Here is a 54,801-nt window from a genome sequence, read left to right as displayed (position 1 = left end):
ACCAGCGCCAACTATCCGGTGATCGACCGGGCCGGGAACATCTGGTGCGCCAACTCCACCCACGCCGAGACCTGGCCGCAGGCGCTGGACGGACGCACCGACGGCTTCATCTTCGTGCTGCGGCCCGACGGCTCCAGCGACGTGGTGGCCGAGGGCCTGAAGTTTCCCAATGGCATCGCCCTGTCGGCGGACGAGCGCTACCTGTTCTGCGCCCAGACCAGCGGCGGCGACGTGATGCGCTTTCCGGTGCACGAGGGCGGCAAGCTGGGCGCGGGGGGACGCTATGGCCCGGTCCTCGGCAAGCTGCAGCCGCCAGGCCCTGGGGTCGATCACAACGATCTTGGCTATACCGACGGGGTCGGGCTGGACGCCGAGGGCAACCTCTGGGTCTGCCTGCCTGCCGCCAACAAGGTCGTGGCGATCACGCCCGAACTTGAGGTGGTGACGGTGATCCACGACCCCTCCGGCGAGGTGGTCAACCATCCGACCAACATCACCTGGGGCGGCGCCGACCTGAAGGACCTTTACATCGGCTCGATCCGGGCCGGATATGTGCTGAAGGGCCGTAGCCCGGTTGCGGGACAGCCGCATGTGCACCAATTGGAAGGACAGCTTTCGACCTGACCTGGGTGGGTTCTGAAGGTTGCCTCTTCCACAGTGATCAATGATCACTAAAATGCTTGTTTGAAGCCGTCGGGGGATCTCGTCGGCGCGCCAAAAATTCCAACGAACGCCTCCGGGAGGACGTCATGCGCGAGTACCTGCAGTTCTACATCGACGGTAAGTGGGTCGATCCGGTCGAACCCAAGACGCTCGACGTCATCAATCCGGCGACCGAGAAGGTCGCGGGCAAGATCTCGCTCGGCGGCGCCGCCGACGTGGACAAGGCCGTCCAGGCCGCCAAGAAGGCCTTTGTCACCTGGTCGCAGACCAGCCGCGAAGAGCGCATGGATGTGCTGAACCGCATCCTGGCCGAGTACCAGAAGCGCTTTGGCGACCTGGCCACCGCCGTCACCGAGGAAATGGGCGCCCCGGCCTCGCTGGCTCAGCGCGCGCAGGTTCCGATCGGCATGGGCCACCTGGGCACCGCCGCCGCCGTTCTGAAGGACTTCAAGTTCAGCGAAGACCGCGGCCCGACGATGATCGTCAAGGAACCGATCGGCGTCTGCGGCTTCATCACCCCCTGGAACTGGCCGCTGAACCAGATCGTCTGCAAGGTGGCTCCGGCCATCGCGACCGGCTGCACCATGGTGCTGAAGCCGTCGGAAGTGGCGCCGTTCACCGGTCACATCTTCGCTGAGATCATGCATGCGGCCGGCGTGCCGGCCGGCGTGTTCAACATGGTGCAGGGCGACGGCCTCGGCGTCGGCGTGCCGCTGTCGAGCCACCCGGACGTGGACCTGATCTCGTTCACCGGTTCGACCCGCGCCGGCATCGAGGTGGCCAAGAACGCCGCCCCGACCGTCAAGCGCGTGGCGCAGGAACTGGGCGGCAAGAGCCCGAACATCGTCCTCGACGACGATGCCTTCGCCAAGGGCGTGGGCCGTGGTGTGGCGACTGTGATGACCAACTCGGGTCAGTCCTGCAACGCCCCAACCCGCATGCTGGTCCCGACCAAGCGCATGGATGAAGCCATCGCCGTCGCCAAGGAAGCGGCCGCCCAGGTCACCGTCGGCGACCCGAACGGCAACAGCCTGCTCGGCCCGGTGGTCTCCGAGGTCCAGTTCAACAAGATCCAGAAGCTGATCCAGGCCGGCATCGATGAGGGCGCGACCCTGGTCGCCGGCGGCGTCGGCCGTCCGGACGGCCTGGACGTCGGCTACTATGTGAAGCCGACCGTCTTCGCCAACGTCACCCCGGACATGACCATCGCCAAGGAAGAGATCTTTGGCCCGGTGCTGTCGATCCTCGGCTACGAGAACGTCGATCAGGCCATCCAGATCGGCAACGACACCGAGTACGGCCTGGCCGCCTACGTCCAGGCCGCCGATCTCGCCAAGGCTCGCGAAGTGGCTTCCAAGCTGCGCGCCGGCCAGGTGTCGATCAACGGCGGCGGCGGCGACCTGATGGCGCCGTTCGGCGGCTACAAGATGAGCGGCAACGGGCGCGAGTGGGGCGATTTCGCCTTCAACGAGTTCCTCGAAGTGAAGGCCGTTCTGGGCTACGCGCCGAAGGAAGCCGCCGAGTAAGGCTTTCAAAACGCGAAGGCTTTTGCGGGCCGGCAGGACGAAGGTCTTGCCGGCCCGCTTGCTGAGGGATCATCCTCTCCGAAAGAAGAGAGGTGGGAGGAAACGATGTCCACGGACATCCGATGCGTCGCCGACATCGCGCGCCATCATGCCGACGTGCGCCCTGATGAGACTGCGATCTGGTTCGAGGGCGCGGCCACCACCTACGGCGAGCTGGACCGGCTGTCCTCGCAGTGCGCCCAGGCGCTGATCGCCGCGGGCGTGACGCCGGGCGAGCGGGTCGGGGTGCTGGCCAAGGGCTGCGACGCCTTCTTTATCCTGTGGCTTGGCTGCCTGAAGGCCCGGGCCTGTCTGACGCCGGTGAACTGGCGGCTGGCGCCGCCCGAGATCGCCTTCGTGCTGAAGGACGCCGGTTGCCGGCTGGTGGTCACCGCCTCCGATTTCGCGCCGCTGCTGGAGAAGGTGCGGGGCGACATCCCGGACCTGCAGACGCTCGTGCAGATCGAGCCGGGACATGCGCAGTGGCCCGGATTCGCCGACTGGACCGGCAGGTTTCCGGCGCAGGACCCGCAGCTACCTGCCGCTGACGACGATGACGTCATCCAGCTCTACACCTCGGGCACGACGGGCCTGCCCAAGGGCGTGCAACTGACCGAGCGGAACTACGCCACGGTGTTCGAGTCGGCCCTTCAGCAATGGGCGCAGTTCTCGCCGGGCATGGCGGTGCTGGTGGCGATGCCGCTGTTCCATGTGGCTGGGGCCAATCTCGGCATCCTGGCGCTGCTGCAGGGCGCCAAGGCGATCGTGCTGCGCGAGCCCGACCCTGGGGTGATCCTCAAGGTGATCGAGCAGCATCGCATCGAGCACGCCTTCCTGGTGCCGGCGCTGATCAACATGATCCTTCAACGGCCCGAGGTCGGCGACACGGACCTGTCGAGCGTGCGCAACATCTACTACGGGGCCTCGCCGATCTCGGAGGAGGTGCTGAAGCGGGCGCAGGCGACATTCCCGGCCCAGTTCACCCAGCTCTACGGCCTGACCGAGACGATCGGCGGCGGCACCAACCTGCCGCCTGAGGCGCACGATCCGGCGCGCGGCAAGCTGCGCTCCTGCGGGATCCCATCGGCCGGCTTCGAGGTGCGGGTCCGCATCGAGGACCGCAACGCCGCGCCGTTCGAGGTGGGCGAGATCGAGATCCGCTCATCCGGCGTGATGAAGGGCTACTGGAACCGCGCCGAGGCGACCGCCCAGGCGATCTGCCCGGAAGGCTGGTTCCGCAGCGGCGACGCCGGCTATTTCGACGACGACGGCTATCTGTTCATCCACGACCGGGTGAAGGACATGATCGTCTCGGGCGGCGAGAACATCTATCCGGCCGAGGTGGAGAACGCGCTGTTCTCGCATCCGGCCGTGGCCGACGCTGCGGTGGTCGGCGTGCCGGACGACAAGTGGGGCGAGGCGGTGAAGGCCTTCGTCGTGCTGCGGCCGGGCGCCGAGGCTGACGCGGGCGCGGTCATGGACCACTGCCGCGGCCTGATCGCCGGCTACAAGGTCCCGAAGTCCGTGGATTTCATCGCGGTCCTGCCGCGCAACCCGTCCGGCAAGGTGCTGCGGCGGGAACTGCGCGCCCCGTTCTGGGAAGGCCGCGGCCGCAATGTCGGCTGAGTTTCAAGAAGAGGAAGAACCGATGCTGGACCCGCACTTCAAGGCGATGATCGACGCCAGCGCCGAGCAGGCGGCGAACGCTCCGCCGCTGGACGCCGTGCCGCCCGCGATGATCCGCATGGGCTACCAGATGCAGCGCAAGGCGAGCGACCAGAACCCACCGCAGGACGTGGCGGCCAAGGACCTGAGCGTCGATGGCGCGGCGGGCCCGATCGCAGCGCGGCTCTACACCCCGGCCGGCGCCAAGAGCCCAAGCGGCGGCCTGGTCTATTTCCACGGCGGCGGCTTCACGATCGGCGACCTTGAGACCCATGACGGGCACTGCCGGCGCCTGGCCTCGCTGGCCGGCGTGCGGGTGCTGGCCATCGACTACCGCTTGGCGCCGGAGCATCCGTTCCCGGCCGGCCACGACGACGCCCTGGCCGCGACCAAGTGGGCCTTCGACCATGCGGCCGAGCTGGGGATCGACCCCAAGCGCATCGCAGTCGGCGGCGACTCCGCCGGCGGCAATCTGGCCGCGTCGATCTCGATCGATCTCAAGGATGACCCGGCGCGGAAGATCGCCTTCCAGCTGCTGCTCTATCCGGGCATCTGGCCGGAGGAGGAGACCGCGTCTCGCAAGGAGCTGGACGGTCCGATCCTGACCAAGGCGGCGCTGGCCTGGTTCGACAAGTCGCTGGCCGCGATCGGTCATGCGCAGTCCGGCCGGGCGTTCCTGGGCAAGGCCAAGCTGACCGGCGACCTGCCGCCGGCGCTGGTGGTCACGGCCGGCTTCGATCCGCTGAAGGACGAGGGGTGCGACTACGCCAAGCGCCTGAACGAGGCTGGGGTGTCGGCGGCGCACGTGGAGTATCCGGGCCTGGTGCACGACTTCTACCTGATGGCGGACATCTCGCCCGCCGTGCACGAGGCGGCCAAGGAAACCGCCGCGGCCCTGAAGGCGGCGGTGGGGTAGCTGGGCCTTTATTCCCTTCCCGCTTGAGGGGAGGCGGCGTGAAGCGGCGCTTTGCTGCGGATGGGCCGTGTCCCCCCTCACCCCAACCCTCTCCCCCCAAGGGGGCGAGGGAGCGGCTTCATGATGGGCCGGCCTCAGCGACAGCCGGCCCTTTTCCTCTCCCCACTTGAGGGGAGAGGGGAGGGTGAGGGGAGGCGGCGTGAAGCGGCGCAAAAGGGGGCGAGGAGCGGGAGGGTGTTGGCGGTCTTAGCCCAGCAACACCGCCTGGATCGCGCCGGTCAGCTGGGCGAGTTCGGCGTCGGTGGTGACGTAGGGCGGGGTCAGGTAGACGACCTTGCCCATCGGCCGGATCCAGCAGCCGTGCTCGGCGAAGGCCATGCAGAGCGGGCCGGTCTCGACCGGATGGTCGAACTCCACGACGCCGATGGCGCCGTAGGTGCGCACGTCGACGACGCCTGGCGCGGCGCGGCAGGGCTCCAGCCCCTCGGCGAGGGCGGCGTTGATGCGCGCCACGTCGGCCTTCCACTGGCCAGTCTCGAAGAGGTCGAGGCTGGCGTTGGCGGCGGCGCAGGCCAGCGGGTTGGCCATGTAGGTCGGGCCATGCATCAGCGCCGCGCCGCCGTCGTCGGACCAGAAGGCTTCGAAGACCTTGGTGCGGGCGATGGCGGCCGAAAGCGGCAGGGTGCCGCCGGTCAGCGCCTTGGACAGGGTGACGATGTCGGGCGTGACGCCCGAGCCCGAGCAGGCGAAGAGGTCGCCGGTGCGGCCGAAGCCGACGAATATCTCGTCGAAGATCAGCAGCAGGTCGTGCTTGTCGGCTAGCCGCCGCAAGGTGCGCAGCACCTCGTCGGAGTGGAACAGCATGCCGCCGGCGCCCTGGATGCGCGGCTCGACGATGATGGCGGCGATCTCACCGGCCTTCTCGCCCATCAGGGCGTCGAGGGCGGCCTCGGAGGCGGCGTCGACGGGCAGCGCGGTGACGACCTGGGACGGCATGACCCCGGCGAAGAGGCTGTGCATGCCCTCTTCCGGGTCGCAGATGGTCATGGTGGCCAGGGTGTCGCCGTGATAGCCGCCCTGGAAGCTGAGGAAGCGGGTACGGCCCGCCACTCCGCGGTTGATCCAGTATTGCAGCGCCATCTTCATGGCGATCTCGACCGAGACCGAGCCGCTTTCGGCGAAGAACACGTGGTCGAGGTCGCCGGGCAGCAGATCGGCCAACCGCCGGGCCAGGCGATAGGCCGGCTCGTGCGCCAGGCCGCCGAACATGACGTGCGGCGCTCGCTCCAGCTGCGCGGTGACCGCGGCGCGAATGTGCGGATGATTGTAGCCGTGGCAGGCGGTCCACCAAGACGCGATGCCGTCGACCAGCTCGCGACCGTCCTCGAGGATGATCCGCGCGCCCTCGGTGCGGGCGACCGGCAGCGGCGCAGGGGCGGTCTTCATCTGACAATAGGGGCGCCAGACGTTGCGGGCGCCTTGGGAAAGCCAGTCCGGTGTCGGGAAAGTCATGGTCGCTGGCTTTAACCGAAGCTCCGCCTCGTGCATACCGCGGGCCGTGACCGACAGCCTGACCGCCTTCGCCCAGTCCAAGCTCGACGCGCTCGAAGCGCGCAGCCTGAAACGAACCTTGGTCCCGACCCAGCGCCTGGATGGGCTGTGGGTCGAGCGGAACGGGCGGCGGCTGCTGTCCTTCTCGTGCAACGACTATCTCAACCTCTCGCATCATCCCGCGGTGAAGGCGGCTGCGCGGGCGGCGGTCGATGCGCATGGCGTCGGTTCGGGGGCCTCGCGGCTGGTGACGGGCGACAACCCGATCTTCGGGGAGTTGGAGGCCCGGCTGGCGGCGCTGAAGGGCGCGGAGGCGGCCTGCGTGTTCGGCTCGGGCTATCTGGCCAACTCGGGGATCATCCCGACCTTCGTCGGCGAGGGCGACCTGGTCCTGATCGACGACCTGGCCCACGCCTGCATCTGGTCGGGCTCGCAGCTCTCCAACGCGCGGATCGTGCCGTTCCGCCACAACGACGTCGCCGACCTCGCCGCTAAGTTGCAGGCCCATCGCGGCGAGGCCGGGCGGGCGCTGATCGCCACCGATGGGGTGTTCTCGATGGATGGCGACGTCGCGCCGCTGGACGAGATTTCGGCCCTGGCCCAGGCGCATGACGCCTGGCTGCTGGTCGACGACGCCCACGGCCTGGGCGTGGTCGGCGAGGGGCGCGGCACGGCGGCGATGTTCCCAAGCGCCAAGGTCGACCTGGCGATGGGCACCTTCTCCAAGGCGCTGGGCGGCTATGGCGCCTATGTCTGCGCCAGCGCGCCGGTGATCGACTTCATCAAGACCCGCACGCGCACGGTGGTCTACACGACCGGCCTGCCGCCAGCGAACGCGGCGGCGGCGCTGGCGGCGCTGGACGTGATCGCGGCCGAGCCTGAGCGCGTCGCCGCGGTGCTGGCCAAGGCGCGGCGCTTCACGCGGGCGCTGAACCTGCCGGAGGCGACGAGCGCCGTCGTGCCGATCGTGCTGGGCGAGGCCGACCGTACGCTGGCGGCGGCCAAGGCGCTCGAGGCGGAGGGCTTCCTCGTGGTGGCGATCCGGCCGCCGACGGTGCCGGCCGGCACGGCGCGGCTGCGGGTGGCGTTTACCGCGGGCCATCCCGACGAAGAGATCGACCGGCTGGCGGCGACGGTTCGCCCGCTGATGGAGGCCTGATGCGCCATTTGTTCGTCGCCGGCGCCCATACGGACGTGGGCAAGACCTATGTCGCCTGCGCGATGCTGCGGGCGGCGCGGGCCAAGGGATTGAGCGTTGCGGCGCTGAAGCCGGCGGTCAGCGGCATCGATCCCGCCGACTGGGCCGACAGCGATCCTGGACAGTTGCTGGCGGCGATGGACCGGCCGCTGAACCTGGCCGAACTGGACGCCATCGCGCCGCTGCGCTTCGTCGCCCCGCTGTCGCCGCCGATGGCCGCGCGGCTGGAGGGCGTGGATCTGCGGCTCTCGCAACTGACGGACTTTTGCCGGGCGGGATTGGCGGCCAGCGCCGCGGACCTGACGCTGGTCGAGGGCGCGGGCGGGGTGATGTCGCCGATGGCCGAGGACGGCACGGGCCTGGACCTGATGATGGCGCTGGGCCTGCCCAGCGTGCTGGTCGGCGGCTCCTATCTGGGCGCGATCAGCCATACGCTGACGGCGATCGAGACCCTGCGCTCGCGCGGGCTGGCGATCGAGGCGGTGGTGGTGAGCCAGAGCGGCGAGCCGGACGCCCCCGACTTCGCGCAGACGGTGGAGAGCGTGGCGGCCTTCGCCGGCGGCGTGAAGATCATCGCCGCCGCGCGCGGGGCCGATGATTGGGCGAGCGGACTGGTTTGAGGGCGGCGAAGCGGCGCTAGACTTCCGCCTCGTCGCGCTGGCGCTGGGCGTAGGCGATGACGCCCATGCCGACCAGGGCCGAGAGGATCGAGCCGGCGATGACGCCCATGCGGACCTCGGTCTGGGCCAGGATGTCGTTGGGATCGAAGGCCAGGCCGCCGATGAACAGGCTCATTGTGAAGCCAACCCCGCAGAGCAGCGAGACGCCGTAGAGCTCGAGCCACTTCGCGCCGGTCGGGCGGCGCGCCAGCTTCAGCCCGATGACCACGGCCGAGAAGCCGAAGATGCCGATCTGCTTGCCGACGAAGAGGCCGAGCGCGATGCCCAGCGGCGCCGGATTGGCGAGGGTCGAGAGCGACAGCCCCTGGAACGAGAAGCCGGCGGCCGCAAAGGCGAACAGCGGCAGGATCAGGTAGGCGACGTAGGGGTGCAGGCTCTCCATGAAGTGCTTCAGCGGTCCTTCGTGGCCGGGTTTGCGCGGGTCAATCGGCACGGTCATGGCGGCGGCGACCCCGGCCAGCGAGGTGTTGACCCCGCTCTTCAGGCAGAATGCCCAGGCCAGGGCGAAGCAGGCCGCGTAGAACAGGTAGGGGGCCGATTTCCATTTCGACATCAGCGCCATCAGGCCGATCGAGGCGGCCGCTCCGCCCAGCGCGTAGACGTTCACCTCGGAGGTGAAGAGGATGGCGATCAGGGCCACGGCGCCGAGGTCGTCGGCTATGGCGAGCGTCAGCAGGAAGATACGCAGCGACGAGGGCAGTCGCGGCCCCGCCACGGCCAGGGCGGCCAGGGCGAAGGCGATGTCGGTGGCGGTCGGGGTCGGCCAACCCTGGGGGGACCCGCCGGCGCCGGCGTTCAGCGCCAGATAGACCCCCGCTGGCGCGACCATGCCGCCTAGCGCTGCGAGGACCGGGAGGGCGAGGCGCCGGGGATTGGACAGTTCCCCGCGCAGGATCTCGTGTTTGATCTCCAGCCCGACGACGAAGAAGAAGATCGCCATCAAGCCTTCCTTGATCCACCGGTAGACCGGCTTGACCTCGTGGAAGGCCCCGATCTGGATGGTGATCTCGTGCTTGATGAAGGCGAAGTAGTGATCGGCCCAGGGTGAGTTGGCGAGGGCGATGGCCAGCAGCGCGGCAGTCGTCAGGATCACCCCTGAAGCGGTCTCGGTCTTCAGGAAGTCGAGGGTCAGTCTGCGCGCCATGGCTCCGGTTACCATGGGCGGCGCCGCTCAAATACGTCAATCGGGCGTTGCTGGCGCCGATGTGATCGCGCATCTGATGGGCATGCCCGTTTCATCAGCCTACCGCCCCGAGCCGCATGTCCAGGACCTGGGTCCGGCGTTCTTCGATCCGTCCGCGGCGGCCGACTTTCCGATGACCTTCCTGCGGTTCCGCAACGAGCGGGCGGCGGCGACCATCGGCCTCGAAGGCCTGACCGATGACGAGTGGGTGGCGCATTTCGGGCGGTTCGAACCGCTGCCGGGCCAGCCGGCGCAGCCGCTGGCGATGCGCTATCACGGCCACCAGTTCCGGGTTTACAACCCCGACCTCGGCGACGGCCGCGGCTTCACCTTCGCGCAGATGCGAGAGGCGGGGAGCGGGCGGCTGCTGGAGCTGGGGACCAAGGGCTCAGGGACCACGCCGTGGTCGCGGGCGGGCGACGGGCGGCTGACCCTGAAGGGCGGCGTGCGCGAGGTGCTGGCGACGGCGATGCTGGAAGCGCTGGCCGTGCCGACGTCGCGCTCGTTGTCGCTGATTGAGACCGGCGAGCAACTGGTGCGCGGCGACGAACCCAGTCCGACACGCTCGTCGGTGCTGGTGCGGCTGTCGCACAGCCACATCCGGTTCGGGACTTTCCAGCGCCAGGCCTATCTGCAGGACGCGGCCGCCATCACGCGGCTGGTCGAACATGTGGTCGAGCTCTACTACCCAGAGCTTGGGAACGCGCCGGACAAGGGCGCGGCGCTGCTGGGCGCGGTGGCGAGCAGGGCTGCGCGGCTGACGGCGCGGTGGATGGCGGCCGGGTTCGTGCACGGGGTGCTGAACACCGACAACATGAACATCACCGGCGAGAGCTTCGACTACGGGCCCTACCGGTTCCTGCCGCACAACGATCCGAACTTCACGGCCGCCTATTTCGACACCGCCGGGCTCTACAGCTTCGGCCGCCAGCCCGAGGCGGTGTTCTGGAACCTGCAGCAGCTCGCCGGATGCCTGGCGCAGGTCGCCGAGCAGGAGGCGCTGATCACGGCGTTGAACAGCTTCGGTCCCGCCTATCGCCAGGAACTGGCCGGCGCGCTTCTGAACCGGCTGGGGCTCAAGCGCGGCGAGGAGGCGGCGGAGGTCGCCTTCGCCAACGCCACGTTCCGGGCCATCGCCGAGGGCGGCGAGCGTCTGCGCTGGGAGCCGTTCTTCTTCGACTGGTTCTGCGGCGACGAGGGGCGGGCGCTGGCGAGCCTGCGCGGCGACATCTATGCCGGCGAGGCGTTCGCCGACTTCCGGGCGCATATCAAGGGCTTCGAGCCCGAGCGGCCGGAACGGCTGGCCGACGGGTACTTCGCCGAGGCTGAGCCGCAGGAGCTGCTGATCGACGAGATCGAGGCCATCTGGGCCGGCATCGCCGAACGCGACGACTGGAGCGCGTTCCACGCCAAGCTGGCGGCGATCGAGGCGGCGCGGACCGCCTGGGCGCTCTAGGCGCCGGGCCTATCTGGCTCGCCGCGAGGCAACTTGCGAGAGCACGACGCCAAAGAGCGCGATGGCCCCGCCCAGCGACTGCAGCGGGCCGAGCGCCTCGGCGAACAGCAGCCAGCCAAGCAGGGCGGCGACGACGGGCTGGATCAGCACCACGACCGAGGCCGTGGCCGCCGGCAGCCGTCCAAGCGCCCAGGCGATGGAGCCCTGGCCGGCGACGTGCATGATCCCCAGGCCGATCACCGCCGCCCAGCCGGCCGTGGTGGCGGGGAGGATCTGTTCTCCGAGGGCGAGGGCGGCGATCAGCAGCAGCGGGGCGCTGGCGGCGCTGGACCAGAACATCACCCGGGTCGCGCCGACGCTGCGGCGGGCGGCGCTGATGGCCAGGAAATAGAGCGCGTACCAGACGGCGGTGGTGAGGGCCAAGGCGTCGCCCAGCGGCGGGTTGGCGCCCGGGGCGTCGGCTCCGCGTCCGGCGGCCATCATCCAGGCGCCCGCGACCGCCAGGGCGACGGCGGCCACGAACAGCTTGGCTGGACGCTGCTTCAAGAAGATCCAGGCCGCCGCGGTGACGACGACGGGGGTCAGGTTGGTCAGCACCGTGGCGTTGGCGACCGAGGTGAAGTGGATGCTGTAGTGCCAGAAGGCCAGGTCGCAGGCGAAGGCGAGGCCGGCCATCAGCGCGAACCGGTTGGGGGCGCCGACGCCGCCATCGGTGCGCAGCGCCATCATCCCCAACAGCGGCAGGGCGATGGCGACGCGCCAGAAGCCGACCGCCGCGGGTCCGGCGTCGGCCAGCCGCACCAGGATCGGGGCCAGGCCGATGACGGCCGCGCCGAGGACGAGCACCGCCAACGCCTGGCCTGCGCCGCGGGACGGTTCAGCCAAGGCCCATCTCCGCGCGCAGCTCATCGGGTGTCACGCCGCGGGCTCGCAGGTCGCGCAGGGTCTCGGCCTGGTCGCGCTTGGCGTAGCGCTTGCCGTCGGGGCCGGTCAGCAGGCGGTGATGGCGATAGACCGGCGCGGGCAGGTCGAGCAGGGTCTGCAGCAACCGCTGGACATGGGCGGCCTCGTAGAGGTCCTGGCCGCGGATGACATGGGTCACGCCCTGCAGCGCGTCGTCGACGACGACGGCCAGGTGATAGGCCACCCCGACGTCCTTACGGGCGAGGACGACGTCGCCGCCCGAGAGGGTCGGGTCGACGGCGATGAGGCCATGCTCGCCGGCCGGGCCCTCGCCCTCCTCGGTGAGCGTCAGGGGACGCCCGGCCAGCGCCTGTTCGGCGGCGTCCAGCGACAGGCGCCAGGCGAAGGCCTGGTCGGCGGCCAGGCGCGCGGCTTCTTCGTGCGCGGGCAACGGGCCGCCGCGGAAGCTGTCGGGCCGGCCGTGCGGCGCGCTGGCGGCGGCCTGGGCCAACTCCTTGCGGGTGCGGAAGCAGCGATAGGTCAGGTGGTCGGCGGTCAGGGCGGCGAGGGCGGCCTGGTAGTCGTCGAGGTGTTCGGACTGGCGGCGGACCGGGGTCTCCCACTCGATCCCAAGCCAGGCGAGGTCTTCGTAGATCGCGGCCTCGAACTGCGGCCGGCTGCGGGTGACGTCGATGTCCTCGATGCGCAGGATGAAGCGCCCGCCGGCCGCGCGCGCGGCCTCGTAGGCGGTGAGGGCCGAGAAGGCATGGCCGCGGTGCAGGTAGCCGGTCGGCGAGGGGGCGAAACGGGTGACGAACACCCGATCAGCTTTAGCCGTGGTGGGCGGCGCCGAAAATGCCCATGTGCTCGAAGACGCCGCGCAGGAAGGCTTCGTCCCCGCCAAGAGCGTCCTTCAGGTGGTCGAACTGCTTGAAGGAGAACATCTCGGCCAGGCCGTGGGCGGCGCACCAGGCCGCGGTGGTGGCCAGTTCCAGTTCCTGTTCGTCCATCGGGTCGGCGCCCGCCTCGACCAGGGTGTCGCGGACCTGGCAGTAGGCGCTGTCGTTCTGGGCGTGGACGTGGTCGGGCAGGCTGTCCTTGTCGCGGGAGCAGTCGTACATGACCCGGTAGAGCGCCGGGTTGTCGCGTGCGAACCGGACATAGGCGACGCCCAGCGCGGTCAGCTTGTCACGCACCGAGGCGTGGCTGGCGCGGGCGGCGGTCATCAGCTCATTGAGCAGATCCCAGCCTTCGTGCGCCACCGCGTCGAGCAGTTCGCCCTTGTCCTTGAAGTGGTGGTAGGGCGCGGCCGGGCTGACCCCCGCCTCACGGGCCACGGCGCGCAGCGACAGGGCCGTCGGGCCTTCGGTTTCCAGCAGTCGCCGGGCCGCGTCGATCAACGCGCGGCGCAGATCGCCATGGTGATAGGGGCGATTGTCGGTGGCTGCAGCTTCTCTCATGGCGATCACTCTAAAACTGAATCTGGACGCCGTAAAGATCATCTTGACGGCGTTCAGATCGGCGTTATCTTAGCGGTGTTCAAATTACAAAAGCCCTCGCTCCCCCGAGGGTTCCAACTGGGAAGGTGTGTGTCATGTCTCTCGCTCGTTTGACCCGTTTTGAACGTCTCTTCGACCGTGTCGTCCCGCTCGTGCTGATTGCGCTCAGCGTCAGTCTGGCGGCTGCCACGGTTTCGGTCGGCGCGTAGCAGCCGACAATTCAGTCAGTGTCGAAGGGGGCCGGTTTCGGCCCCCTTTTTTGTTGCGCGGTCGGTCGGCGCCCGCGCTCGGCAGGCCAAAGCCGCAGGGGCTGAGCGCCCACAGTGTTCCATGCATTTTTGAATACCTTACGATGTAAAATGTATCTGTACATTGTTTAGATCCGGACCTATCTAAACATCGTCCAGATGGACGCGAGGCGGCTCCCGCCGCTCCGGATCAACAAAGGAAAGACCCCATGTCTGCTCTGACCCAACTCGGCCGCTTCTTCGACGCCAGCGTCGCCGTTGCGTTTGTCTTCATCAGCCTGAGCCTGGCCGGCGCCACCGCCGCCGTCGGCGCCTAATGCTTGAGCTGAGCGCCCCGTCCGCCTGGGCCTGCGCCTCCGGACGGGGCCGCCGAGCTTCATTTCATGGAGCTGTCTCAAAAACCGGCCTATAATTCCCTGGCTACGGGAATTCCCCAAACGGGCGATTCGCCGAGCGCTCGGATCGCGAAAGGGGGCCTGTCTTCAGTCTCTACGCGTACGACATAGGGGGTTGCGCCCCCGCCCGGAGGGCCGACCATGCAGGTGCTTAATCACCCGCCGTCCGGCTGGCCCTGCCTTGTGCTGAACGCGGACTTCCGTCCCCTCAGCTACTATCCGCTGTCCCTCTGGCCGTGGCAGGAGGTGATCAAGGCGGTGTTCCTCGATCGCGTCGATGTCGTCTCGACCTACGACCAGGAAGTCCACTCGCCGTCCTTTGCGATGAAGCTGCCCAGCGTCGTTTCGCTGAAGCACTATGTGCCGCAGGACCGTCCGCCGGCCTTCACCCGCTTCAACCTGTTCCTGCGCGACGCCTTCACCTGCCAGTACTGCACGGCCGGCGAGGACCTGACCTTCGACCATGTGGTGCCTCGATCTCGCGGCGGGCGCACGACCTGGGAGAACATCGTCACCGCCTGCGCGCGCTGCAATCTGATGAAGGGCGGGCGCACGCCGCACGAGGCGCACATGCACCCGTTCCACTCGCCGCGCCGTCCGAGCGCCCACGAGCTGCAGGAGCGCGGCCGCAGGTTCCCGCCCCACCACCTGCACCGCAGCTGGCTCGACTATCTCTATTGGGACATCGAGCTGGAGGCTTAGCGACGGCGGCCTAGATCAGCATCGAGTTCGGCGGCAGGCCGACCAGGCTGCGGCCGTGCAGTTCGTTGGCGGTGTCGACGTCGAAGACGACGTGGCTCGACAGCACGTTGAGGTCGCGCACCGAGCGCTGGAACGGTTGGTCGAGCATCTGGGCGCTGGAGCCGGCGGACTCGGCCAGCAGCGCCACCGCCTCACGGCAGATCGAGACGGCGTAGGCGACCTGGGCGCGGGTGCGCAGCCGCTCGGCCACCTGGCCGGCGCCCTCCAGCGCGCCGGCGGCGACGTTGTCGCGCCCGACCTTGCGGATGATGTCCTCGGCCGTGTCGATCATGGTGCTGGCCCGGCCAAGCCGCATCTGGGCGGCGGGCTTGTCCGATTGGCTGGAAAGGCCGCCCATCCGCACGTGGCCGGCCAGCCGCTCGCGATAGGCGCCCAACGCGCAGCGCGCCGCCCCGACCGCGGAGATCGCCGCGGTCATCGCCAGGAACGGCAGCATCGGCATGCTGTAGATCGGGTTCGCATAGCCGCGAGAGCCGGGCCCGCGGCCAGCGGCGATCAAGTCGAAGCGTGCGGTCCGCGCCTGCGGCACGAACAGGTCCTGGACGACGATGTCGTTGCTGCCGGTGCCGACCATGCCGGCAACACGCCAGGTGTCGAGCACCTGGGCGTCCTGCGCCGGCAGCAGGCAACTCAGCAGCCGCGGCGGGCCCTCGTCGTCTACGAGCAGCGTGCTGCCGACGATCCAGTCGGCGTACATGACGCCGGTGCCCCACTTCCAGTGCGCCGAGATCTGGTAGCCGCCGGGGACGCGCACGGCCTTGCCCGGAGGCGCGCTGACCACCGGGGCGACGACATAGGGGTAGTCTCCGCCGAACAGCGCCTGCTGGGTCTCTTCCGGGAAGTGGGCCAGGAACCAGTTGTGCTCGGCGCAGAACGACGCCGCCCAGCCGGTGGAGGGACACGCCTCGGCGATCGGCAGGCTGATGTCGATGAACTGGTCGGTGGTGACCTCCAGACCGCCGAACGCCTTGGGGACGAACTGGTAGAAGTAGCCGGCGGCCCGCAGGGCGTTCCAGATCTCGTCCACCGGGCGGCGCAGGCGCTCGGCCTCCTGCGCGGCCGCCGCGATGCGCGGCGCCAGGTCCTTCATCCGCTGCACGAGCAGGTCCGGCGTCAGCTCGGCCAGGGCCTTGGCCGAGAGGAAGTCGCCGCCCGTGGGGATCCGGCGATCGGCCAGCGGCGGGTCGATGCTGTCGAAGCTCATCGGTCAGGCGACCGGCGGGGCGGTGTAGGAGGCCATCTTAGTCAGCACTTCGTCCGGCGTCGCCAGCAACTGCTCATAGACCGCCTTCGGATAGACCATGTGCGGCATGGCCGGGTCATAGGGCGGCTGCGCGACAGGGCTTGGGCCGTCATAGGCGACGGGCGCCTTGAAACGTGCGGCCTCATCCTCGGAGATGCCGGCCTTGGCCAGCACCGCCGGATCGATCCAGGCGGCCGGGTCGAGGGTCTCGCTGGACGTGGCCACCTCCAGGGTCATCTGGTCGGGGCCGGCGAAGTAGATCGACTTGCACATGCCGTGGTCGATCGGGCCGATGACATTGACGCCCTTGCTGCGCATGCGATCACGCATGGCGATGAGATCGGCTTCCGTCTCCACTCCGAAGGCCAAATGCTGAAGCGTGCCGGCCGCGCTTGGCAACGCGCCGGAGCCGGCGTGGGTGCGGCCCAGCTCTATCGGGATGTCGGCCACGGCCGGCAGTTGCACGATCGAGAAGTAGCAGTGGTCGTTCAGGCGCAGGAAGGCGTGCAGTCCGCCCGGTACGCCGTGCATGTCGAAGAGCGCCACGAGCGGGCACCCCATGACGTCGGAAAAGAAGGCGATGTGCTTCTTGATGTCCGCGGCCATGAAGGCGAGGTGGTGAATACCGTTGGGCTGCTGGCTCATTGCGTTTCCTCCCGGGCTCTTCGGCCCTTTTCAGTCAGGAAGCCGCCGAGGACGGCCTCCAGGATCATCTCGTCGTGGATGGCGCGGTCGGCGGCCACGTCGCAGTCGAAGGTCGTGCGCATCAGCGGCGCCAGGTTGATGACCCCGACCGCCGCGGTCTGCAGCGTCACCACGATCTGCTCGGGCGGGTAGGGCAGGAGGTCGCCGGCGGCGATGGCCTCGCCGGCGATGGCGGCCAGCCGGCGATTGCGCGCGCCGAGCAGGTGACGGTCCAGCCACTCCAGCCGCTCGCCCCCGGCCATGCCCTCCAGCGCCACGATCCGGCCGAGGGCCGGGTGCTTCCAGCTGATCTGCAGGAACAGCCGCATGGCGACCCGCAGCTGGGTGAGCGGCGGCGCGTCGGCGGCGGCCTCGATCAGCCGCTCCTCCTCCTGGATCACGGCGCGCAGGCCCAGCATGGCGCTGCGCCAGAGGTGGGCCTTGTCCTCGAAATGGTAGTGCAGCGCCGGCTGCGACACCCGTGCGGCCTTTGCGATGCCGGCCATTGTCACCCGCTCAAAGCCGAGCTGCGAGAACTGGTCCAGTGCGACCGCGCGGATGCGGGCGGCGGTGGCTTCGCCCTTGGTCGTCGCGGCCCATTCACCGTCGTGCGGCATGACGATTGACTCTGTGATCAGCTTTTCTGATTTTGTAATCAGAAATTGGAGGCGCCACAAGCCGCGCCCCAGGGGAGGGACTGATGGCGGTCGTTCGGGAGGCCTACGGCTTCGTCCACGCGGATAAGAGCCGGCTGAAGGAGGTCTATGGCGGGCCGACCGGCCAGGTGTTCGTCGAATGCATGCGCGTGCGGCCGGACGTGGGGGACTCCAAGACCGTCATCCTGTTCAGCCATCCCGTCGGGGGCGGATCCTTCCTGCCGCTGGTTTCGGCCCTGGCCCGGGCCGGACGGCATGTCGTCTATTGCAACCCGCGCTACCGCGGGAACGACACGGCGCTGATCATGGAGAAGTGCGTCCTCGACCTGGGGGCCTGCATCGCCGACCTGAAGACGCGCTTCGGCTACGAGAAGGTGGTGCTGGGCGGCTGGTCCGGCGGCGGTTCGCTGTCGCTGTTCTACCAGGACCAGGCGCAGACCCCGACCATCACCCACACGCCGGCGGGCGACGAGGTCGACATCGCCGGGGCCGGGCTGCAGGCGGCGGACGGCGTGATGCTGCTGGCCGCGCACATCAGCCGGTCGGTGACCATGACCGAGTGGCTCGATCCGTCGATCCTAGATGAATCACGTCCCTTCGAGCGCGATCCCGGGCTCAACATCTACGACCCGAAATGCCCCGAGACGCCGCCCTATTCGGAGGCCTTCGTGCAGCGGTTCCGCGAGGCGCAGATCGCCCGTAACCGCCGCATCACCGCGTGGGCCAAGGCGCAGCTCGCCGAACTGAAGGCCGCCGGCGATCCCGACGCCGAGCGCTGTTTCGTCGTCCAGGGTACGATGAGCGACGTGCGCTGGACCGACCCGACCCAGGACCCGTCCGACCGCCGGCCGCACACCTGCTATCTGGGCGATCCGAAGATCGTGAATGATGGTCCAGTCGGGCTTGGCCGCTTCACGACCCTGCGCTCGTGGCTGTCGCAATGGAGTTATGACGAAAGCCGTGCGAACGGCGTGGTCAACGCCGGGCGGATTTCTTGCCCGGTGCTGGTGATCAACAACACCGCCGACCTGGCCTGCACGCCCAGCCATGCCCAGCGCCTTTTCGACGCCGTCGCCTCGGCCGACAAGACCCTCGTGCACATCGAGGGAGCCGACCATTACTACGCCGAAAGGCCCGACCTGCTGCCGCGGGCGACGGCGGCGATCGGCGAGTGGCTGGACGCGCGCGGCTTCTAGGCGTTCGGCCGCCCCTGGGAACGCTGCGGCGTCACTTAGGGGTTTCACCCGATGCCGTCGGCGGCGTTTCGGCCTGTAGCCTGAGCATCCAGGGGCGCGCGCGGCCTGCCGCGGGCGCCCTCAGTTTGCGATGGGCGCCATCGCTGTGCCGACAGGGTGAACCCCGATGTCCGTCGCGGATGCACTTGCGCTCGTCAAACGCCTCCTCATCCTGAGCTGCATGCTCGGCGTGATGTGGCTCGGGGTCTGGATCGCTCCGGCCTTCGGCCAGGAGCGGCCGCCTCCCGCAACGCCCAAGATCGGCCTGGTGCTGTCGGGCGGCGGGGCGATGGGCATGGCCCATGTGGGCGCGATCCAGACGCTGGAGGAATTGGGCATTCGTCCGGACCTGGTGGTCGGGACCTCGATGGGGTCGATCGTCGGCGGCCTCTACGCGTCGGGCATGAGCGGCGCCGAGCTCGAGCACGCCATCGAGACCATGGACTGGGACCTGATCTTCGACACCTCGCCGCCGCGCGAGGGGCTGACCTATCGCGAGAAGCAGTTACAGGCCGCGTTTCCGGTGAAGGCCAGCGTCGGGGTCGCCGGCACGCGGCTGCGCAGGCCCGACGCGTTGATCTCGGACGCCAACCTGTTGCTGGAGCTTCGCCGTCTGGTGCGGGTGCGCGCGGCCGTCCCGACCTTCGACGACCTGCCGATCCCGTTCCGTGCTGTCGCGACCGATATCGAGACGGGGAAGAAGGTGGTGCTGGACCGTGGCGAACTGGCCGGGGCGATGCGGGCCTCGATGTCGGTGCCGGGCGTGTTCGCGCCCTACAGCCTGGACGGCCGGCTGCTGGTCGACGGCGGCATGTCCGCCAATGTACCGATCGACGTGGCGCGGGAGATGGGCGCCGACGTCGTCATCGTCGTGTCCACTCAGACGCCGTTGCTGGCGGCCGACCAGCTTCGCAGCCTCGGCGGCATTCTCGGCCAGACCGTAACCCTGCTGATCCTGGCCAACGAGCGCCAGCAGCTGGCGACGCTCAAGCCCAGCGACGTCCTGATCACCGTCGACACCGGCTCGCTGTCGTCAGCCGATTTCAAGCGTGGCGCGGAGTTCATCGCGATCGGCAAGGCGGCGTCGGAGAAGCAGCTTGGCGCCCTGCAGCGCATCGCCTCGCTGCGGCCGGCGCACCCGGCGACCAGCATCGACAAGCCCCCGCCGACCATCGACTACGTCAGGGTCGAGAACGACTCGCGCCTGTCCGACAAGATACTGCTGCGGCGGATCGAGCCGTTCGTCGGCAAGCCGATGGCGCCCGACGAGGTCGGGACGGCGATGCGCGACATCTACGCCATGGGCATGTTCTCGCGCGTCGACTACCAGATCGAGGAAGGCGCGGACGGGCGCACGGGCCTGGTGGTCAACGCCATCCAGCGGCCGGGCGACGCCAACCGCCTGCGTCCCGCCATGACCATCGCGGCCTCCAGCGAGGGCGGGACGGAGTTCGACTTCTCCGCCGAACTGCGGCTGGTGCAATTGGACAGCTATGGCTCAGAGGCGCGGTTTGTCGGCGCGGTGGGCGAACGCACCCTGTTCTCGGCCGAGTACTTCAAGGTGCTCGACAGCTACCAGCGCTGGTTCGTCGATGTGATGGGGTCGGTGCAGAAGCGGCCGATCAAGGTCTACGACGACACCGGCTTCCGCCTGGGCGAGTACGACGCCGCCTACGGTCTGGCCTCGTTGGCCTTGGGGCGGCAGTTCGGAAGCGTCGGCGAGGTGCGGGTCGGCGTCGAGGTCGGCAAGGGGTCGGCCTCGCTCCAGGAGGGCGATCTGACGCCACGCGATTTCGATCTCGACGTGGGACAGCTGTTCCTGACAGCCGGGGCCGACACGCTGGACAATCCGTACTTTCCGAGCCGCGGCATGAGCGGGCGGCTACAGTGGAATGTCGGCCTGGAGGCGCTGGGCAGCGAAACCGACTTCCAGACCCTGCGACTGGACGGCCTCTACGCCGTCAGCCGCGGTCGGCAGGCCTTCAACTTCAATGTCTCAGGCGGCGACACGATCCAGGGCGACCTGCCGCTGGCCTCTTTGTTCACTCTGGGCGGGCCGTTCAGCTTCCCCGGCTATTCGGTCGACGAACTGACGGGCGAGACCTACGCCGTCGCGCGCGGGATGTACCGCTACAAGCTCACCGACAGCTCCAGGAGCTTGCTGAGTGTGCCGCTCTATGTCGGCGCGACTCTCGTGGCCGGCAACGTCTGGGCGCGGCACGGCGATGCAGAGGCCAATGACGTGCGGGTCGGCGCCAACGTCTTCCTGGCGGCCGACACCGTGATCGGCCCGGTGTTCATCACCGCCGGGGCGACCGACGACGGCCGCACGGCGCTCTACTTCTTCGTCGGCAAGCCGTTCTGAGGCGGGAACTTCGCCGCGCGGCGGGCGGTTGCCTCTGCGGAGGACGCGAGGACCATGGCCCAGGCCAGGCATACGCGCGCAGAGAACGAAACCGAGACGCGGCCGCGCTCGCGGCTGGACGGTCATCGGGCGATCCTGTGGATCCTCGCCCTGGCGTTCGCGGTGTTCGTGGTGGTGTTCATGACCAGCCCCAAGGAGAGCGCCGATCCCAAGACGGGCGCGCCGCCGGGCGAGGTCCCGGCAGCGCAGCCCTGAAGTCTACTTCGCGGGCAGGACCCGCTGGGCGACCATCTCGCGGCCCTTGCGGCTGATGCCGTAAAGGACGCCACGTTCGCTTTCGTCCCAGTCGATGGCCTGGCCTTCTGTGGCCACGCCGATGGTGTCGAGGTGATCGAGCACCGCGCCGCCTTGCGTCGGCAGGGCCAGAACGTACAGTTCCGGATGGTCGTGGCCGGTGATGTAGAGCTTGCCGTCAGGCCCCCAGCCGCCGCCCGACGAGCTCATCGGCTTGAAGCGGTCGAGCACCGACTGCGGGAAGCTCCAGCTCTGGGTTTGGCGCCAGTCGTCGTCGAAGCGCACCAGGACCGAGTGGCGGTGGTCGCGCGGCGCCTCGCCGCCCTTGCCGTCATAATTGGCGAACGCCGCCCACCAGGCGCCGTCCTTGCGGTCGACCCAGGTGATCGAACCGCGGCCAGGGCCGAGGGCGACCGTACGCAGGTGCTTCATGGTCGCCGGGTCGAAGAACTCCACCGCGCTCCAGTGCGGCACGGCCGGGAAGTTCGAGCTGGCGCAGACCAACTCCCTGGCGATCACGGCGCAGGAGTTGATGTGCGGATAGCGGACGGGGTCGCCCTTCCACTCGGCGACCTTGGCGCCGGTCTTCTTGTCGTACTTGGCGATGGTGGAGTTGGCGACGGCGTAGACGTGGGCGGCGTCGACCGCCACGCCCTGCCGGGCCTCCGGCGCCGGGTAGCGGCGCAGCACGTCGGCGTTGCGCGAGGGCGCGGGTCCTTCCTGGGCGATGGCGGGGGCCGAGGCGGCGAGCGCCCCGGCCAGGATCAGGGAACGGATCATTCCGCCGGCTCCTAGAAGTTCACCGCCGCGCCGACCCAGTAGGTGCGGCCGTAGTTCGCCCACTCCTGCAGGTAGCGGCGGCCGGGGCCAGTGACTTCCTGGCGCCCGGTGTTCGAGAGGTTCTGCCCCTCGACGAAGACGGTCATGTGATCGTTGAAGCGCCACGACAGGCTGGCGTCGAACACGTGCCGGCCCTTCCAGTACTGGTCGGAGTTTGGGTTGGCGTCGTTGATCGTCTCCAGCTGGCCGCCGATGTAGTTGTGCGAGACCCGGGCCTCGAACGGACCGCGCTGGTAGAAGATCGACTCGTTGGTGGTGATCTCCGGTTGCTGGAACAGGCCCGTGACCCGCGGGCCGGTCGAGGTCAGGAACGTGAACTCGGTGTCCAGCCAGGTGATGTTGCCGTTGAAGCCGAAGCCGTCGAACGGCGCGGGCAGGAAGGTGAAGGCCTGCTGCACCGCGAACTCGACGCCGCGGATCTTGGCGCTTTCGGCGTTGCGCGGAGTCGAGACCAGCACGCTTTCCGGGCCGCGGCCGACGTCCAGGGTCTCGGTCGAGGACAGGGTGAAGATCTCGTTCTCGATGTCCTTGGTGAACAGCGCGAGCGAGATCATGCCGTCGGCCGGATAGTACTCGAACGACACGTCGAAGCCGCGGCTCTCGCGGGCCTTCAGGCCGGGATTGCCGCGCGACAGGGTCGGTTGGCTGCCGTCGAAGTTCAGGCCCTCGGTCGCGGCCAGCGAACCGTAGTCGGGACGGCCGATGGTGTTGGTCCAGGCGGCGCGGACGATGACGTCCTCGCGCGGCTTCCACTCCAGGTGCAGGCTGGGCATCCAGTTGCCGTAGGAGCCCGAGTTGCTGACCGGGGTGAGCACCCTGCCAGTGCTGCGCACGGCGTCGGACTCGACCTCGGTCTGCTCGTAGCGCAGGCCGCCGAGGACGGTGAGGTCGCCCCAGCTGTAGCTGGCCTGGGCGTAGGCGGCGTAGATGTCTTCCTGGACCTTGTAGTCGCCGGTCGGCGCGGTCGTGGTGGTGGTGAAGCGGCTGCGGTTGGCGTTGAAGAAGTCCATCGCCGCGCCGGCGTCGATGCGCGGCGAGAGCAGGTAGCGGCCGGCGATCAGCTCGCTGGGGCCGGGCTTGTCGACCTCGGCCAGGGTGTACACGAAGCCCGATCCGGCGCGGTAGTTGACCTGGGTCGAATTGAAGTCGCGCTCGGTGGTGCGCAGCAGGCCGCCGAACTTGGCCTTGAGATTGCCGTCGGCGTTCCCGTCGTCGAAGGCGAGGTCGAAGCGCACCTGGCCGGTAGTCTCGTCGGTCTTGGTCAGCGCGTCGCGGTGCTGCTGGAGGACGAAGTTGGCCGGGTTGCGGGCCGCCGCGTCATTGACCGAGGTGAAGACCGGGAACAGCGGATTGGTGGTGTCGTAGTTGAAGGCGTAGTTGGCGCCTTGGGCGTCGACGGTGCGGAACTCGACCGAGTGGTTCGGCACCTCGAGGCCGGCCTGCGAGTAGACGAGATCGCCGGTGGCGGTCCACTGCGGGGCGAAGTTCCACTCAAAGCCCGTGCGCAGCAGCCCGATCTCGCGCTTGGTGATCGGCTGGTTCAGCTGGATCACCTCGCGGCCGCGGGCGAAGTAGCCGCTGGTCGGGGTCTGGTTGGCGACGTTGCCGAGAGGCTCGATCCGGTACTCGATCCGCTCCTCGTCGTCCTCCATGCGCGAGAACAGGCCGGCGGCTTCCCAGCGGAAGGTGTCTGTCGGGCGGTACTCGATCTTGGCGTTCACGCCGCTGCGCTGCTTGGTGTTGTTATACCAGAACAGGCGCTGGAAGGTCGGGACCTGGATGCCGTTGCCGAGCGGCGAGCCAGAGGCGACCGGCGCGCCGGCGGCGGTGTACTCGCGCACCGACGGGTCCTGGGCCTCGACCTGCGGGATGTCGTAGTCGAGCTGCTCGTGCGAGGCGCCGATCACCACGCCCCATTGCTCGCTGTCGCCGAAGGTCGTGCCGGTGGCGAAGGCCAAGCGGTAGGAGGGCTTGTCGTTGCGCACGTCGCCGCTGCGCTCGTACATGCCGTAGGACGCCATCCCATTGAAGAACGGCCGGCCGACGTCGAAGGCGCTGCGGGTGGTGACGTTGATCACGCCGCCGATGGCGTTGCCGTCATGCTCGGGCGTGACCGTCTTGATGACTTCCAGCCGGCCGGCCATCACCGAGGGAACGATGTCCATCGGCACGGTGCGGCCGCTCTCGTCGACCGAGGCGACCAGGGCGCCGTCGATGGTGGTGCGGTTGTAGGTCGAGCGCAGACCGCGGATGACCGGGAAGCGCGGTTCGCCCTGGTCTTCCATCACCGAGATGCCGGGAATGCGGCGCAGGGCGGCGGCGGTGTTGTGGTCGGGCAGCTTGCCGATGTCGTCGGCCGAAACGACGTCGGCGACGACGAAGGACTCGCGCTTCACCTCGATGGCGGCGCGCTGGGCCTCGCGCTGGCCGGTGACGACGATTTCCTCGACAGCCGCCTCGTCATTGGCGAAGGCCGGCGTCGAGATCGCCGTGCCGGCGAGAAGTAGAGCAAGGCAACCGTAAGCACGCGGAACGAAAGGCATCTGCACCCCCCCAAGAACTGAAAACGGGCGGAGCAGTAGGGAGGCCGCACGACGGTGCGGTGACAGGCCGGTGAACGGATTACGAAACCGGGCCGCCCTGTCGCAGCAGCAGCACGGCCAGGGCGAGCTGGGCTATGAGGATCGCGTATAGGACGCTGGCGAAGGGCTGCTTGCGGGTCTTGTGGCGGAAAACCTGCTGGGCGATGATCGCGCCCGGCCCGCCGCCGGCGGCGGCGAAGGTCAGCAGGGTCCGCTCGGGGATTCGCCGCTCGCCACGCTCGGCGCGCGCCTTGTCCCAGCCCATGACGGCGAACGAAACAAGATTGGCGAGCGCCAGATAGCCGAGGACGAGGGTCACTCGGGGGTGCGGGCCTCGCGCCACATGGCCCACATCTCCGGCGCGTCGGGCTTGGCCTTCAGCACCTCGACCACCTCGAAGCCGTGACGGCGGTAGAGCGGCACGTTCGCGGGGCTGGAGGACTCCAGGTAGGCGGGCAGGCCCTTGGCGTCGACGCGGGCCAGGCCGTGGGCCAGCATGCGCGAGCCGACGCCCAGGCCCTGGGCGTCCGGGCGCACGCCCAGGAACCAGAGATAGGCGTGGGGCGGGGTCTTCGGATGATGGGCGTCCATCATTTTGCGCATGGCCGACATCCGCGCCAGGCGCGAGAGGCCGGTGGCGCCGATGATCCGGGGCAGGGCGCGCAGCTCCTGCAGGAACGGCGTCGGGCCAAGGCTCTCGGACGGCAGCCAGATGGAGGCCGCGCCGCCGCCGGCGGGGCGGAACACCTCGCCGTCGGCCAGGCCCATGGCCAGCAGCATCTGGAACAGCTTCAGCCGCGCGGAGTCGTGCTGGGCGTCGGCGCGCAGGAACCAGTTGAAGACCGGGTCGGTGGCGAACGCGGCCGAGAGATCCTGCGCCACTGCGCCGATGTCGGCCATGCTGGCGGCGACCGGGGTCTCGGCGCCCCTGCGAAGAGCCAGGATCTCCTCGTCGGTCATAGCTTTTCGCTGATCTTGATGGCGGTGCGGCAGCCGGCGCGGATGACCGCGGCCAGCAGCGGATAGCCGGGCGCCTCGCGGGCGCCTTCCTCCAGCGCATGGTCGCGGTGGGCGATCTCTTCGTCGCGGAACTTGGTCAGCTCGGCGGCGAGCTCGGGCTCGCGGTGCTCCAGCTCGGCGATCTGGGCGGCGTAGTGCTGCTCGATCACGTCCTCGACCGCCTCGGTGCAGGCGTGGGCCGCCTTCTCGCCCAACAGGGCGGTGCCGGCGCCCAGCGCGAAGCCGGCCACTCGCCAGAGCGGGGCCATGGCGGTCGGGCGAACCTTGTGTTCGTTCAGCAGCTTGTCGAAGCGCGAGAGGTGGTCGATCTCGTCCTGCTCCATATCCGCGAGCTGAGCGGATATGCGCTCGCGGCCCTTGCCGGCGCGCAGCACGGCGAGCTGGCCGCGATAGATGTGCACGGCGCCCAGTTCGCCGGCGTGGTCGACGCGCAGGATCTCGGCGAGACGGTCGCTCGTCGCGCCGATGCCGGGGCGCGGGGGGATCGGCTTGTCGCTCATGACGCCTTCCTTCTTTCGTGACGGACGGCCAGCAGGCTGAGCACGGCGAGGCCCAGCGACGCCAGGGCGTTCCAGCCGGCCATCGAAAGCCCCAGGAACACCCAGGCGGCCTTGTCGCAGGCCGGCGCCGCGATCTTGGCGCCCTGCAGCAGATCGGCGATCTGGCCGGCGCTGACCGCGCCCGCGCCGCCGGAGCAGGCGGTGGGGCCGGGCCACCACTTCCATTCGACGCCCGAGTGATAGACCGCGAGCCCAACTCCGAAGGTGAAGACCGCGGCCAGGCCCGCGTCGAACACCCAGCGCCAGCGGGCGCCAGCGCGCATGCGCACGACCAGCATGCCGGCCAGGGCGAGCGCGGCGGCGACCCAATAGACCTCGCGCGCGCGCAGGCAGAGCGCGCAGGGGGCCATGCCGCCGAAGGTCTCGAAGCCGTGCGCGATCGCCAGCATCAGCAGCGAGGCGATCAGCGCGCACAGGCGCCAGCGCTCGAGGAAGGGTCTAAGAAACGCGCTCATCGCCGGGATAAGACCTCAAAAGCTGCGCCATCCCAAGCGATCAGATGAGCACCTTCAGGACGACGATCAAGCCGACCAGCGCGATCAGGCCGAGCGTGCCGTAGAGGGCGATGCGCTTCTCGAACTCGGCCAGCATGGCCGGGCCGAAATACTTCAGGATCGCGGCGACCGCGAAAAAGCGCAGGCCGCGCGTCAGGACCGAGGCCCAGATGAAGGTGACCAGCGAGAACTGGGCCAGGCCGGCGGTGATGGTCACCAGCTTGTAGGGGATCGGGGTTGCGCCCTTGATCAGGATCACCCAGAGGCCCCAGTCGGCGAACCACTTCTCGAACGCCGCCTTGCCGTCCGGATGGCCCATGAGGCTCAGCAGCCACATGCCGACGGGTTCGAGATAAAATCCGATCGCATAGCCGAGCAGCCCGCCCAAGACCGAGGCGGCCGTGCAGATGCCGGCATAGACGAAGGCCCGATCGGGTCTGGCCAGCACCATGGGCGCCAGCATCACGTCCGGCGGGATCGGGAAGAAGGAGCTCTCGGCGAAGGAAACGACGGCAAGGCCAGTCGGGGCGTGGCGAGAACCGGCCAAACCCATGACCCAGTCGTACAATTTGCGAAACATGCTGATCCGGCCCGACGTTCCCAACCTTGCTAGCAGGCGAAAGGGCGCTTGTCTCCGTCCGCGCGCTCGGGCAATTCCTCTCCCCCCGACATGGCCCGCGCCGGGACATGTTTCCACAAAATGCGCCGGGCTCGCCCAAACCTGCCAAGGAGGGACGATGCGCGTCCTAACTCTTGCCGCCGCGATTGCAGTTCTGATGACCAGCCAAGTTCAAGCCGCCCCGCAACCTGCGCCCAAATGGGCGATCGTCGTGCATGGAGGCGCCGGCGTGATCGAGCGCAGCCAGCTGACGCCGGAGCAGGAAAAGGCCTATCGCGCCGCCATGACCCGCGTCACCGAGGCCGGCGCCAAGGTGCTGAAGGACGGCGGCAGCGCCATGGACGCCATCGAGGCGACCATCCACCTGCTGGAAGACGACCCGCTGTTCAATTCCGGCCGCGGGGCGGTGTTCACCGCCGAAGGCCGCAACGAGCTCGACGCCTCGATCATGGACGGCAAGACCATGGGCGCCGGCGCGGTGGCCGGCGTCACGCGCACGCGTCACCCGATCTCGCTGGCTCGCGCGGTGATGGAGAAGTCGCCGCATGTGATGCTGATCGGCGACGGCGCAGACGCGTTTTCCAAGGCCCAGGGGCTGGAGCAGGTCGATCCCAGCTACTTCTTCACCGAGCGCCGCTGGAAGAGTCTGGAGAACTTCCTGAAGGCCAACAACCTGCCGATCCCGGCCAAGCCGGCGAGCTCGGATCAGCCCGATCCTGCCAACGGTCTGGCGCACGACGAGGGCAAGCACGGCACGGTCGGCGTGGTGGCGCTGGACGCCCAGGGCAATGTCGCGGCCGGGACCTCGACCGGCGGCACGACCGGCAAGCGCTGGGGCCGGGTCGGGGATTCGCCCATCATCGGCGCCGGCACCTATGCCTCCAACACCTCCTGCGCGGTCTCGGCGACGGGCGCGGGCGAGTACTTCATCCGTCTGACCGTGGCGCGCGACATCTGCGCCCTGGTCGAGCTGAAGGGCCTGAGCCTGCAGGCCGCGGCCGACGAGGTCGTCCAGAAGAAGCTCACCGCCCTGGGCGGCGACGGCGGGATCATCGCGGTGGCACCCGACGGTCAGATCGCCTGGAGCTACAACACCTCGGGCATGTATCGCGCGGCGGCGGTCGATGGCCGTCCGCTGACGGTGGGCATCTACAAGGACGAGCCCTAAGTTAGGGCCATGGCCCATATCGACCCGCAACTCGACCTGACCGAAGCCGCCGACGAGGAAATGGAACGCGCCTGCTCGTTGGGCCGGCGCGACATGGCCGCCTGCACGCCTTGGGGCGACACCTATGAGGGCTACACCCCCGCTGGCCGGGAGGTCTGCTTCGAGCGCAATTATTTGTGGGTGGACCAGCCGGGCGGAGACATCTGCGTCGAGGTCGTGGTCTACTCCCCCGAAGCCTACGAAAACGGCGTGCGCGTGACACGTACGGTGGGCCGGGAGGAATGAATGAAGCTCGCCTCTCTGAAGGGGGGACGTGACGGCCGTCTGGTCGTCGTCTCGCAGGACCTTGCCTGGTGCGCCGATGCGAGCGCCATAGCCCCCACGCTGCAGGCCGCCCTCGACGACTGGGAAAGGACCGAGCCGCTGCTGCGCGGCCTGGCCGAGAGCCTGGAGCACGGCTCCGTCCCGCGTGAGCGGTTCCATGAACACGAGGCGGCCAGCCCATTGCCGCGGGCCTATCAGTGGGCTGACGGCTCGGCCTACGTGAACCACGTGGCCCTGGTGCGCAAAGCCCGCGCCGCCGACATGCCCGACAGCTTCTGGACCGACCCGCTGATGTACCAGGGCGGTTCCGACGGCTTCCTCGGGCCGCGCGATGTGATCCCGTTGGCCGACGAGGCCTGGGGCTGCGACATGGAGGGCGAGATCGCCGTCGTCACCGGCGACGTGCCGCTGGGCGCCAGCCGCGAGCAGGGCCTGGCCGCCATCCGACTGGTGATGCTGTGCAACGACGTCTCGCTGCGCAACCTGATCCCCGGTGAGATCGGCAAGAGCTTCGGCTTCTTCCAGTCCAAGCCGGCCTCGGCCTTCTCGCCGGTGGCGGTGACGCCCGACGCGCTCGGGGAGGCCTGGAAGGACGGCAAGCTCAGCGGGGCCTTGGAGGTGGAGTTGAACGGCGCGCCGCTGGGCGCCGCCGACGCCGGTGTCGACATGACCTTCGACTTCGGGACGCTGATCGCTCACGCCGCCAAGACACGCGCCCTGGGCGCCGGGACGATCATCGGTTCGGGCACGGTCTCGAATCGCGGCCCGGACGGCGGTCCAGGAAAAACCGTCGCCGAGGGCGGTGTCGGCTACTCCTGCCTAGCGGAGTTGCGTACGGTCGAAACGCTCGCCCAAGGTGCGCCCAAGACACCGTTCCTGAAGGTTGGCGACGAGGTCCGCATTGAGATGCGGGATGCGCGGCGCCATTCCATCTTTGGAGCGATCGAGCAGCGAGTGGCCGCCACATGACGGGTCCGTCCCAGCTGAGTTACGACGACCAGGCGCCCGCCGCCCTGCAGCTGGACGCCTATCTGCCCTATCGGTTGTCGGTCGCCTCCAACGCGGTCAGCGGCCTGATCGCCCGGGCCTACGAAGACCGCTTCGCCCTGACCGTCCCGCAGTGGCGGCTGATCTGCGTGCTCGCCGAGGACGGCGGCCAGACCCAGCGCGAGATCGTCGCGCGCACGGTCATGGACAAGGTCACCGTCAGCCGCGCGGCGCGCGGGCTGACCGCCCGGCGCCTGATCGTCCGCTCGGAGAACCAGGCCGACGGACGCTCGCACGTCCTGACGCTGACGGAGGAGGGGCGGCGGCTGCATGCCGAGATCGCGCCCCTGGCCCTGGCCTATGAGGCGGCGTTGATCTGCGGACTGGCGCCGGCCGAGGTCGCACAACTCAAGCGCCTGCTGACGCGGCTGCAGCACGCTGCGGGCGCGCTGGCCGGCGGCGCGCCGCCGCTGGCTGATCCCGGGCTGATCGGCCGATAAGGACCTAGTGCGCGGTGGCGGCCTTCAGGCCCCAGCGGTGCGACCCCTCGCCGAAGCGCAGGTGGAAGCCGTAGAGCGCCCGTCGGGCCTCGTCGCGCCAAGTCTCCTCAAAGGAAACGATGACGGCGCTCTCGAAGTCTTCCGGGATGTTCTTCACGTCGACCCCCACTTCGCGCGCGACGTTGGCGATCACGTCACGACGATGGGCTTCGCCACCGAAGTAGAGAAGGGTCTCGCGGATGCGCTCGACGAGGTGCTCGCTCGTCGGACGCTGGGACGCCTTGCGGCGCGTTTGCTTGTGAGCTCGGTCCATTCTAGTCCCCACCCAATGATGGAACGCTAGAACCCCTGGTTTATCGGAGGGTTAATTTCCGTGATTAACGCCACCTTCAGGTTGAGAGGGCGTCAGCCCCCTCCCAGCGCCACGGCCGTGCGGTAGACGATGAACGAGGCGATGTAGGCCAGCGCCACCATGTAGACGAACATCACCGTCGGCCAGACCCAGCTGTTGGTCTCGCGCTTCACGACGCCCAGGGTCGGGGCGCACTGCGGTGCGAAGATGTACCAGGTCAGGAACGACAGCCCGGTCGCCACCGACCAGTGCTGCGAGAGCGTCGTGGCCAGGGCCCCGATGTTGTTCTCGGCGTCGCCCACCGCATAGACGGTGCCCAGGGTGGCCACGGCCACCTCGCGCGCGGCCATGCCGGGGATCAGGGCGATCGACATCTGCCAGTTGAACCCGATGGGGGCGAGCAGCGGCTGGATGAAGTTCCCGATGATGCCGGCGAAGCTGTAGTCGATGGCCGGTCCGGCCGCGCCTTCCGGCGGATAGGGGAAGGTGGAGAGCACCCAGATCAGGATCATCATCGGCAGGATGATGCGGCCGGCGCGGTTGATGAAGATCTGGGCCCGGACCAGCAGGTTGCGCAGCACGCTCTTCGGCTCGGGCAGCTTGTAGGTCGGCAGCTCCATCAGGAACGGCTCTACGGTGCTGCGCCAGAAGATCCGCCGGGTGATGAAGGAGACGACCAGGGCGCTGACGATCCCGGTCGCGTAGAGGCCGAACATCACCAGCCCCTGCAGGCTGAACAGGCCCCAGACCTGGGTGTTGGGAATGAAGGCGCCGATGATCAGCGTGTAGACCGGGATCCGCGCCGAGCAGGTCATCAGCGGGGCGACCAGGATGGTGGTGATCCGGTCGGGCTTGGAGTCGATCACCCGCGTGGACATGATCCCCGGGATCGCACAGGCGAACGACGACAGCAGCGGGATGAAGGCGCGCCCGTGCAGGCCCGCCCCGCCCATGATCTTGTCCATCAGGAACGCCGCCCGCGCCATGTAGCCCAGGTCCTCCAGGAGGATGATGAAGAAGAACAGGATCAGGATCTGCGGCAGGAAGACCAGCACGCTGCCGACCCCGGCGATCAGGCCGTCCGCCACCAGGCTCTGCAGCAGTTCGTTGGGGATGTACTGGGCCACGGCCGCGCCCAGCCAGCCGAACAGCGCCTCGATGGCGTCCATGGCCGGACCGGCCCAGGTGAACACCGCCTGGAACATCAGGAACAGCAGGCCGAACAGGATCGCCAGGCCGGCCACCGGATGCAGCAGCACGGAGTCGATGCGGCCGGTCCAGGTGTCGGGATGCTCCGGCGGGCGGACATAGGTCCGCACGATGCGCTGGGCTTCGGCGTGGGCCTGGCGGATCTCGGCGGCGTTGGGCTCGCGCCAGACGTTCTCGCCGGCCAGGTGGCCGGCCTCGACCAGGGCGTCGACCTGGGCCAGCAGATCCTCGATGCCGCGCTTGCGCGTGGCGACGGTGGTGACGATCGGCGCGCCGATCTCGCGCGACAGACCCTCGAGGTCGATGCGCAGGCCCTGGCGTTGGGCGATGTCGTACATGTTGAGCGCCAGCACCATCGGGCGCCCGACCTGCTTCAGCTCCATCGCCAGGCGCAGGACCAGGCGCAGATTGGTGGCGTCGGCCACGCAGATCACGATCTCGGGCGGGACTTCGCCGGCCAGGCGGCCCAGCACGGCGTCACGGGTGACGGCCTCGTCCGGGCTGCGGGCGCGCAGCGAGTAGGTGCCCGGCAGGTCGAGCACCATCAGCTGGCGGCCGGCGGGCGAGGTGACCACGCCCTCCTTACGCTCGACGGTGACGCCGGCGTAGTTGGCGACCTTCTGGCGGGCGCCGGTCAGGGCGTTGAAGAGGGCGGTCTTGCCGGAGTTCGGATTGCCGACCAGGGCGACGCGGGCCGGAGACAGGGTCTGGTTCATACTCAACGTTTATCCAGCAGCACGAGCACGTCTTCGGCGTCGCGGCGGCGCAGGGCGACGCGCATGTCGTCCAACCGGACGGCGATCGGGTCGCGGCCAAAGGCGCCCTCGTGGATCACCTCGATACGCGCGCCCTCGACGAAGCCGAACTCAAGCAGGCGGCGTTGCAGTTCCTCGACACCGACGCCATGCGCGGTGGAGTGGCTTTCGGCGCGGACTTCCAGGATCGTTCCGGCGTCGCCCATGGAGGCGTCGCAAAGGCGCACGACGGCGCCCTCGGTGGCGGCTCCGTCGGCCCCCGGCCGGGTCGAAATATTGTTCATCCAGCTTTCCCTACGCGCACTCTTGAGAATGATTATCAGTAGGGCGAGTTGGCGTCGAGAGCTTTGCCGGTTTCTTGGGCGGGCGGAGGCGAAACGTCGCGCGCCGCCAGCTGTCCGCGGGCGGCTAGCCTTCCGCCCCGACGCTTGATAAACGGATGCCCCTCACGCATGCGGGCGTGGTGAAACTGGTAGACGCGCCGGACTCAAAATCCGGTTCCGAAAGGAGTGTCGGTTCGAGCCCGACCGCCCGCACCAATTCTTTCTTCATAAGAAAACGGGCCGCCGAAGCGGCCCGCAGGCGGTCTAGCGACAGGCGCCGCCGGTCACCGGGTTGCAGCGGAAGCCGCCTTCGAAAGGCTTCACCGCATAGTCGTTGCCGAAGATGTTCGGCGCCCAGGGATAGTCGGTCGAGATGACCTGCGCGCCGCTGGCCAGGACCGCGTCGCGGCGCTTCACGTCGTTCTGCCGCGCCTCGTAGGTGTCGATGTCGCTGCGCGCACGCACCAGGCGGCCGCTCTTCACCAGGTCGCGGATCTCGTCGCCGCGGGTCAGGGCGTTGTCGACCATGGTGAAGGCGGCGTGGGCCATGCCCGGCTCGCCCTGGACGAAGGCCAGCCGTCCCTCGAGGTTGGGGTGGCCGTCCAGATAGGGCTTGAAGGCCGCCAGGTTCATCCCGGGCACGATCATCAGGAACACGAACTTGCCGCGCGCCTGGCCCACCGTCGGCCAGGCTCCGGCCAGGGCCGCCTTCTCCAGGGTCTCGTGCTTGCCGCGCAGGTCGTCGGGGGCGACCACCTTGTCGCGACCGATGATCTCGCCGATCGAGGCGTCCATCTCGACGAAGGCCTTGGCGTCGAACGGGATTAGCTTGGTGGCGCCGGGCGCGAAGCTCGCCAGGCTGTTGAACTTCGGTTCCAGCAGCACGAAGACCGGCGAGTGGCCAGGATTGGCGTCCGACCAGGCCCGCATCTGCTGCAGGCACAGGCGGAAGGTCGGGCAACTGCTGCGGAAGTCGATGTCGGCGGCGTGCAGGGTCTTCAGGCCCGGCTCCTTGAGGGCGTCGGAATAGAGCGGGGCCAGGTCCTTGGCGCCCTTTTCCCGCAGCAGCCGATAGGCGAGGGGATCGGAGAACCGGCCGCCCTCGTGGTCGACATTGAGGTCGAACTCCAGGCTGCGCAGGCCGGCGCGCAGCTGCATCTCGACCGGCGGGTGGACGTATTCGAGACCGGCCTGCAGGTCGGCGCCGAGCGGGTTGGGATGCTCGTCGGCGAAGCGCGCGGCCATGGCCGGGGGCATCATCTTCATCATCCCGTCCAGGGTCGGCTGGATCAGCGGTTTCATCACCGCGAACACCCGCGGATCGGCCGGCTGGCTGTAGCTGTTGTGGGTCCCCACCACCTGGATCTGGTTGAGCTTCAGGTCATCGCCCGGCGCCGCCGCAGCGGTCGAGGCGAACGCCAGGGCGGCGAGGCTGGTCATCATCGTCTTCATGGGATGTCTCGAACTAGCGGGTGATGCGCACGCGCACGCCGACCATGCGCGGGTTGGCGCGGATCGAGGTGGGGACGCCGAAGAACTTGCCGCCGTTGCCGACGTCGCGGACCCAGTCCTGGCCCAGCAGGTTTTCGGCGTAGGCTTCCAGCAACACGCCGCTTGCGCTCTCCAGCCCCAGGCGCAGATCGACCAGGCCGAAGGCCTTCTGCATCTCGCTCTCGAGGTTGTCGTTGTTCAGGAAGTACTCCGAGCGCCAAGCGTAGTTGGCGTTCACGAAGCCGTCCCAGTCGCCGAACGCGGGGCGGCGATAGTCGGCGCTGACCGAGGCGGTGTGCTCTGGGGCCATCCGGAACACGTTGCCCGAGCGGTCGACCGGCTGGCCGCCGACCACTTCGCGGAACTCGTCGTACTGGGTGTGCAGGTAGGCGTAGGCGCCCGAGAGGGTCAGCTCCGGCGTCACCTTCAGCCCGCCGTTCAGCTCCACGCCCCAGGCCGAGGCCTTGCCGGCGTTGACCACGCCCAGGGTCAGGTCGACGGCGCGGGTCTGGAAGTCGTTGTAGTCGTAGGTGAAGGCGGCGGCCTCGAAGTAGAGCCGGTCCATGAACGTGCCCTTGGCGCCGACCTCGAAGTTGACCACCTCCTCGGTCTTCACCTCGCTGAAGGTCGGGGTCGGCTGGCCGTTGACCGGCGCGCCGAACGTCGTCTGCGGATAGCCGGCCTTCAGCCCGCGCGAGGCGCCGGCATAGACGTTGACCTGGTCGGTGAGGCGATAGGTCAGCGCGATCCGCGGCTGGACCAAGTCGTAGTCGCGGCTGTTGGCGAACTCCTGGCCGAGCGAGTTGGACAGGCCGTTGGGCAGCGCGATCGGGCGGACGCCGTCGACGGTGGTGACCAGCGAAGAGTTGCGGACCGTCGCCTCGTCGTGGGTGAAGCGCACGCCCGCGTCCAGCACCAGGCGCTCGGTGATGTCGTAGCCGCCGTTGATGTAGGCCGACCAGCTTTCGCGGTTGTTGCGGGTGTCCGAGAGGGTCGAGTTGCCGGTGGTCACCGGCAGCACCAGGCTGGTGCCGGGCACAGGGAAGCGGGTCACCGGCGTCGTGCCGCGCGGGAAGCCGGCCAGCAGAAGCTGCTCGTTGATCACGAACTCCGACTGGTTGAACGTCTTGTCCTTGTAGAAGCTGACGCCGCCGACCGCGCGGAACGGGCCGCCGGTGTCGTAGGCCAGGCGGAATTCCTGGCTGAGGATGGACTGGTCGTCCGCCAGATTGCGGCCGATCAGGAATTCGTAGGTCGTGCCGTCGACGTCCCAGGATTCGGCGAAGTCCACCTCGCGCCAGGCGCTGATCGACTTGAGGTTCCAGCCGTCGGCGAAGTCCCAGTCGGCCAGCAGGGTCGCGCCGGTCTGGCGGCGCTTCTGCGGCGGCTGATAGCGGTTCTGGCCGGCGTCGCTGAACCAGTCGGTATCGCCGCCGGGCGAGGCGATGTTGATCGCCTTGGTCGCCGCGGCCGAGTCGTTGTCGGCCTGATGGTCGAGGATCAGGTCGAAGGTCAGGTCGGCGCTCGGCGCCCAGCGCAGCGAGGCGCGCGCCGCCCACAGGTCGTCATCGTTCAGCTTCTTCCCGCCGGCGATGTTGGTCATGTAGCCCTCGCGCTCGCGGCGGCGGACCGAGACGCGCAGGCCAAGCTCGTCCTCGATGATCGGCACGTTGGCCGTGCCGGTCAGGCTGTAGAGATTGTACGAGCCATACTGTCCCTCGACCGACCAGCCCGTGCGCGACAGGTCGGGACGGCGGGTGACGACGGCGACGGCGCCGATCTGTGAGCCGCGGCCGTACAGCGTGCCCTGCGGGCCCTTGGCGACCTCGACGCGCTCGATGTCGAACAGCTCCTTGAGCATCCCGCGCGAGCGGCTGGTGTCGACGTCGTTCAGGAAGAACGAGATGCTGGGTTCGGAAACGGCCCCGGCGTTGCCGGCCTCGATGCCGCGCATGACGAAGCTGGCCGCCGAGTCGGTCTGCTGCTGGACGAAGAAGCCCGGCGTACGGGTCGAGAGCCGTTCGAAGTCGGTGAAGTTCTGCTGCTCGATATTGGCCGCGCCGAAGGCGGCGATCGAGATCGGCACGTCCTTCAGCTTCTGCTCGCGCTTCTGGGCGGTGACGACGACTTCCTCGATGGCGAGCGGGTCGGCGGCGGCCGCTTGGGCGAACGCTTGTTCAGTTGCGATGGCGCTGACGCCGATGGCGAGAAGCGCCCGCAGCGTGTGGCGGCCGATGTGCGCGGTCTTGAGCATCTTTGATCCCCTGTGGCTCGGACGCGGGCCTTCTAGGGGTTCTGCTCAGCTCTCAGGAAAACAGTTGTGCGAAATATTTGCGACGCATCGCGCTCGTGATGCCGCTTGCACAGAACATTTGTTCAGATACTGGTGAGCCACTCCACCAGCCCGTCCACCTTCTCGCGTGGCTCGTCGGCGGCGAGGGTGATGAGGGTCGCGCCCAGACGGGCGATCGAGGCGGCCTGGGCCATGCAGAGGTCGATGTCGCTTCGCTCGCCCAGGCGTTCGACCAGTCGGCGGCGGAGGTTTTCGCCGCGCAGGCGTCGCAGGTCGGCGGCGAAGGGCGCCAGTTCCGGGGCGCGGGCCGCGGCCAGGGCTACCGAGGCCGTGCCCCGCGCGACGAAGCCTTCCAGCTCTGCCTGGTCGGGCCGCGGCGCCAGCCGGCCCTGGGCGACGCGATAGATCACGGTCAGCCCGGCCCGCAGCAGGTCCAGGCGTGTGCGGAAATGATAGGCCACCGATGACGCCGGGGTCTGGGCGCGTTCGCCGACCGCGCGGTGGGTCACGGCCTCGGCCCCCTGCGCCACGATCACCTCGCCGGCGGCCAGGGCGATGAGCCGCGCCCGCGGCGAGAACGGTTCGTCCGGCGAGGAGGCGCCGGGCAAGGCGAGCGCGGGGTCGAGCCTGCGCACCACGGCGTCGAACAGGTCGGGATGCGAGAGATCGCGGCCAGCGCCGCGGGTGGTCAGCCGCTCGACGCCCATGCGCCGCAGCAGCCGGTAGTCGGGGTCCTGGCCCTGGGCGAGGCTATGGATGGTTTCGTCGGTCACGTAGCCGAGGACCACCGCCGCCCATGTCTCCGGCGCGTCGATCCGATGCTCGAGCAGATCGCGCCAGAAGGCGCGGCGGTCGTCGATCCAGGGGGCCGCCAGGGCCCGCGCCTCCGGGTCGGCCGCAGCCTGCAGCAGCAGTTCGCTCCAGATCATGCTGGTCACGCGGGCAGGGCCGGACGCCTCGTCCAGATAGGCCTCGACCAGCGCGGCGAGGCCAGGCGGCGTCAGTTTCGGCAGGGCGGAGTAGCGCGCCGCGAACTCGGCGTGGCGGTCCGCATCGGCCAGGCGTTCCTGCCGGACCAGGCGTTCGATCAGCTGGCCCTTGGAGCCGAAGTGGTAGGTCAGGGCCGCGACGGTGCTTCCGCTGGCCTCGGCCAGGGGGCGCAAGGTGAGATCGCCGAAACCGCCCTCGGCCAGCCGCAGGCGCGCGGTCTCCAGGATGCGGACGGCCGGCGCGGCGGTGATCGGCTCGGCCTGGCTCATCGGTCCTTCGGCTCCATCTGCGAGGTCCGGCTGGCCGGCGCCATTCCCCCGATAGAGCACGCGAGCACTAGGACGCCACCGAGAACATCGGCGTGGAGCCCTCTACCCGGCGAAGGCCTTGCTGCTCCTACTTGATCGACAGCAACAGGGCGCTGGCCAGCAGCATCGCCCCGACGAGGGCCGCGCCTGCGCCGGCCTGGGCGGCCTGCCTGGGGCGATAGGGGGCCGCCAGGGTCAGGGTGAGGGCGGCCAGCGAGATCGCCCCGCACCACTCGACCGAGCCGAACTTCCAGCCGTCGGCCAGGACGGCGCAGGCATAGGCGGCGGCGAGAGCCGCGGCCCCGCCCCAGCGGACCTGGCGCTGGCGCAGCGGTTCGAGCTTGCGACCCAGCAGTTCGGGCTGGTGCTTGGCCATCGAGACGCAGATGCCGACGAAGCCGGCATAGGCCAAGAGCAGCATGGCGAGGTGGATCATGCGGCCTCCGTGGCGACGGTGGGCGCGGGCGCCTTGCGCTTGGGCTTGGCGACCGGCTTGTAGCGGGCCGCTTTCCAGCCGCAGAAGGCCAGCAGGGCGCCAAGCGCGACCAGGGTCAGGTCGAAGGCGACCATCGCCCCATCGCCGCGCATGGCGTTGGCGAAGATGTTGCGCTCGGGCGTCGTGACGGCGCTGACGATCGGCAGGGCCGCGACCATGAACGCCGCCAGGCCCAGGGTCTCCATCCAGGCCTTCTTGTTCGGCCGCAGGCAGGCGTAGAGGATCATCCCGCCCCAGAGGATGAACATGCTGTGCACCTCCCAGGGCGAGCGGCTGGCCATCTCGACCGGCAGCAGGCGGTTGGCCCACAGCATGGCGGCCATGCCGGCCGGCACGCCGGCGATCGTGCCGATGTTCAGCTTCTCGACCAGGCGGAAGCCGAAGTGCGGGCGCTCGGGATCAGGCAGCTTCTGGCGGCGGCTGACCGACCACAGCACCAGGCCCGTGGCGACCATGGCGCAGCCGGCCAGACTGCACAGGAAATAGACCCAGCGCAGCACCGGCTCGGCGAAGCGGCCCATGTGGATGCCGTACATCGCCCCGCCCGTGACATTGGCAGGCCCAGCCTCGGGCGAGCGCGTCAGCAGTTTGCCGCTGGCGTCGAAGGTCAGCGAACCGCCGCGGTAGGACAGCTTGTCGCCCGAATGCCGGGTCACCTCGATGCGGGCCGTGGCGTCGCCGGGGTTGCTGACGTTGATGATCCAGGGACGGCCGCCGCCCCAGGCCTTGGAGGCCTCGTCGATCACCTTGGGCAGGGGGGCGAGCGGGGCCGCCACTCCGCTGCGCTCGATCTCCTCGGCGCGCGGGAACACCGCCTTGAAGTAGGCGTCGTCGGAACTGTAGTTCGCGAGCACGCCCCAGGGCATGTACAGCGCCATCAGCGTGACCAGGCCCGTATAGGTGATCATCGCGTGGAACGGCAGGGCCAGGACCGCGGTCATGTTGTGGGCGTCCAGCCACGAGCGCTGCGCGGCCTTGGTCGGGCGGAACGTGAAGAAGTCCTTGAAGATGCGCTTGTGGGTGATCACGCCGGACACGATCGCCACCAGCATGAACATCGCGCAGAGGCCGGCGAACCAGCGGCCCCAGATGACCGGCAGGTAGTGCATCTGGAAGTGGAAGCGATAGAAGAACTCGCCGCCGCGGGTCTCGCGCGGCTTGACCACATCGCCGGTGGCCGCGTCCAGCGTCGCCTGGGTGTCGCGGTTGCGGCCGCGCCGACGCGGTCGTTCCTCTTCGCCCGGCTTGGGCTGCGGCTGCCAGAAGACGCTGGCCGTCGCCTGGCGCTCGTCGGGCAGGGTGATCGACCAGCTCTTGGCGTCCGGCGCCACCTTCGACAGGTACGCCGCCGCGCCCGCCGCGGCGATGTGATAGTCCGCCGGCATGCCGGTTTCCGGCTCCATCCAGCGGGTGATCTCGGGACGGAAATAGGTGGCCGTTCCGGTCAGGAACATGGCCAGCAGCACCCAACCGACCAGCAGGCCGCTCCAGGTGTGCAGCCAGGCCATGGATTGGCGGAAGGACCCGTTCACAGGCGCGGCTCCACGATCAGCGAGATCCACAGGATGGCGGCCAGCGCCGCGCTGCCGCCGGCCAGGCCCAGCCACACGCGCCAGGTCTTCGGGTCGGCGAAGGCCCAGATGACGACGGCGGTGTAGACGGCGAAGGACAGCAGGGTCGCGGCGATGGTCGCTTCCTCCGTCCCGCCCGGCAGCAGCCGGGCGAGCACGGCGGTCGAGAGCGACGCGAAGACATAGCCGACGACGATGGCCGCCACGGCGCGGGCGGCCACGTCCAGCCTTTGGCGCAAGGTGGGGCCCTTGGGCCCCTTGCGCTTTGCCGCCGGCGGCGGCGCGGTCTGCGCGACGCTCATGGTCAGAACGCGGCCCGCAGGGTCAGCGTCACCTTCCGCGGCTCGCCGTAGTAGCCGCCATTGTAGAAGCCGACGCGGCGATAGTAGGTCTCGTCGAACAGGTTATCGACATTGAGCGTGGCGCTGAGCTTCTCGTTGAAGCGGTAGCGGGCCATCAGGTTGGCGAGCACGTACGAGTCCTGCGAGACATTGACCCGCAGGAGCGGCGGGTTGGTCCCCGGGGCGCTGGTGTTGCCTGGAACCGGAATGCTGGCGGCGGTGAAGATCTCGCTCTGCCAGTTCAGGCCGCCGCCGATGGTCAGGCCTTCGAGCGGTCCAGACAGGTCATAGCTCGTATAGATGCGGGCGATATTGCGCGGATTGAGGGTGTTGATCCGCACCTTCGCCGCGTTCTCCGTGTAGGCGTAGGTGTAGCCGCCGGCCACGCGCCAGCGCGGGGTCAGCTGGCCGGTGATCTCGGCCTCGAAGCCGCGGGTCTCGGCGCCGGTCACCGCGCGATAGGCGGTCCCGCCGTCCGGCAGGATGAAGCCGTCCGGCACGGTCGGGTCGACCTCAGCCAGATTGTCCTGCTGGACGTAGAAGCCGACCACGGCCGCGTAGAGCTGGCCATCGAAGAACTCGGCCTTCAGGCCGCCTTCGTAGTTGGCGCCGATGACCGGCGCCAGTTGCTCGTTGTTCTTGTCCTTGTTGGCCTGCGGCTTGAACAGGTCCGAATAGCTGACATAGGCCGAGATCTGCGAGGTGATGTCGAAGATCGCCCCGAAGTACGGCGTGACCTTGTCTTCCGAGTAGGCGTTGGCCGTCCTGACGTAGGCGCCCGCCAGGTTGTAGCGGTCGCTCTTGGTTTCGTACTGGCTGCTGCGCGCGCCGACGATCACCTTCAGGCGGTCGGTCGGATTGAACCGCAGGGCGCCGTAGATCCCCGTCTCCTTGATGTGGTCGATCGACGCCGGCGTGCCGTAGCGCAGCACCACCGGTTCGGGGATGCGCCCGTCCCAGGTGAAGATGTTGGGAATGGTCATCGCGTAGGGGCGCTTGGACGCATCGACCGCGTCGTTCAGCGTCGTACCGTCGCGGTCGTAGCCGTTGGCGCCGATGACCAGCTCATGCTTGCGGCCGAACAGCTGGAACGGACCGCTGGCATAGACGTCGAACGCCGTCTCTTCCTGCTCGTAGACATTGAAGTAGTCGGCGACCGTCAGGCCGCTACCGTTGTTCGGATCGGGATAGCCGCCGAAGCCGTAGTAGAGCTTGGCGGTCGACTCGCTGTCTCGCTTGTTGACTGCGGCGCGGAATTTCCAGTCGCCCGGAAGTTCCTGCTCCAGCACCGCGTACAGGTTGGTGCTGTTGCGGTCCCAGGTGCTCCAGCGCGCGGCGGCGTTGTAGGAGCGGTCGAAGCTGGTCGCCGAACCGTCGCGGAAGTAGAGCGGCGTGGTGCCCCAGGTCGTGCCCTTCGGCGTCACCTCGGTGTAGTCGACGCCCACGCGGACCAGGGTCGTCTCGGTGACGTCGGCCTCGATCACCGCCAGGCCGATCTTCTTCTTCTCCTCGTAGAAGTCGATGTACGATTCCCGGTCCTCGAAGGCGCCGGAGACACGGGCCCGCACGCGGCCGTCGGCGAAGATCGGACCCGAGACGTCGGCCTCGATGCGGCCGCGGTTCCAGCTGCCCACCAGGGCGCTGACCGAGCCGGCGAACTCGCGGGTCGGGGCCTTGCGCAGCAGGTTGACCGTGGCCGAGGGATCGCCCGAGCCGGTCACCAGGCCGGTGGCGCCGCGCACGACCTCGACGCGGTCGTAGAGGACCGTGTCGCCCATGACGCTGTTGCCTGACGAGTAGGCTGTCGGCACGCCGTCGAGCTGGAAGTTCGAGATTGAGAAGCCGCGCGAGGAGAAGTTCACGCGGTTGGAATCGTTCTCCTGCACGGTGATGCCGGTGGTCTGCTCCAGCACGTTGGCGATGGTGACCAGGCCGAAGTCGTCCATCCGCTCGCGGGTGATCACGGTCACCGACTGCGGGGTTTCGCGCAGCGACAGCGGCAGCTTGGCGGCCGACTCCGTCGTCTTGGCCGCGTAGCCTTCCTTCACCCCGGTGACGACGACGCCCTCGACGGTGGCGTCGGCCGCGTCATCGGCGAAAGCCGGAGAGGTCAGGGCGGTGCCCGACAGCAGGACAACGGCCAAGGCGGCCGGGCGGAACGTGGAACGCGAACTGGACAAGAGTACCCCCGATGCTGACCGCCGATGGGCGGCGCTTATTTCGGGGGCGGGGTAAGCGTCTGGACGCTTAGTTGCAAGCGATTATTAGTTTCATTCGCATCTTGGGGCGGCGGGCTTAGCCGTGCCGAGTTGCAGAAAGGCCGTACATCAGCGGGATGCGGGGCAGGTGCGCCGGCGGAGCCAGCCGCCCGCCGCCCAGGTCGCGCATGTCCGCGAACCCGGCCCAACCGTTGGCGTAGGGATATTCCTCGAGCCGCTCGATGGTCAGGCCGGCCTCGACCAGTGCGCTGACCACCTGGCCGACGCCCCAGTAGAATTCGAACGCCGGGTTCGGATTGCGAAAATCCTCGACGCCAGGGTGATAGGCGTCCAGCGCCAAGGTCTCGCCGGACTCGGCCACGTAGTCGCCGACGCCGTCCGGTTCGGGAATCGGCCCGTCGACGAAATAGTCGTGGCGCGGCGTCCACTGCGGATCGAACACCATGGCGAAGGGATGGAACTCGACCATCCCGAACCGTCCGCCTGGCGCCACCATGTCGGCGACGCCGCGCGCCCAGGCCTTGAGGTCCGACAGCCAGCAGATCGTGCCGTATGAGGTGAACACGCGCTCGAATGTTCGCCCGCTCGCCCGCGCCGTGTCGAACCAGTCCAACAGGTCGGAGCGTTCGAACGTCGCCGGAACGCCGCTGCTGACCGACAACTGTTGGGCGAAGGCGATCGCCTCGTCGGAGATGTCGACGCCCGTCACCTGCGCGCCCAGCCGCGCTAGGCTCAGGCTGTCCTGGCCGGAGTTGCACTGCAGGTGCAGCAGGCTTCGACCGGCGATGTCGCCCAGCATCTCCAGCTCTTCGGGATACAGCGTCGAGCCGCCGGCCCGGAAGAACGCCGCCTGGTCGCCCTTGTGGCTGTTGTGGGCGCGGGTGGCCTCGTTCCAGGAGAGCCGATTGGCTTCGTGCAGGTCGCGTCTCATGGGGGCCTATCTCCGCGGTCAGTCGAGAACCCATGGAGGCTGCGTTCAGCCGGTCCTCGCCGCCAGATAAGCGCTATAGCCGAGCGCCTGGTAAAGCCTCGTCGCGCCGTAGGCCTGCGCCTCAGCCCCCGTGAACATGCGCTCTCCGGGACTTGGGCTTCGGCTCGGACGGCAGCGCGCCCTGGGTCAGGTCGGCCAGGATCGGGCAGTCGGGCCGGTCGTCGCCGGCGCAGCAGTGGGAGAGGTGGCGCAGCGTCTGCGCCATGGCCTGCATCTCGGCGATACGCGCATCGAGGTCGGCCAGGTGCCGGTCGGCGATCGCCTTCACCTCCCGGCTCGGCCGGTCGCGGTCGCGCCACAACGACAGCAGCTGGGTGATCTCGGGCATCGAAAATCCCAGCGAGCGCGCCCGCCGTATGAAGCGCAGCTCGTTGATCTCGCGCTCGTCGTACTCGCGATAGTTGGAGTCCGTCCGCGCCGAGGGCCGCACCAGCCCGATCTCGTCGTAATAGCGGATCATCTTGGTGGTCACGCCGGACGCCTTGGAGGCCTGGCCGATGTTCATGCGGGTTCTCCTTGGAACGGCGGCCGGAAGGCCTTCAGCCGCAGGGCGTTGGTGAGGACGCTGACGCTGGACAGCGCCATGGCGCCGGCCGCCACCATGGGCGACAGCGACAGGCCGAAGCCGGGGTACAGGACCCCAGCGGCGACCGGGATCAGGATCACGTTGTAGCCGAACGCCCAGATCAGGTTCTGGCGGATGTTGCTCATCACCGCCCGGCTCAGCGACGCGGCGGTGGCCACCGCGCGCAGGTCGCTGCGCATCAGCACCACGTCGGCGCTCTCGATGGCGACGTCCGTGCCCGCGCCCATGGCGATCCCGACGTCGGCGGCGGCCAGGGCCGGGGCGTCGTTGACCCCGTCGCCGACGAAGGCGATGGGGCCGAACCGCGCGCGCAGCGCCTCGATCGCCGCCACCTTGCCGCCCGGCAGCACCTCGGCCTCGACTTCGTCCAGGCCCAGCTTGGCGGCCACGGCGCGGGCCGTGTGGGCGTTGTCGCCGGTGATCATGGCGACCTTCAGCCCCATGGCGTGCAGCGCGGCGAGGGCCTGGGGCGTCGTCGGCTTGATCGGGTCGGCCACCGCCAGCACCGCGGCCAGGCGCCCGTCGATGGCGACATAGAGCGGGCTCTTGGCCTCCGCGCCCAGCTGCCGGGCGGTCTGGGCGAAGACGTCGACGTCCAGTCCCAGCTTGGCCATGAAGCGGTCGGCGCCGACCTGGACCAGCCGCCCGCCGACGCGGGCCTGGGCGCCGAAGCCGGGCACCGCCTCGAAGTTCTCGGGCGAGGCTACGGCCAGGCCTCTGGCCTTGGCGGCTTCGACAACGGCCTCGGCGATCGGGTGCTCGGAGCGGCTTTCCACCGCCGCGGTCAGCGCCAGCGCCTCATCCTCCTCAAAGCCCGCCGTCGCCTGCAGGTCGGTGAGGGCGGGGCGGCCCAGGGTCAGGGTGCCGGTCTTGTCGAAGGCCACGACCTTGACGTCGCGCAGCGCCTGCAGCGCCTCGCCGCGCCGGAACAGCACGCCGAGCTCGGCCGCCTTGCCGGTGCCGACCATGATCGAGGTCGGGGTGGCCAGGCCCATGGCGCAGGGGCAGGCGATGATCAGCACCGCCACCGCGCTGACCAGGGCGAAGGCCAGGCCCGGTCCGAACGCCAGCCAGGCGGCGAAGGTGGCCAGGGCGGCGGCGATCACCGCCGGCACGAACCAGGAGGTCACCTTGTCGACGGTCGCCTGGATCGGCAGCTTCGAACCCTGGGCGGCTTCGACCATGCGCACGATCTGCGCCAGCATCGTCTCCGCGCCGACCTTGGTGGCGCGGAACTGGAAGGCGCCGGTCTTGTTGACCGTGCCGCCGACCACGGCGGCGCCGGGGTGCTTCTCGACGGGGATCGGCTCGCCGGTGATCATGGATTCATCGACGAAGGAGGCGCCCTCGACCACTTCGCCGTCCACGGCGATGCGCTCGCCGGGGCGGACCAGGACGACGTCGCCGGCGACCACCTCGGCGATCGGGACCTCGACGGCCTCGCCGCCGCGCAGCACGCGGGCGCTCTTGGCCTGCAGGGTCATCAGCCGCTTGATCGCTTCGCTGGTGCGGCCCTTGGCCTGGGCCTCGAACAGCCGGCCCAGCAGGATCAGCGTCACGATGACCGCGGCCGCCTCGTAATAGACGTGGTCGGCGCCGGCGGGCAGCAGGCCGGGCGCGAAGGTCGCCACTGTGGAATAGGCGAAGGCCGCGGTGGTCCCCAACACCACCAGCGAGTTCATGTCCGGAGTGCGGCGGATGAGGTTCGGCACGCCCTTCCGGAAGAACCGCAGGCCCGGTCCGAACAGCACGACGGCGGCCAGCACGAAGCTCGCCAGCCGCCAGGGCTGCTCGCCGATCGCGCCGGCCAACCAGTGGTGGGCGCCGGGAATGAAGTGCCGCCCCATCTCGACCAGGAACAGCGGCAGCGTGCCTGCCGCCGCGACCGCGACCGCGCGCTTCAGGCTAGTGATCTCGGCCTGGCGGGCCTGTCGCTCGCGGTCGGTCATGTCCAGGGCGGCGGCGGCGTCGACAGCCTCGGCGCTGTAGCCGGCCGCCTCGACCGCGGCGATCAGCTGCGCGGTCTCGGCGCCGCCGGCCAGGGCGCGGACCCGCGCCCGCTCGGTCGCCAGGTTCACCTGCGCGTCCAGCACGCCGGGCACGGCCTTCAGAGCCTTCTCGACCCGGCCGACGCAGGAGGCGCAGGTCATGCCGCCGATCTTCAGCTCGACGCTGCGGTCCAAGGGTTCATAGCCGGCCTTGCGGATGGCCTCGATCACCGCGGCGGTGTCGCCCTCGGCCGTCAGCTCCACATGAGCGCGCTCGGCGGCGAGATTGACGCTCGCGGCGGCGACTCCGGGCACGGCGGCGATCGCCCGCTCCACCCGGCCCACGCACGAGGCGCAGGTCATCCCGAGGACGGGGATTTCCAGTGGTTTGATCTGCGGCATGACGGGCTCCTACTCGATGCCCGCTGTCTATGAACGTTCCTATCATGGGAGGGTCAAGCGAGGTCTTTGCCGCTTGACCTTCCCACCGTGGGAACGCGCAGAACCGCTCCCGAAGATTGGTCAGGAGCGGTTCCGATGTTGAGTTTCCAGGTTGAAGGCATGTCCTGCGGCCACTGCGTGAAGTCAGTGACCGAGGCGGTCCAGGCGCTTGAACCGACGGCCAAGGTCGTGGTGGACCTCGCCGCCGGCCGCGTCACGGTCGATGGCAGCGACCGCCGCGAGGCCGTGGCCCAGGCGATCAAGGACGCCGGCTACGCCGTAGCAGCCTAGGCCCTAGTAGCGCGGGCTGCCGTCTTCCCAGTAGTAGCGGCGCGCGCCGGAGTCATAGAAGTAATACCGGCCTACGCGTTCGTCATAGTACTGGCGGCGATTGACGTTGTTGTGCCGTGGCGCCGTCGCCGCGCCCAGCGCCGCGCCCGCCGCGCCGCCGACCAGGGCGCCTGTCCAAGAGCTGTCGACAGCGCCGCCGATGGCCGCGCCCGCCAACCCGCCGGTCGCCGCGCGTTCCGTCACAGTGGTGCCGCAGCCGGCCAGAATGAGGACTGAGCCGATCGCGGCGGTCTTGAGTGTAAGTGTCATCGCGAACCTCTCTGGGTTACGCCCGTCCCGTTGAACGAACGGGCGCCGTATCAGGTGGTTCCCTAGTCCAGTTGGCTCCAGGCCTTGCCGGCGACCGCGGTGTCCTCGCCCAGCTTGAACAACCTGCGCATGCTTTCGGGCTGGAAATTCAGGCTGCCGCTCTCGGCGTCGCGCGGCACCTCGGCGATTTCGAAGTCCATGTTGTTGCGCTCGGCGAAGGCCCGGTTGGCGGCGATGTGCGCGCGCAGGTTGGTCTTCATCATGGTGTCGAAGGTACGGCCCAGTATGGTCGGCGCACGCCCGCGCACGACCGCGAAGCTGGGGTCGAGCTTGCCGTTCACCAGCACGAAGATGCGGCCCGGCGTGCTTGTCTGGCCCTCGGGCGCATCCCAGAAATAGAGCCCCTCGGGGATGGAGACGAACGGCGCGGTCACCCCGCCGTCCACGTGCATCTCGTCGATCTGGCGGCCGTCGGCGTCGCCGATCGGGATGATCACCGGCGGGAAGACCCCCGGGATGGCGGCGGACGCGACCAGCACCTCGCGGAACAGCTTCAGCGCCTCGGGGCCGCCACGCGTGGCGATCGCCCCCATGTCCCAGACCACGGTCTGCTGGCTGTCGAGATTGGTCGTGGCGATCAGCAGACGCCGGCCCTTGGCGTGCTCCTGGGCGATCTCGTGCAGCATCACCGAGGTGCAGTAGGTCTCGACCAGCGCGCGCAGATACTCAGGGCTGTACAGGCTCGACGAGAACAGCACGCCCAGGCCCTGTCCCTTCAGCACCTGGCTCGCCTTGCCGCCAGCATAGGCGTCCCGCAGCGTCTTGTCCCAGTGCGGGCCCAGGAACGCGAACGGGGCGATCAGCGCGCCGGTGCTGACCCCGGTGACCACCTCGAAGGTCGGCCGGGTCTTGGCCCGCGTCCAGCCGACCATCACGCCGGCGCCATAGGCCCCGTCCGCGCCGCCGCCGGAAATCGCCAGGATGTCGACCCGTCGGTCGCCGCTGCTCTCCAGCTGCCGGCGCGTGCGGTTGCTGAACGCCACCGCGGCGGCGCCGTCCGCGGCGTTGAAGCGGATGTCGGCGGCGGCCGGCGGCGTGGCGCGATAGGCCTCGTCGGCCGTGAAGTCCTCGCGCGAAAACGAGGCGCAGCCGGCCAAGGGCGCTGTGAACAGGGCCAGGAGCAACGCGGCCAGTACTGAACTACGCATCATCACGCCTTGCCGCACGCCCTGTGTGCGGCGTCAAGCGATCCGCGGCCTTGGAGACGTCCCTAGGGCAGCAGGATCGCCTGAGCGATCATTCCCAGGCCGACGATGCTGACCAACCAGACCAGCGAGCGAACCTGACGCACGCCCCAGGCATAGAGCGGCACATAGGCGACGCGCGCCCAGAAATAGATCTGCGCGCCAAGGGCGGTGATCTCGCTCTCCTTGCCGGCGACGTGCGCGATCAGCACGGCGCCGAGGAACAGCGGCAAGGTCTCGAACAGGTTGTCCTGGGCGCGCTTCAGGCGCAGCGCCTTGTCATTCAGCGGCGGCATCTCGCCGTCGCGCGGTCCGGTGTTCCACTTCAGCCCGTACTGGCTGGTCCTGGCGATATCGAAAAGCAGGATCTGCGCGAAGGCCAGGACCAGCGTCCAGGCCGCCATCATCAAACCGATCGTCATGCCGAATCTCCCCGTGGTTGGCGCCAGTGTGGGGCGCGCGCGTCGGTGGTGCGAGTCGCAAGCGCCGCCGCGGCGCCGGCGCCTATGGCGCTACGGGGGCAGGGCCTCTATGCACGGCGCTTCCGAGGAGACCTCCGTGACCGCAGAGACCACCGCTCACGCCATGAAGCAGAGCAACGGCATGGGCATCGCCCTGCGCGTCGCGGCGATGGCGTGCATGGCCGTGCTCGCGGCGCTGGTGAAGGCGTGCGCCGAACGCGGGGCGCCGGTGCTGGAGATCGTCTTCTTCCGCAACGCCTTCGCCTTCGTTCCGGTGCTGCTCTACGTCTCGCGCACGACCGGGTTCTCGGTGCTGAAGACCAAGCGGCTGGGCGGCCACGCCACCCGTGCGGCGGTCGGGTTGGTAGGCATGGTCTGCGGCTTCACCGCCGTCTCGATGCTGCCGCTCACCGAATCCACGGCGCTGTCCTTCGCCTCGCCCCTGTTCATGACCGCGCTCTCGGCGATCATCCTCAAGGAAGTGGTCGGCGTGCACCGCTGGGCGGCGGTGGCCATCGGGTTCGTCGGCGTGCTGATCATGGTGCGGCCCGATCCCGGCCACATGGCCACGCTCGGCACGCTGTTCGCGCTGCTGGGGGCCTTGGGCGCGGCCGGCGCGATGATCGCCATCCGCGAGATCGGGCGCACCGAGCCGGGGCCGACCATCGTCTTCTACTTCACCCTGGCGGGGATGCTGCTGGGTCTCTGCAGCCTGCCGTTCGGTGGCTGGACGATCCCTGACGTCACCACACTGGTCATGCTGATCAGCGCCGGCCTGGTCGGCGGAACCGGCCAACTGTTCCTGACCGAGGCCCTGCGCCGCGCGCCGGTCGCGGTGGTCGCGCCCTTCGACTACACCCAGCTGATCTGGGCGGGGATCATCGGCTATCTGGTCTGGGACGAGCTGCCGCGCGCCGCGACCATCGCCGGCGCTGTCGTGGTCGCCGGCAGCGGCGTCTACATCCTCTTCCGCGAGACACGCCGCCTGCGCCGCGCGAGCCCAGCCTCACATTGACAGACCCGCGTTACGGGAGGACTCTTCAAACGCGCCGGACCATCGCGGGTCGGGCCTCTTGAGCCCGCCAGCCTGATCGCCCGAGCGTAGGGAGGTCGACGATGTTCAGGGGCGTGATGCTGACGGGGATGACGCTGGCGGCGTTCGCGGCGGCGAGTGGCGCACAAGGGGCGATCAGCGTATTCGGCGGCGGCCTGGCGCAGGATTGCGCGGACGCCGCCATCCGGGGCGAAGACGATCCGCAATTCCAGGACGCGTGCACCCTGGCGCTCGAGACCGAACTGCTCAGCGAGCGCGACCGCGCCGGGACCTTCGTCAATCGCGGCGTGCTGAAACTGCGCCGGGCGGCCTATTCCGACGCCACCCGTGACTTCGACGCCGCCGTGAAGCTGCAACCGGCGCTGGGCGAAGCCTACGTCAACCGCGGCGCCGCCTCGATCGGACGCAAGCGCTACGCCGAGGGGCTCAGCGACATCAATCGCAGCATCGAGCTGGGCGTCAGCGAGCCGGCCAAGGCCTATTACAATCGGGCCCTCGCCCATGAAGGGCTCGACGACCCCAAGGCGGCCTATTTCGACTACCAGAAAGCGCTGGAGATCGACCCCGAATGGTCCGCTCCGCGCGAGCAGCTGACCCGTTTCACCGTTTCGCGTCGCTGATGCGGACCCTTGGCCAGGGTTGATGCGTTTGATGTTCATGCGACCGTTGCTCTTCGCTCTGGCAATCTTCGCCGCGTCGGCTTCCCCGGCGCCGGCCCAGGTCGCGCGCGATCCGGCGGCGCGTGATCTGGAGTTTCAGAACCAGCAGCTGCTGAACCAGCAACTGATCGAACGGCAGCGGTCCGTCGCTCAGGAGAACCAGCTCAACACCCTCGACGCGCGTGTGCAGAGCCAGGAACGCCTGCAGGGCCTGGAGGCCGCACGCCGCCCGACGCTCGCGCCGCTGCAGTCGGCGGTGCAGCCGCCGGCGCTCAACATGGGCAACTATGCGACGATCCCTGACGCCGCTCTGGCCGCGTCCAACGCCCGCGTTCGCGAAGCGTCGCAAAACAAGCGCTGACAGCGGCGCCGATCGGTCGCATCCTCTCGCCGGGCTGGTGCGTTGAGGCGTCTCTAGAGGGATCAGGACATGCGTTGGCAGGGCGGCCGTAGGGGCGGCAACATTGAGGACCGTCGCGGCATGAGCGCCGCGGGTGTCGGCGGCATCGGCCTGGGCGGTCTGGCGCTGGCGCTGATCGGCTACTTCGTTTTCGGCATCGACCCATCCACCACCATGTCGGTCGTGCAGGGCGGCGGTCAGGCCGAGCAGCAGGAGGGCGTGCGCGGCACGACCCAGGACCAGGGCGGCCAGTTCGTCGATGTGATCGAACAATCGACCACCGACGTGTGGACCCAGATCTTCGCCGCCGAGGGCCAGCGCTACCAGCGCCCGGCCTCCATCGTGATCTATGACCAGGCCACCGGAACCGGATGCGGCATGGGCCAGTCGGCCATGGGGCCGTTCTATTGCCCGGCCGACCGCAAGATCTATCTGGACCTGGCGTTCTGGAACGAACTGGAAAGCCGCTTCGGCGCCAAGGGCGAGGCGGCGCGCGCCTATGTGATCGCCCACGAGGTCGGCCATCACATCCAGAACCTGACTGGCGCGACCAACAATGTCGAACGCGGCTCGCGCGGTGCGGACTCTTCGGCCGTGCGGCTGGAACTGCAGGCCGACTGCTACGCCGGCGTCTGGGTTGCCCGTGCGCCGGCCGCGTCCGGCGGCCAGGTGGCGCTCGACCCCGCCGACATCGAGGACGGCATCCGCGCGGCGGCGGCCGTCGGCGACGACGCGATCCAGAAGCAGTCCCAGGGCCGCGTGATGCCCGACGCCTTCACCCATGGCTCCAGCGAGCAGCGCATGCGCTGGTTCCGCATCGGGGTCGAGAAGGGCGATCCAGCCGCCTGCGACACGTTCAAGGCCGCGCGTCTCTGACGCCGGTGGACGGCTCGCTGCTGCATCGCTTCGGTCCGGAAATCTGGCTGGCCCACGGGCGACAGACCGAGGTCATGGGGTTTCGCTATCCGACCCGGATGGCGGTGATCCGGTTGGCCGGCGGCGAGCTGCTGATCTGGTCGCCGGTCGGGCTCTCGGAAGCGCTGAGCGTCGCGTTGGCGGAGCTGGGCGAGGTTCGACATCTGGTCGCGCCCAATTCGCTGCACCACCTGTTCCTGGACGAGTGGCGGCAGGCCTATCCCCAGGCCAGGCTGCATGCCGCCCCCGGACTGGGACAGAAGCGCAACGACCTTGTGATCGACGCCGAACTTGGCGACGGCGCGCCGCTGGCATGGGCGGGCGACCTCGACCAGGTCGTCGTTCACGGCAACAGGATCACCACCGAGGTCGTCTTCTTCCATCGGCCCAGCGGGACCGTGCTGTTCACCGACCTGATCCAGCAGTTCCCGCCTGGCTGGTTCCGCGGCTGGCGCGCGGTCATCGCCCGGTTGGATCTGATGACCGCGCCAGAACCATCCGTGCCCAGGAAGTTCCGTGTCGCCTTCACCGATCGCGCGGCGGCCCGCGCTTCGATGGCGCGCATCCTGGAGTGGCCGGCGACCAAGGTCCTGATGGCCCACGGGGCGCCGGTGGAGCAGGATGGCCGGGGCTTCATCGCCCGGGCCTTCCGCTGGCTCTAGAGCGCGGGAACCGGCTCCAGCCCCAGGCACACCGCCACGCATCGCCGCGCGAGCACCTCGCTCGCGTCGATGAAGGGCAGCCGGCCTGAGCCGGCCTCGAACACCAGCGGGACTTCCGTGCAGCCGGCGATGATCGCCTCGGCCCCGCCGGCGGCGAGATCGGCGGTCAGCGCGGCCATTCCGCTGCGCACTTCGGCGCTGCGGTCGCCGCCCTTGATCTTGTAGAGCAGCGCCATGAAGTCCTCCTGGCGCTCGGGCTCCAGGGTGACCATGCCCATGCCCTGTGCGGCCAGGTACTCACGATAGAGCTTCAGCGCCTGGCGCGTGCCCAGCACCCCGGCCCGCCGCGCGCCGCTGTCGCGGGCGGCGGCCGAGGCCGTGCCGATCATGTCGATCAGCGGCAGCCCGCTCGCGCGGGTGATCACGTCGGCATAGGCGTGGGCGGTGTTGCAGGCGATGGCCAGCACGTCGGCGCCGGCCCCGTGCAGGGCGCCGGCCATTTCGGCCAGCACCGGGCCGGGCTTGTTCAGCGGATCGTTGCGGTCGGGCACCTGCGGGTTGATGTCGACCAGGGTGCGGATGTGGTCCTGGTCGCGCTCGGCCGGGGTCAGGGCCTGCAGCTTGGTCAGGAAGTCGAGGGTGGCGGCGGGGCCCATGCCGCCCAGCACGCCCAGGACCAGGCTCACGACAGCGATCCTTCGAGTTCGCCGTGATACCCGAACAGCCCCTGCGCGCCGCCCGTGTGCAGCAGCACCAGCGTCTCGTCCTTGAAGGTTCCCTTGCGAGCCAGGTCGATCAGGCCCTTGACCGCCTTGCCCGTATAGACCGGGTCGAACAGCAGCCCCTCGGTCCGCGCGGCCAGCTTCAGGGCGTCGATCACCGCCTCGTCGATCAGGCCGTAGCCGGCGCCGACGTAGTCGCAGTTGGCGACCGTCATCTCGCGGGTGATGCGCTCGCCATGGCCGAGCAGGGCGGCGGTCTCGACCGCCAGTTTGTGAACGTTGGCTTCCTGGACATCTCTCGGGGCGCGCACCCCGATCCCCAGCACCGGAATGTCGGCCCCAAGCAGGGCAAGGCCCGCGACCAGTCCGGCGTGCGTACCGGCGCTGCCGGTCGCCGTGACGATACGGTCTATGGTCAGGTTCTCGGCGTCCGCCTGGCGCACCAGCTCGAGGGCGCAGTCGACATAGCCCAGCGCGCCGATCGCGTTCGAGCCGCCGCCTGGAATAAGGTACGGCCTGCCGCCGCGCTCGCGCACCGCCTGCGCGGTCCTTTCGAGCTCGGCGTTCATGTCGGTCCCGCCTGGCACGTTTCTGATGGACGCGCCCAACAACCTGTCGAGAAGCACGTTGCCAGAGCCGTTGTAGTCGACCGCATTCGACCCGGTGCGCTCTTCCAGGATGATCTCGCAGGCCAGGCCGAACTTGGCCGCCGCCGCCGCCGTCTGGCGCACGTGGTTGGACTGCACCGCACCTTGGGTGACCAGCGTATCGGCGCCTTTCGCCAGAGCGTCTCCGACCAGGAATTCCAGCTTGCGGGTCTTGTTGCCGCCGCCGGCCAGGCCCGTGCAGTCGTCGCGCTTGATGTAGAGCTGCTTGATCCCCAGCTCGGCCGCGAGCCGCGGCGCGGCTTCCAGCGGGGTGGGAAGGTGCGCGAACCGCGCGCGCGGGAACTTGGCAAGCTGCATGGGGGTACTCCTTGGCCGCCTGCCTAGCACGCGGCCAAGGGCGCTCGCGAGCCCAGATTCTCTGGCGGCGCTAAGGCTTGACCTTGGGCGGCAGCGCCGCGATCTGGTCGGGCGTCAGCTTGGTTATGTCCTTGATGATGCAGGGCGAAAGCATCCCGGGACTGGTCCTCACCTTGAGGTCGAGATCCAGCGGACGGCAGATCAGATCGATGCCCGCGGTCGGCGTCATCACCAGGGCGTCGTTGGACGATGCGCCCGCCAGGCAGGACCCGGACATGTCCAGGCGATAGACGTCGCGGTGGCGCACCGAGAGATAGAGGGTCTGGTTGTCGCCCTTGGTATGATTGTCGATCTGGCTCATCCGGAAGCACTGGGCGGATGAGGCGGCCGGCTTGGCGGGCTCCTGGGCCAGGGCCGGCGCAGCGAGCGCGGCGGTCAGGGCGGCGGCGAGGACAAGGCGTAGCATGACGATCCTCCTTGAGGGCGCAATCTAGCCGCCAGATTGCGGCT

General features: G+C 69.0%; 54 protein-coding genes, 1 tRNA gene and 1 pseudogene (1 of these 56 cut by a window edge). 22 read left to right on the top strand and 34 right to left on the bottom strand.

Translation table 11 applies throughout. The features are described 5' to 3' along the window. From ASC79_RS12005 to ASC79_RS11990, 4 genes are all read left to right on the top strand, one after another. A protein-coding gene (locus tag ASC79_RS12005) for an SMP-30/gluconolactonase/LRE family protein (protein ID WP_056016365.1) crosses the window boundary here: on the top strand, positions 1–624 show its 3' portion. 324 nt of this gene lie to the left of the window's left edge; the window shows 624 of its 948 coding nt (coding positions 325–948); its start codon lies beyond the left edge, outside the window; the stop codon is at positions 622–624. Between the two features lie 125 nt (positions 625–749). Continuing rightward, positions 750–2,189 (top strand): aldehyde dehydrogenase family protein, encoded by a 1,440-nt coding sequence (locus ASC79_RS12000; RefSeq protein WP_056016362.1) that lies wholly within the window; start codon positions 750–752, stop codon positions 2,187–2,189. Between the two features lie 105 nt (positions 2,190–2,294). Continuing rightward, positions 2,295–3,854, top strand: a complete 1,560-nt coding sequence (locus tag ASC79_RS11995) for a long-chain-fatty-acid--CoA ligase (RefSeq protein WP_056016359.1) — start codon at positions 2,295–2,297, stop codon at positions 3,852–3,854. 22 nt (positions 3,855–3,876) lie between these two features. Further along, a complete protein-coding gene (locus ASC79_RS11990) occupies positions 3,877–4,809 on the top strand; it encodes an alpha/beta hydrolase (protein ID WP_162244290.1) in 933 nt (310 codons plus the stop codon). A gap of 246 nt (positions 4,810–5,055) precedes the next feature. On the opposite strand, the gene ASC79_RS11985 is transcribed toward ASC79_RS11990, so the two are convergent. Beyond that, on the bottom strand, positions 5,056–6,321 hold the full coding sequence (locus tag ASC79_RS11985) for an adenosylmethionine--8-amino-7-oxononanoate transaminase (RefSeq protein ID WP_056016353.1): 1,266 nt from the start codon (positions 6,319–6,321) through the stop codon (positions 5,056–5,058). Between ASC79_RS11985 and bioF the strand changes: the two genes are divergently transcribed. Then, positions 6,320–7,519 (top strand): 8-amino-7-oxononanoate synthase, encoded by a 1,200-nt coding sequence (bioF, locus tag ASC79_RS11980; RefSeq protein WP_056016350.1) that lies wholly within the window; start codon positions 6,320–6,322, stop codon positions 7,517–7,519. The two genes, ASC79_RS11985 and bioF, sit on opposite strands and share 2 nt — an antisense overlap. Continuing rightward, positions 7,519–8,178 carry a dethiobiotin synthase gene (gene bioD / locus ASC79_RS11975; protein WP_056016347.1) on the top strand — a complete coding sequence of 220 codons (660 nt, stop codon included), beginning with the start codon at positions 7,519–7,521 and terminating at the stop codon, positions 8,176–8,178. The genes bioF and bioD overlap by 1 nt, the downstream gene beginning before the upstream one ends. Positions 8,179–8,194: 16 nt before the next feature. Here bioD and nhaA read toward each other — a convergent pair whose 3' ends face one another. After that, the gene (nhaA, locus tag ASC79_RS11970; protein ID WP_056016342.1) at positions 8,195–9,382 is read right to left on the bottom strand and encodes a Na+/H+ antiporter NhaA; all 1,188 of its coding nucleotides are present in this window, start codon (positions 9,380–9,382) and stop codon (positions 8,195–8,197) included. Between the two features lie 82 nt (positions 9,383–9,464). Here nhaA and ASC79_RS11965 point away from each other — a divergent pair, with 82 nt between their 5' ends. After that, positions 9,465–10,877, top strand: a complete 1,413-nt coding sequence (locus ASC79_RS11965; RefSeq protein ID WP_056017908.1) for a protein adenylyltransferase SelO — start codon at positions 9,465–9,467, stop codon at positions 10,875–10,877. 9 nt (positions 10,878–10,886) lie between these two features. On the opposite strand, the gene ASC79_RS11960 is transcribed toward ASC79_RS11965, so the two are convergent. From ASC79_RS11960 to ASC79_RS11950, 3 genes are read right to left on the bottom strand one after another with little or no spacing between them, the layout of a single operon-like run. Further along, positions 10,887–11,762 carry a DMT family transporter gene (locus tag ASC79_RS11960; protein ID WP_235528642.1) on the bottom strand — a complete coding sequence of 292 codons (876 nt, stop codon included), beginning with the start codon at positions 11,760–11,762 and terminating at the stop codon, positions 10,887–10,889. Beyond that, complete coding sequence (gluQRS, locus tag ASC79_RS11955) at positions 11,755–12,600, bottom strand: tRNA glutamyl-Q(34) synthetase GluQRS (RefSeq protein WP_056016336.1); 846 nt, start codon at positions 12,598–12,600, stop codon at positions 11,755–11,757. The genes ASC79_RS11960 and gluQRS overlap by 8 nt, the downstream gene beginning before the upstream one ends. A gap of 10 nt (positions 12,601–12,610) precedes the next feature. Further along, positions 12,611–13,240 (bottom strand): TetR/AcrR family transcriptional regulator, encoded by a 630-nt coding sequence (locus tag ASC79_RS11950; protein WP_082532138.1) that lies wholly within the window; start codon positions 13,238–13,240, stop codon positions 12,611–12,613. An 823-nt stretch (positions 13,241–14,063) separates the two neighbouring features. On the opposite strand from ASC79_RS11950, the gene ASC79_RS11945 reads away from it, so the two are divergent. Further along, complete coding sequence (locus tag ASC79_RS11945) at positions 14,064–14,624, top strand: HNH endonuclease (RefSeq protein ID WP_056016330.1); 561 nt, start codon at positions 14,064–14,066, stop codon at positions 14,622–14,624. Positions 14,625–14,634: 10 nt separating this feature from the next. On the opposite strand, the gene ASC79_RS11940 is transcribed toward ASC79_RS11945, so the two are convergent. The 3 genes from ASC79_RS11940 to ASC79_RS11930 are packed head-to-tail and all read right to left on the bottom strand — an operon-like array spanning position 14,635 to position 17,228. Further along, a complete protein-coding gene (locus ASC79_RS11940; RefSeq protein ID WP_056016327.1) occupies positions 14,635–15,888 on the bottom strand; it encodes a hypothetical protein in 1,254 nt (417 codons plus the stop codon). Positions 15,889–15,891: 3 nt separating this feature from the next. Beyond that, positions 15,892–16,572 carry a VOC family protein gene (locus ASC79_RS11935; protein ID WP_056016324.1) on the bottom strand — a complete coding sequence of 227 codons (681 nt, stop codon included), beginning with the start codon at positions 16,570–16,572 and terminating at the stop codon, positions 15,892–15,894. Beyond that, positions 16,569–17,228, bottom strand: a complete 660-nt coding sequence (locus tag ASC79_RS11930) for a TetR/AcrR family transcriptional regulator (protein ID WP_056016320.1) — start codon at positions 17,226–17,228, stop codon at positions 16,569–16,571. Before ASC79_RS11930 ends, ASC79_RS11935 begins: the two co-directional genes overlap by 4 nt. Before the next feature lie 83 nt (positions 17,229–17,311). Here ASC79_RS11930 and ASC79_RS11925 point away from each other — a divergent pair, with 83 nt between their 5' ends. From ASC79_RS11925 to ASC79_RS11915, 3 genes are all read left to right on the top strand, one after another. Beyond that, positions 17,312–18,463, top strand: coding sequence for an alpha/beta fold hydrolase (locus tag ASC79_RS11925; RefSeq protein ID WP_056016317.1), 1,152 nt, complete (start codon positions 17,312–17,314; stop codon positions 18,461–18,463). A 166-nt stretch (positions 18,464–18,629) separates the two neighbouring features. Beyond that, positions 18,630–20,867, top strand: a complete 2,238-nt coding sequence (locus ASC79_RS11920; RefSeq protein ID WP_056016312.1) for a patatin-like phospholipase family protein — start codon at positions 18,630–18,632, stop codon at positions 20,865–20,867. Between the two features lie 54 nt (positions 20,868–20,921). Then, positions 20,922–21,122, top strand: a complete 201-nt coding sequence (locus ASC79_RS11915) for a hypothetical protein (protein ID WP_056016309.1) — start codon at positions 20,922–20,924, stop codon at positions 21,120–21,122. A 3-nt stretch (positions 21,123–21,125) separates the two neighbouring features. Here the strand turns inward: ASC79_RS11915 and ASC79_RS11910 are convergent, their stop codons facing one another. The 7 genes and pseudogenes from ASC79_RS11910 to ASC79_RS11880 all read right to left on the bottom strand — a co-directional run bounded on the left by ASC79_RS11910 (position 21,126) and on the right by ASC79_RS11880 (position 27,237). After that, positions 21,126–21,941 carry a hypothetical protein gene (locus ASC79_RS11910; protein ID WP_056016306.1) on the bottom strand — a complete coding sequence of 272 codons (816 nt, stop codon included), beginning with the start codon at positions 21,939–21,941 and terminating at the stop codon, positions 21,126–21,128. 11 nt (positions 21,942–21,952) lie between these two features. Then, positions 21,953–24,505, bottom strand: a pseudogene (locus ASC79_RS11905) (TonB-dependent receptor); the annotation flags it as partial. Between the two features lie 118 nt (positions 24,506–24,623). Then, a complete protein-coding gene (locus tag ASC79_RS11900; RefSeq protein ID WP_056016300.1) occupies positions 24,624–24,902 on the bottom strand; it encodes a DUF1294 domain-containing protein in 279 nt (92 codons plus the stop codon). After that, complete coding sequence (locus tag ASC79_RS11895) at positions 24,899–25,543, bottom strand: N-acetyltransferase (protein ID WP_056016295.1); 645 nt, start codon at positions 25,541–25,543, stop codon at positions 24,899–24,901. The genes ASC79_RS11900 and ASC79_RS11895 overlap by 4 nt, the downstream gene beginning before the upstream one ends. Beyond that, positions 25,540–26,103, bottom strand: coding sequence for a demethoxyubiquinone hydroxylase family protein (locus ASC79_RS11890; RefSeq protein ID WP_056016292.1), 564 nt, complete (start codon positions 26,101–26,103; stop codon positions 25,540–25,542). The genes ASC79_RS11895 and ASC79_RS11890 overlap by 4 nt, the downstream gene beginning before the upstream one ends. Beyond that, entirely contained in the window at positions 26,100–26,618 is a 519-nt protein-coding gene (locus tag ASC79_RS11885) for a disulfide bond formation protein B (protein ID WP_056016281.1), read from the bottom strand. Before ASC79_RS11885 ends, ASC79_RS11890 begins: the two co-directional genes overlap by 4 nt. 40 nt (positions 26,619–26,658) lie before the next feature. Next, the gene (locus tag ASC79_RS11880; RefSeq protein ID WP_056016278.1) at positions 26,659–27,237 is read right to left on the bottom strand and encodes a YqaA family protein; all 579 of its coding nucleotides are present in this window, start codon (positions 27,235–27,237) and stop codon (positions 26,659–26,661) included. 196 nt (positions 27,238–27,433) lie between these two features. On the opposite strand from ASC79_RS11880, the gene ASC79_RS11875 reads away from it, so the two are divergent. The 4 genes from ASC79_RS11875 to ASC79_RS11860 are packed head-to-tail and all read left to right on the top strand — an operon-like array spanning position 27,434 to position 30,255. Beyond that, complete coding sequence (locus tag ASC79_RS11875) at positions 27,434–28,444, top strand: isoaspartyl peptidase/L-asparaginase family protein (RefSeq protein ID WP_082532086.1); 1,011 nt, start codon at positions 27,434–27,436, stop codon at positions 28,442–28,444. 9 nt (positions 28,445–28,453) lie between these two features. Beyond that, complete coding sequence (locus tag ASC79_RS11870) at positions 28,454–28,729, top strand: hypothetical protein (RefSeq protein ID WP_056016272.1); 276 nt, start codon at positions 28,454–28,456, stop codon at positions 28,727–28,729. Next, on the top strand, positions 28,730–29,737 hold the full coding sequence (locus tag ASC79_RS11865; protein ID WP_056016269.1) for a fumarylacetoacetate hydrolase family protein: 1,008 nt from the start codon (positions 28,730–28,732) through the stop codon (positions 29,735–29,737). It begins immediately after the preceding gene. Next, positions 29,734–30,255, top strand: a complete 522-nt coding sequence (locus ASC79_RS11860) for a MarR family winged helix-turn-helix transcriptional regulator (RefSeq protein ID WP_056016265.1) — start codon at positions 29,734–29,736, stop codon at positions 30,253–30,255. The genes ASC79_RS11865 and ASC79_RS11860 overlap by 4 nt, the downstream gene beginning before the upstream one ends. Before the next feature lie 4 nt (positions 30,256–30,259). Here the strand turns inward: ASC79_RS11860 and ASC79_RS11855 are convergent, their stop codons facing one another. The 3 genes from ASC79_RS11855 to ASC79_RS11845 all read right to left on the bottom strand — a co-directional run bounded on the left by ASC79_RS11855 (position 30,260) and on the right by ASC79_RS11845 (position 32,855). After that, a complete protein-coding gene (locus tag ASC79_RS11855; protein WP_056016262.1) occupies positions 30,260–30,568 on the bottom strand; it encodes a hypothetical protein in 309 nt (102 codons plus the stop codon). A gap of 92 nt (positions 30,569–30,660) precedes the next feature. After that, positions 30,661–32,532 carry a ferrous iron transporter B gene (locus ASC79_RS11850; RefSeq protein ID WP_056016258.1) on the bottom strand — a complete coding sequence of 624 codons (1,872 nt, stop codon included), beginning with the start codon at positions 32,530–32,532 and terminating at the stop codon, positions 30,661–30,663. Between the two features lie 2 nt (positions 32,533–32,534). Then, on the bottom strand, positions 32,535–32,855 hold the full coding sequence (locus ASC79_RS11845; protein ID WP_056016255.1) for a FeoA family protein: 321 nt from the start codon (positions 32,853–32,855) through the stop codon (positions 32,535–32,537). Between the two features lie 170 nt (positions 32,856–33,025). On the opposite strand from ASC79_RS11845, the gene ASC79_RS11840 reads away from it, so the two are divergent. Then, a tRNA-Leu gene (locus ASC79_RS11840) sits at positions 33,026–33,110 on the top strand. Positions 33,111–33,158: 48 nt separating this feature from the next. On the opposite strand, the gene ASC79_RS11835 is transcribed toward ASC79_RS11840, so the two are convergent. From ASC79_RS11835 to ASC79_RS11790, 10 genes are all read right to left on the bottom strand, one after another. Next, positions 33,159–34,346, bottom strand: coding sequence for a Ca2+-dependent phosphoinositide-specific phospholipase C (locus ASC79_RS11835; RefSeq protein ID WP_056016250.1), 1,188 nt, complete (start codon positions 34,344–34,346; stop codon positions 33,159–33,161). A gap of 13 nt (positions 34,347–34,359) precedes the next feature. Further along, positions 34,360–36,639: a TonB-dependent receptor gene (locus tag ASC79_RS11830; protein WP_056016247.1), complete on the bottom strand. Its 2,280-nt coding sequence runs from the start codon at positions 36,637–36,639 to the stop codon at positions 34,360–34,362. A gap of 122 nt (positions 36,640–36,761) precedes the next feature. Continuing rightward, on the bottom strand, positions 36,762–37,937 hold the full coding sequence (locus ASC79_RS11825; RefSeq protein ID WP_056016244.1) for a TetR family transcriptional regulator: 1,176 nt from the start codon (positions 37,935–37,937) through the stop codon (positions 36,762–36,764). A gap of 127 nt (positions 37,938–38,064) precedes the next feature. Beyond that, positions 38,065–38,412: a DUF3325 domain-containing protein gene (locus ASC79_RS11820; protein ID WP_056016240.1), complete on the bottom strand. Its 348-nt coding sequence runs from the start codon at positions 38,410–38,412 to the stop codon at positions 38,065–38,067. Continuing rightward, positions 38,409–40,004: a PepSY domain-containing protein gene (locus ASC79_RS11815; RefSeq protein ID WP_156378253.1), complete on the bottom strand. Its 1,596-nt coding sequence runs from the start codon at positions 40,002–40,004 to the stop codon at positions 38,409–38,411. Before ASC79_RS11815 ends, ASC79_RS11820 begins: the two co-directional genes overlap by 4 nt. Beyond that, positions 40,001–40,345 (bottom strand): hypothetical protein, encoded by a 345-nt coding sequence (locus ASC79_RS11810; RefSeq protein ID WP_200937181.1) that lies wholly within the window; start codon positions 40,343–40,345, stop codon positions 40,001–40,003. The genes ASC79_RS11815 and ASC79_RS11810 overlap by 4 nt, the downstream gene beginning before the upstream one ends. A gap of 2 nt (positions 40,346–40,347) precedes the next feature. Continuing rightward, complete coding sequence (locus ASC79_RS11805) at positions 40,348–42,564, bottom strand: TonB-dependent siderophore receptor (protein WP_056016234.1); 2,217 nt, start codon at positions 42,562–42,564, stop codon at positions 40,348–40,350. A 115-nt stretch (positions 42,565–42,679) separates the two neighbouring features. Continuing rightward, complete coding sequence (locus tag ASC79_RS11800) at positions 42,680–43,534, bottom strand: bifunctional 2-polyprenyl-6-hydroxyphenol methylase/3-demethylubiquinol 3-O-methyltransferase UbiG (RefSeq protein ID WP_056016231.1); 855 nt, start codon at positions 43,532–43,534, stop codon at positions 42,680–42,682. Positions 43,535–43,655: 121 nt separating this feature from the next. Next, positions 43,656–44,099, bottom strand: coding sequence for a Cu(I)-responsive transcriptional regulator (cueR, locus tag ASC79_RS11795; protein ID WP_056016226.1), 444 nt, complete (start codon positions 44,097–44,099; stop codon positions 43,656–43,658). Continuing rightward, positions 44,096–46,570 (bottom strand): heavy metal translocating P-type ATPase, encoded by a 2,475-nt coding sequence (locus ASC79_RS11790; protein WP_056016223.1) that lies wholly within the window; start codon positions 46,568–46,570, stop codon positions 44,096–44,098. Before ASC79_RS11790 ends, cueR begins: the two co-directional genes overlap by 4 nt. Positions 46,571–46,705: 135 nt before the next feature. Between ASC79_RS11790 and ASC79_RS11785 the strand changes: the two genes are divergently transcribed. Then, the gene (locus tag ASC79_RS11785) at positions 46,706–46,900 is read left to right on the top strand and encodes a heavy-metal-associated domain-containing protein (RefSeq protein ID WP_056016220.1); all 195 of its coding nucleotides are present in this window, start codon (positions 46,706–46,708) and stop codon (positions 46,898–46,900) included. Positions 46,901–46,903: 3 nt separating this feature from the next. Here ASC79_RS11785 and ASC79_RS11780 read toward each other — a convergent pair whose 3' ends face one another. The 3 genes from ASC79_RS11780 to ASC79_RS11770 form a co-directional block, all read right to left on the bottom strand. Continuing rightward, on the bottom strand, positions 46,904–47,209 hold the full coding sequence (locus tag ASC79_RS11780) for a hypothetical protein (protein ID WP_056016217.1): 306 nt from the start codon (positions 47,207–47,209) through the stop codon (positions 46,904–46,906). 62 nt (positions 47,210–47,271) lie between these two features. After that, the gene (locus tag ASC79_RS11775; RefSeq protein ID WP_162244289.1) at positions 47,272–48,417 is read right to left on the bottom strand and encodes a patatin-like phospholipase family protein; all 1,146 of its coding nucleotides are present in this window, start codon (positions 48,415–48,417) and stop codon (positions 47,272–47,274) included. Between the two features lie 62 nt (positions 48,418–48,479). After that, positions 48,480–48,875 carry an MAPEG family protein gene (locus ASC79_RS11770; protein ID WP_056016211.1) on the bottom strand — a complete coding sequence of 132 codons (396 nt, stop codon included), beginning with the start codon at positions 48,873–48,875 and terminating at the stop codon, positions 48,480–48,482. 136 nt (positions 48,876–49,011) lie between these two features. Between ASC79_RS11770 and ASC79_RS11765 the strand changes: the two genes are divergently transcribed. From ASC79_RS11765 to ASC79_RS11745, 5 genes are all read left to right on the top strand, one after another. Next, entirely contained in the window at positions 49,012–49,929 is a 918-nt protein-coding gene (locus tag ASC79_RS11765) for a DMT family transporter (RefSeq protein WP_200937179.1), read from the top strand. A gap of 101 nt (positions 49,930–50,030) precedes the next feature. Continuing rightward, on the top strand, positions 50,031–50,588 hold the full coding sequence (locus ASC79_RS11760) for a tetratricopeptide repeat protein (protein ID WP_056016205.1): 558 nt from the start codon (positions 50,031–50,033) through the stop codon (positions 50,586–50,588). Positions 50,589–50,619: 31 nt separating this feature from the next. Continuing rightward, positions 50,620–50,988: a hypothetical protein gene (locus ASC79_RS11755; protein WP_056016202.1), complete on the top strand. Its 369-nt coding sequence runs from the start codon at positions 50,620–50,622 to the stop codon at positions 50,986–50,988. A gap of 69 nt (positions 50,989–51,057) precedes the next feature. Continuing rightward, on the top strand, positions 51,058–51,903 hold the full coding sequence (locus tag ASC79_RS11750) for a neutral zinc metallopeptidase (protein WP_056016200.1): 846 nt from the start codon (positions 51,058–51,060) through the stop codon (positions 51,901–51,903). 5 nt (positions 51,904–51,908) lie between these two features. Further along, on the top strand, positions 51,909–52,604 hold the full coding sequence (locus ASC79_RS11745) for a DUF4336 domain-containing protein (RefSeq protein WP_200937177.1): 696 nt from the start codon (positions 51,909–51,911) through the stop codon (positions 52,602–52,604). Here the strand turns inward: ASC79_RS11745 and ASC79_RS11740 are convergent. The 3 genes from ASC79_RS11740 to ASC79_RS11730 form a co-directional block, all read right to left on the bottom strand. After that, positions 52,601–53,290, bottom strand: coding sequence for an aspartate/glutamate racemase family protein (locus tag ASC79_RS11740; RefSeq protein ID WP_056016197.1), 690 nt, complete (start codon positions 53,288–53,290; stop codon positions 52,601–52,603). The two genes, ASC79_RS11745 and ASC79_RS11740, sit on opposite strands and share 4 nt — an antisense overlap. Continuing rightward, positions 53,287–54,291, bottom strand: a complete 1,005-nt coding sequence (locus ASC79_RS11735) for a D-cysteine desulfhydrase (protein ID WP_056016194.1) — start codon at positions 54,289–54,291, stop codon at positions 53,287–53,289. The genes ASC79_RS11740 and ASC79_RS11735 overlap by 4 nt, the downstream gene beginning before the upstream one ends. 70 nt (positions 54,292–54,361) lie before the next feature. Further along, positions 54,362–54,757 (bottom strand): DUF6491 family protein, encoded by a 396-nt coding sequence (locus tag ASC79_RS11730; protein ID WP_056016191.1) that lies wholly within the window; start codon positions 54,755–54,757, stop codon positions 54,362–54,364. Positions 54,758–54,801: the final 44 nt, after the last annotated feature.

It is taken from the genome of Phenylobacterium sp. Root1290 (assembly GCF_001425305.1).
In the GTDB taxonomy this organism is placed as follows: Bacteria; Pseudomonadota; Alphaproteobacteria; order Caulobacterales; family Caulobacteraceae; genus Phenylobacterium.
This window is presented reverse-complemented; position numbering and strand designations above follow the sequence as displayed.

What these genes read in the sequence shown, in the direction of transcription:
- ASC79_RS12000 (WP_056016362.1), top strand. Translation starts at nt 750, where the DNA reads ATGCGCGAGTACCTGCAGTTCTACATCGACGGTAAGTGGGTCGATCCG.
- ASC79_RS11995 (WP_056016359.1), top strand. Translation starts at nt 2,295, where the DNA reads ATGTCCACGGACATCCGATGCGTCGCCGACATCGCGCGCCATCATGCC.
- ASC79_RS11990 (WP_162244290.1), top strand. Translation starts at nt 3,877, where the DNA reads ATGCTGGACCCGCACTTCAAGGCGATGATCGACGCCAGCGCCGAGCAG.
- bioF (WP_056016350.1), top strand. Translation starts at nt 6,320, where the DNA reads ATGGTCGCTGGCTTTAACCGAAGCTCCGCCTCGTGCATACCGCGGGCC.
- ASC79_RS11985 (WP_056016353.1), bottom strand. Translation starts at nt 6,321, where the DNA reads ATGACTTTCCCGACACCGGACTGGCTTTCCCAAGGCGCCCGCAACGTC.
- bioD (WP_056016347.1), top strand. Translation starts at nt 7,519, where the DNA reads ATGCGCCATTTGTTCGTCGCCGGCGCCCATACGGACGTGGGCAAGACC.
- nhaA (WP_056016342.1), bottom strand. Translation starts at nt 9,382, where the DNA reads ATGGCGCGCAGACTGACCCTCGACTTCCTGAAGACCGAGACCGCTTCA.
- ASC79_RS11965 (WP_056017908.1), top strand. Translation starts at nt 9,465, where the DNA reads ATGCCCGTTTCATCAGCCTACCGCCCCGAGCCGCATGTCCAGGACCTG.
- ASC79_RS11950 (WP_082532138.1), bottom strand. Translation starts at nt 13,240, where the DNA reads ATGAGAGAAGCTGCAGCCACCGACAATCGCCCCTATCACCATGGCGAT.
- ASC79_RS11945 (WP_056016330.1), top strand. Translation starts at nt 14,064, where the DNA reads ATGCAGGTGCTTAATCACCCGCCGTCCGGCTGGCCCTGCCTTGTGCTG.
- ASC79_RS11940 (WP_056016327.1), bottom strand. Translation starts at nt 15,888, where the DNA reads ATGAGCTTCGACAGCATCGACCCGCCGCTGGCCGATCGCCGGATCCCC.
- ASC79_RS11935 (WP_056016324.1), bottom strand. Translation starts at nt 16,572, where the DNA reads ATGAGCCAGCAGCCCAACGGTATTCACCACCTCGCCTTCATGGCCGCG.
- ASC79_RS11930 (WP_056016320.1), bottom strand. Translation starts at nt 17,228, where the DNA reads ATGCCGCACGACGGTGAATGGGCCGCGACGACCAAGGGCGAAGCCACC.
- ASC79_RS11925 (WP_056016317.1), top strand. Translation starts at nt 17,312, where the DNA reads ATGGCGGTCGTTCGGGAGGCCTACGGCTTCGTCCACGCGGATAAGAGC.
- ASC79_RS11920 (WP_056016312.1), top strand. Translation starts at nt 18,630, where the DNA reads ATGTCCGTCGCGGATGCACTTGCGCTCGTCAAACGCCTCCTCATCCTG.
- ASC79_RS11915 (WP_056016309.1), top strand. Translation starts at nt 20,922, where the DNA reads ATGGCCCAGGCCAGGCATACGCGCGCAGAGAACGAAACCGAGACGCGG.
- ASC79_RS11910 (WP_056016306.1), bottom strand. Translation starts at nt 21,941, where the DNA reads ATGATCCGTTCCCTGATCCTGGCCGGGGCGCTCGCCGCCTCGGCCCCC.
- ASC79_RS11895 (WP_056016295.1), bottom strand. Translation starts at nt 25,543, where the DNA reads ATGACCGACGAGGAGATCCTGGCTCTTCGCAGGGGCGCCGAGACCCCG.
- ASC79_RS11890 (WP_056016292.1), bottom strand. Translation starts at nt 26,103, where the DNA reads ATGAGCGACAAGCCGATCCCCCCGCGCCCCGGCATCGGCGCGACGAGC.
- ASC79_RS11885 (WP_056016281.1), bottom strand. Translation starts at nt 26,618, where the DNA reads ATGAGCGCGTTTCTTAGACCCTTCCTCGAGCGCTGGCGCCTGTGCGCG.
- ASC79_RS11880 (WP_056016278.1), bottom strand. Translation starts at nt 27,237, where the DNA reads ATGTTTCGCAAATTGTACGACTGGGTCATGGGTTTGGCCGGTTCTCGC.
- ASC79_RS11875 (WP_082532086.1), top strand. Translation starts at nt 27,434, where the DNA reads ATGACCAGCCAAGTTCAAGCCGCCCCGCAACCTGCGCCCAAATGGGCG.
- ASC79_RS11870 (WP_056016272.1), top strand. Translation starts at nt 28,454, where the DNA reads ATGGCCCATATCGACCCGCAACTCGACCTGACCGAAGCCGCCGACGAG.
- ASC79_RS11865 (WP_056016269.1), top strand. Translation starts at nt 28,730, where the DNA reads ATGAAGCTCGCCTCTCTGAAGGGGGGACGTGACGGCCGTCTGGTCGTC.
- ASC79_RS11860 (WP_056016265.1), top strand. Translation starts at nt 29,734, where the DNA reads ATGACGGGTCCGTCCCAGCTGAGTTACGACGACCAGGCGCCCGCCGCC.
- ASC79_RS11855 (WP_056016262.1), bottom strand. Translation starts at nt 30,568, where the DNA reads ATGGACCGAGCTCACAAGCAAACGCGCCGCAAGGCGTCCCAGCGTCCG.
- ASC79_RS11850 (WP_056016258.1), bottom strand. Translation starts at nt 32,532, where the DNA reads ATGAACCAGACCCTGTCTCCGGCCCGCGTCGCCCTGGTCGGCAATCCG.
- ASC79_RS11845 (WP_056016255.1), bottom strand. Translation starts at nt 32,855, where the DNA reads ATGAACAATATTTCGACCCGGCCGGGGGCCGACGGAGCCGCCACCGAG.
- ASC79_RS11835 (WP_056016250.1), bottom strand. Translation starts at nt 34,346, where the DNA reads ATGAAGACGATGATGACCAGCCTCGCCGCCCTGGCGTTCGCCTCGACC.
- ASC79_RS11830 (WP_056016247.1), bottom strand. Translation starts at nt 36,639, where the DNA reads ATGCTCAAGACCGCGCACATCGGCCGCCACACGCTGCGGGCGCTTCTC.
- ASC79_RS11825 (WP_056016244.1), bottom strand. Translation starts at nt 37,937, where the DNA reads ATGAGCCAGGCCGAGCCGATCACCGCCGCGCCGGCCGTCCGCATCCTG.
- ASC79_RS11820 (WP_056016240.1), bottom strand. Translation starts at nt 38,412, where the DNA reads ATGATCCACCTCGCCATGCTGCTCTTGGCCTATGCCGGCTTCGTCGGC.
- ASC79_RS11810 (WP_200937181.1), bottom strand. Translation starts at nt 40,345, where the DNA reads ATGAGCGTCGCGCAGACCGCGCCGCCGCCGGCGGCAAAGCGCAAGGGG.
- ASC79_RS11800 (WP_056016231.1), bottom strand. Translation starts at nt 43,534, where the DNA reads ATGAGACGCGACCTGCACGAAGCCAATCGGCTCTCCTGGAACGAGGCC.
- cueR (WP_056016226.1), bottom strand. Translation starts at nt 44,099, where the DNA reads ATGAACATCGGCCAGGCCTCCAAGGCGTCCGGCGTGACCACCAAGATG.
- ASC79_RS11790 (WP_056016223.1), bottom strand. Translation starts at nt 46,570, where the DNA reads ATGCCGCAGATCAAACCACTGGAAATCCCCGTCCTCGGGATGACCTGC.
- ASC79_RS11785 (WP_056016220.1), top strand. Translation starts at nt 46,706, where the DNA reads ATGTTGAGTTTCCAGGTTGAAGGCATGTCCTGCGGCCACTGCGTGAAG.
- ASC79_RS11780 (WP_056016217.1), bottom strand. Translation starts at nt 47,209, where the DNA reads ATGACACTTACACTCAAGACCGCCGCGATCGGCTCAGTCCTCATTCTG.
- ASC79_RS11775 (WP_162244289.1), bottom strand. Translation starts at nt 48,417, where the DNA reads ATGCGTAGTTCAGTACTGGCCGCGTTGCTCCTGGCCCTGTTCACAGCG.
- ASC79_RS11770 (WP_056016211.1), bottom strand. Translation starts at nt 48,875, where the DNA reads ATGACGATCGGTTTGATGATGGCGGCCTGGACGCTGGTCCTGGCCTTC.
- ASC79_RS11760 (WP_056016205.1), top strand. Translation starts at nt 50,031, where the DNA reads ATGTTCAGGGGCGTGATGCTGACGGGGATGACGCTGGCGGCGTTCGCG.
- ASC79_RS11755 (WP_056016202.1), top strand. Translation starts at nt 50,620, where the DNA reads ATGTTCATGCGACCGTTGCTCTTCGCTCTGGCAATCTTCGCCGCGTCG.
- ASC79_RS11750 (WP_056016200.1), top strand. Translation starts at nt 51,058, where the DNA reads ATGCGTTGGCAGGGCGGCCGTAGGGGCGGCAACATTGAGGACCGTCGC.
- ASC79_RS11735 (WP_056016194.1), bottom strand. Translation starts at nt 54,291, where the DNA reads ATGCAGCTTGCCAAGTTCCCGCGCGCGCGGTTCGCGCACCTTCCCACC.
- ASC79_RS11730 (WP_056016191.1), bottom strand. Translation starts at nt 54,757, where the DNA reads ATGCTACGCCTTGTCCTCGCCGCCGCCCTGACCGCCGCGCTCGCTGCG.